Genomic DNA, 54,716 nt, shown 5'->3' on the forward strand with positions numbered 1-54,716 from the left:
AGCGCCCTCCCCTGCCTGGGTCCGGGGCAGCGCCCCGATGCCCCATACAGCAAGCACAGCCCGGAGCAGAGCGCATGTCCGCATCCCAGCCCCACACGCTCGGCGACGTGGTCGTCACCATGGCCGGCGTCGGCAAGTGGTACGGCGACTTCAAGGTGTTGAAGGACGTCAACCTCGATGTCCGCCGCGGCGAGCGCATCGTCATCTGTGGCCCCTCGGGTTCGGGCAAGTCCACGCTGATCCGCTGCCTGAACCGGCTGGAGGAGCACAACGAGGGCCGCATCGTGGTGGACGGCATCGAGCTGCGTCACGGCATGCGCGACATCGACAAGGTGCGGCGCGAGGTCGGCATGGTGTTCCAGAGCTTCAACCTGTTCCCGCACCTCACCGTGCTGGAGAACTGCATCCTGGCGCCGATGAAGGTGCGTGGCACCGCGCGCGCCGAGGCCGAGCGCACGGCCCGCCTCTACCTGGAGCGCGTCCACATCCCCGAGCAGGCCGGCAAGTATCCGGGCCAGCTTTCCGGCGGCCAGCAGCAGCGCGTCGCCATCGCGCGCTCGCTCTGCATGAACCCGCGCATCATGCTGTTCGACGAGCCGACCTCGGCGCTCGACCCGGAGATGGTCAAGGAGGTGCTCGACGTGATGGTCGAGCTGGCCGAGAGCGGCATGACCATGCTCTGCGTGACGCATGAGATGGGCTTCGCCCGCAAGGTGGCCGACCGGGTGATCTTCATGGACCGCGGCGAGATCGTGGAGGCGGAGACGCCGGACGTGTTCTTCGACCGCCCCGCCTCCGAGCGCACCCGCGCCTTCCTCGGACAGATCCTGCCGCACTGACCCGCCCCGTCGGCGCCCCGTGGCGCATCGTCACGCGGAGCGCTTGCTCGGCGGCTCGGAAGGTGCGTCGAATCGGGAGGCCGGGGCCGTTCCGGCCGCGGCGTCGTCCCAATAGGCGGGACAGTCCCGTCGGCACCGGGCGGGCGCCCAGCGATGTCAAAAAAGATACTTATTGCGCTTCCTCTTGCGTCTTCATTCTCGCATAGGTAGAAAAACCAGGCCACGCGCCGTTTCCCCCCCGACCATGGCCGTGGCTGGCCGGGCGCTGCCTCCCCCCTACATGGCGCCCGGCCGCCGGGTCGGTGCCGTTGCACGTCGGCTTCCCGGGCCGTCCGTCCGAAGGCGGCCTTCAGGCACCTTCCGGCGCCGCGACCTTCTGCCGCACCGGAGCGGTGCGGCGGCATCGCAGAAGCGGCGGGGCCGCGAGCACCAGCGCGCAGGCGGTCCAGAGCATGGCCTGCAGGTTGTGCGGACCCTCCCGCACCGCGCTGCCCAGCGCCGCCAGCACCAGCACGCCGCCCACCGCCCATTCCTCGCGCCCGCCGCCGCCCCGCGGCAGGTCGCGCAGCGCGGCGCGCAGCAGCACCGCCACCAACGGCACGGCGAAGGTGGGGAAGGGGAAGTCGCGGTAGCGCGGGTCGAACAGCAGCAGCAATTGCAGCACGCAGGCGGTCCAGGTGAACACGAACATCAGGTCGTCCAGCGCCCACAGCCGCCAGGTGCCGAAGCGCAGCCGGCCTGTCAGCAGCCGACGTACCGTCTCGCTCGCCTCCGCCCCGGTGCGGGCCGGCGCCAGCGGCCCGCCGGCCAGCAGCTTGGCCAGCCGCCGCAGCAGCAGCGCCGCCAGCAGCGCCTGCCCGGCGAGGTTGAAGGCGGCGCAGATGGCGAGGTGCTCGTCGAAGGCGTAGGGCACCGTGCCGAGCCAGGCATAGGCGAGCGCGTTGCCGAGCGCGAAGCTGGCCAGCCCCAGCGCCGCCTGCGAACGCGTGGCCCGCTCCGCCGGCGGCGCCGGGCCGAGCCAAAGCGAGGCGAGGAACAGCAGCAGCCCGATCCCGCCCCCGGCGGCGGCATAGACGGGCCAGAGCGGGTTCTCCACCACGCCGCCACGCAGCGGGAAGGTGGGCTGCCGGTCGGCGGTCCAGAGGCCCCAGGCGGCGCCCACCGTGCCCTCCGACTTGTACTTCCAGCCCTGGTCGAAGGCCTCGATCAGGTTGTAGTCGAAGCCCTCCTGCCCGGCGAGCCGGATGAACTCGCGCAGGAACACCGCCTGCTCGACGCGCGAAGGCGCCGCGTCCTCGCGCCAGCGCCCGCGCGAGGGCCAGCCCACCTCGCCGATCGCGATCCGCTTGCCGGGGAACAGCGCCTGCATGCGGCGGTACACGTCGCGGATATGCGCCATGGCGGCGGCGACGCCGGTCGGATGGTCCTCCCAGTAGGGCAGGATGTGGATGGTGATCACGTCCACGTGCCGCGCCACCTCGGGGAACTGCTCCCAGAACTCCCACACGTCGGCATAGGTGACGGGCTGGCGCACGGCGGCGCGCACGCGGTCGATCGCGGCGGTCAGCTCGGCCACCGGCAGGTCGCGGCGCAGCAGCACCTCGTTGCCGACGATGACGCGCTCGACCGTCCCCGGGTGCCGGTTGGCCGAGGCGATCACGGCGGCGAGCTCGCGCTCGTTGCGGGCGCGGTCGCTGCCGAGCCAGGCGCCCTGCCAGACGCGCAGCCCGTGCCGTTCCGCCAGCGCGGGCACGTCGTAGCCGCCTTCCAGCGAGGCGTAGGTGCGCACCGCGCGCACGCGCTGCGCCACCAGGGCGAGGTCGGAATCCACCTCCTCGGGAGTGGGGTAGATCCGGCGCAGCGGCGACTGGCCGTCGCGGTAGGGCGCGAAGCTGACGGAGTTGAACCGCTCCTGCACCATCGGCACGTCGGCCGCCTGCGGCCGGTTGGGCAGCCACCACAGCAGCGCCGTCGATGCGAGGCCGAGCAGGATGGCGAGGAGGACGGCAAGCGGCCCGGCGGGTCGGCGGGCGTGCCGGGCGCCGGGATGGGCGCCTGGCGGGACGGCGGGGCGGACGCCCGGGTGGTCGGGTGGCGTGGACGGATCGGGTGGGCGCATCGTGGCTGTCGGCACCTGAAGTCGAATGTGCCCCTCTTGCCATGGCGGACGCGTCGCGCCGAGGCGGATTTGCGGCGAAAGCACGGCGGCTGCCCGAGGGTGGCGGTGGCGGCGCCCATGGGCGGCTCTCTCCCGGGCGGCCCCACGGGCGGCACGGACATCACCGGCGTCGCACCGGCCAGGGCGCAGGCCCGACAGGATCGCCGGCCCGCCACGAGGCGGCCAGCCGCCTCGTCGCCGCGATCGGCGCGGGCCGGCCGGCGGGCACCCGGTCCCCGCTCGCCGGCCTCCCCCGGGGCGTCAGGCCGTGGCGGCGCCCGCTCCGTCCTGCGTCTCGCGCGGCGGGCCGCGGCGATAGGTCAGCACCAGCACGTCGCGATGGGCGGGCCGCGACGGGTCGGCGGCCAGCACCGGGCTGGTGCCGTGGCGCAGGCGGCGGTCGTCGAGGAACACGGCCTCGCCCGGATCGGCCAGGGTGAAGCGCGCGACCTCGGCGCCGGCGGCGTCCTGCACCACGGTCTCGCCGCCGGCCACGTTGTGGCGCCCGATCATCTGGATCATCACGTAGTCCACGCCGTCGCTGTGCACGCCCTCCGGCGTCGGCTGGCCGGCCTCGGCGCCGGCGGCGAGGATGCGGAACTGGTGCACCTCGACGAACCAGGGCGTCAGCGGCAGCAGGCGCTCGGCGAGGTAGCGGCCAAGGCGCAGCATCGCCGGCAGGGCCGGGCCCTCGGCCACCGCCTCGGCGACGGGCGCGAACCAGCGCTCGATGCCGCCATTGAGCGAATTGTGGGTCAGCGACTGCCAGTGAGGCTGGTGCGGCTGGCGCACCAGCTCCGCCTGGCCCGGCACGGCGCGGTACACGGCGTGGCGGCGGCGGCGGTAGCGGCCGCCATCGGCCATGTAGGTGTCGACCGGCAGGTCGTCCCAGGAGCGGGCGAACCGCTCCCAGGTCGCGTCGTCGATCGCGAGTCCGGCGCGCAGGGCGGGGGCGGAGAGACGGGTGAAGCCTTCCTGGGCGACGACGGCGGCGGTGTCGGTGACGGAGAAGGGGAGCATGGCGGCGGAGCCTATCAGCAGAGACACTGTCATCGGCACCGCGCCGATGGCATCGCGGGCACGCACGACGCGCGGGGGCGTGCCCCGGTAGGACGGCGGCCGGGAAGCCTGCCGGGAATCCGGGCGGGAACGCGGCCGGCGACGCTGCCCCGGAATATGGGGCATGCCGCCCTGCTCCGCAGGGGCCACCTGCGGCGGATCGCACGGAGCCACGTCGGGGCCCACATCGGGACCCATGTCGGGAGCCAGGTCGGGGCCGGATCGGGGAAGGCCGGCCGGAAGCGGACCGCCGCCGGTCGCCCGGAAAGGCTTTCAGCCCCCTTCCGGGCCCACCCCGGCATCGAGCCCGGCGCGCAGCCGCCTGCCTTCCGCGGAGTCGGGGTCGATCAGGCCCTCGCGCAGGAACAGGTCGATCAGCACGAGGTTGACGTTGAACTTCACCGTGTCCGTGTCGCGCACCGCCTCCAGCACGCGGGCGGCGGGCCAGAGCTCGAAGCGTTCCACCTCGTCGTCGTTGGGGCGGGGGACGAAATCCTCGGGCAGGTCGAGGTCGTAGCAGTGCAGCACGTCGCGCCGCGTGCCGCCGACCCGGGCGCCGTCGCCATTCGCCATGACGTAGGAGATCCGCCCGACCGGCCGCGCCTGCCGGGCCAGCGCCGGCGGCACGCTGGCCTCCTCCCCGGCCTCCTTGGCCAGCGTCTCCAGCGGCCCGAGCCCGGCGGGGATGCCGCCGGCGACCAGGTTGTCGAGCTGGCCCGGCGCGATCGCCTTGTCCTTCGACCGCCAGCCCATCCAGAGATGCAGCCCGTCCGGCCGACGGACCCGGCCGTTCACGTGCACGCCCTGCGACATCACCCCGAAAGGGGGCAGGGCGCCGCGGTCGAGCTGCCCCAGCACCGGTCCCTCGGGCGTCGCGCGGATGTCGAACAGCTCGTGCCGGTCGCGCAGCAGGCCGCGCCCGGCCAGGGCCGTCACCACCCCGGCCAGGGCGGCGGAGACCGCATCCGGGGTGGCCTGGGAGGGGGTCACGGCCAGCGCGTCGGCCTCGCGGCGGAACAGGTCGGGCCAGTCGCCCAGCGCCGCCAGCATGGTCGGGCCGAGCCAGCCGATCGTGTCGCGGCCGAGCCGCAGGCGTGTCAGCCCGCCCGGCAGCGACAGGTTGTTGCAGGCATGGAGGTGACGTTCGAGGCCGGACATGCGTCTCGTGTATACCATTCCCGCCCGGCCCGCATCCAGCCGGTGGATACCGGTCATGCCGCGGCCTGCCCTCGACGGGATGGCGCTTCCGGCCCACATGGCAGCCACCATGCCCGAACCTTCCTCGCCCGACCGCCGGGGCAGCCTGCGGCCGCTGCTCAGCCTCGCCCCCTATCTCTGGCCGAAGGGCGAGCCCGCGCTGCGCCTGCGCACCGCCCTGGCGCTGGTCTTCCTGGTCGGCGCCAAGGTGGCCAACGTGCTGGTGCCGATCGTCTATGCCCGCGCCGTGGACGCGCTGACGCCGAAGACCGGGGCGGCGGCGCTGGTCGCGGTGCCGATCGCGCTGGTGGCCGGCTACGGGCTGCTGCGCATCACCGCGGCCGGCCTCGGCGAGCTGCGCGACGCGGTGTTCGTGCGGGTGCAGGCGCGCGCCTCCCGCCAGATCGCGCTGCGCGTGTTCGAGCACCTGCATGCGCTCTCGCTGCGCTTCCACCTCGACCGGCAGACGGGCGGCCTCTCCCGCGTGATCGAGCGCGGCACGCGCGGCATCATCTTCGTGCTCGACCACATGCTGTTCAACATCGTCCCGACCCTGGTCGAGATCCTGTTCGTGGTCGTGCTGCTCTGGATGCTGTTCGACATCAGCTTCGCGGCGCTGACGCTCGGCGTGCTCGCCTCCTACATCGCCTTCACGCTGCTCTTCACCGACTGGCGCCTGCGCTTCCGCCGGACGATGAACGAGACCGACCAGGAGGCGAACACCAAGGCGGTGGACAGCCTGCTGAACTACGAGACGGTGAAGTACTTCGGCAACGAGCGGCACGAGGCGCGGCGCTACGACGCCTCCCTCGCCCGTTACGAGAAGGCCTACATCCGCTCCGAGGTGACGCTGAACGCGCTGAATTTCGGCCAGGCGGCGGTGATCTCGCTCGGGCTGATGGCGATCATGCTGCTGGCCGCGCGCGGCGTGGTGGCGGGGCGGATGAGCGTCGGCGACTTCGTGCTGGTCAACACCTACCTGATCCAGCTCTACATCCCGCTCAACTTCCTCGGCTTCGTCTACCGCGAGATCAAGCAGAGCCTGGTCGACATGGAGGCGATGTTCCGCCTGATGCGCGAGGAGCGCGAGGTGGCCGACGCGCCGGGCGCGCCGCCGCTCGCCGCCGGCCCCGGCGAGGTGCGCTTCGAGGATGTCCGCTTCGGCTACCGACCGGACCGCGAGATCCTGCACGGCGTCTCCTTCGCCGTGCCGCCCGGCCGCACCCTCGCCATCGTCGGCCCGACAGGCGCCGGAAAATCGACCATCTCGCGCCTGCTGTTCCGCTTCTACGACGCGACGGCGGGCCGCATCCTGATCGACGGGCAGGATGTGCGCGCAGTCCAGCAGGACAGCCTGCGCGCCGCCATCGGCGTGGTGCCGCAGGACACGGTGCTGTTCAACGACACGATCCGCTACAACATCGCCTATGGCCGCCCCGGCGCCACCCAGGCCGAGATCGAGCAGGCGGCGCGGCTGGCCCAGGTGCACGACTTCGTGCTGCGCCTGCCGCAGGGCTACGACACCATGGTGGGCGAGCGCGGCCTGAAGCTCTCGGGCGGCGAGAAGCAGCGCGTGGCGATCGCCCGCACCATCCTGAAGGACCCGCGCATCCTGATCCTCGACGAGGCGACCAGCGCGCTCGATACCCGCACCGAGCAGGAGATCCAGTCGGCGCTGCGCACCGTCAGCCGCGACCGCACCACGCTGGTGATCGCGCACCGCCTCTCCACCGTGGTGGAGGCCGACGAGATCATCGTGCTGCAGGAAGGGAAGGTGGCCGAGCGCGGCAACCACGCCTCGCTGATGCGGGCGGACGGGCTCTACGCCGCGATGTGGCGGCGCCAGTCCGAGGCGGTGGCGGCGGCGGAAGCCGCGGCCGCGGCGGCGGCCGAGGCGGATCTGGATCGGCCGCGCGGGCGCAGCCTGGAACCGGCGACGTAGCGCGGGCGGTTTTTCGGGGAAGGCGCTGCCTTCGCCGAACCCCATCCGCCTCCTGGGGAAGGCTCTGCCTTTCCCAGACCCCATCCGCCCCTGGGGAAGGCTCTGCCTTCCCCAGACCCCATCCGCCAGGAGGGCGAGGCCCTCCTGGACCTCTATTCGTTCCGGGCCTCGATTGTTGACACTGTCGGGCCATCTTTTCGAACGGGGTTTCCAAAGGGGCTTCGCCCTTTGGTGGGAGGGGGTGCGGGGGAGGGCAACGCCCTCCCCCGCCGAAGCAGCGCTCCGGCGTCAGACCGCGTGGACCTTCGCCTCGCGCGCCCAGAACCGCACCGCCCGGCACGCCTCCACGAACCGCTTCGCATCCGCCGGCGAGGTCAGCGCGACGAAGCCGTCGTCCGGCTCCGTCAGACCCGCCTTGTCGAGCAGCGGCTTCGCCGTCGGCGCGAAGGCGATGAACTTGGCATGGGCGTAGGCGTCGTTCACGAAGTCCTTCGCCGTCGCCTCCTTCGCCAGCAGCGCCGCGCCCTCGGCGGAAGGCAGCAGCGCCACCGCGTCGTACAGCACGGAGGGGCCGCCATTCACCTTCTGCTTCGCCTCGTGCCGGTGGCCGGCGGAGCAGGTGAAGCCGCCGACCTTCGGCGCGATCAGCTCCAGCATCGCCCCCTCGGCCGCCAGCGCTTCCTTCAGCGCCTTGAGCAGCGCGTGGTCGGTGCCGTCCGTCACCAGCGCGCCGACCTTGCGGCCCGCGAAGCTCTTCGGGCCGTTGCCGAGGATCGACAGGGCCGGCGAGGCCTCCAGATCGCGCAGCACGGGGCGCGCGGGATCGGCGGCGGGCGGCATCTCGGCGAGGCCGAGCCCGTCGGCCACCTGCTTCGCCAGCCCCTCGTCCACGTTCAGCAGGTGCGAGACGATGCGGGCGCGGATCGCCGGCGTCTCCACCTTGCTCAGCTCGAACACGAAGGCGTCCTTGATGTGCGTCTGCTCGACCGGGTTCTGGCTGAGGAAGAACTGCCGAGCCTGGCTGTAGTGGTCGGCGAACAGCTCGGCGCGGACGCGGCGCTTGGCGCCCGATTCCTCGGCGGGGAAGGAGCGGTAGCCCTGGCGCGACTCGCGCGGGCCGCCCAGGGCGCCGCCCCAGGAATTCGGCTCGTAATTCGCGCGCCCCTTCGGGTTGCGCATCGCCATGTGGCCGTCCTGCTGGAAATTGCAGACCTCGGTCTTGGGCGCGTTGATCGGGATGTGGGTGAAATTCGGGCTGCCGAGGCGCTTGAGCTGCGTGTCGAGGTAGGAGAAGTTGCGGCCCTGCAGCAGCGGGTCGTTGGTGAAGTCGATGCCCGGCACGACGTTCTGCGTGCAGAAGGCGACCTGCTCGGTCTCGGCGAAGAAATTGTCCACCGTGCGGTCCAGCACGAGGCGGCCGACGCGGCGCACCGGGATCACCTCCTCGGGGATGATCTTGGTGGCGTCGAGGATGTCGAAGGGGAATTTCTCCGCGAAGTCGTCGTCGAAGAGCTGCAGCCCCAGCTCCCATTCCGGGAAGTCGCCGCTCTGGATCGCGTCCCACATGTCGCGGCGGTGGAAGTCCGGGTCGGCGCCGTTGATCTTCACCGCCTCGTTCCACACCACGGACTGCATGCCGAGCTTCGGCTTCCAGTGGAACTTGACGTAGGTGGACTTCCCTTCCGCGTTGACGAGGCGGAAGGTGTGGATGCCGAAGCCCTCCATGAAGCGCAGCGAGCGCGGGATGGTCCGGTCGGACATGATCCACAGCGCCATGTTCATGGCTTCGGGGCTCAGCGAGATGAAGTCCCAGAAATTGTCGTGCGCCGTCTGCGCCTGCGGGAAGCCGCGGTCCGGCTCCTGCTTCGCCGCGTGGATCAGGTCGGGGAACTTGATCGCGTCCTGGATGAAGAAGATCGGGATGTTGTTGCCGACCAGGTCCCAATTGCCCTGCTTCGTGTAGAGCTTCACGGCGAAGCCGCGCACGTCCCGCGCGAGGTCGGGCGAGCCCTTGTTGCCGGCGACGGTCGAGAAGCGCACGAAGGCCGGGGTCTTCTCGCCGGCGCGCTGGAACAGGTCGGCGGCGGTCAGGTCGGCCAGGGAATCGTAGTTCTCGTAGTAGCCGTGCGCACCGAAGCCGCGCGCATGCACCACGCGCTCGGGGATGCGCTCGTGGTCGAAGTGGAACATCTTCTCGCGGAAGTGGAAGTCCTCCAGCAGGCTCGGGCCGCGCGGGCCCACCTTCAGCGTGTTCTGGTCGTCGCTGACCGGGATGCCCTGCTGCGTGGTCAGCACCGGCACGTCGCCGCCGGCGAGCTGGTGGGTCTCGCCGCCGGCGCCGCGATGCACCTCGACGTTGCCGAGGCGGGCGGTGGCGAGGTCGTCGGTCCGGGGATCCTGGGCCATGCGGCGCTCCTTACGATGTCGTTGCCATGCCTCCACGCCCGGACCTGCCGGGACGGGGGTGGTTGGCTCCGACAACGCCGGCGGCGCCGCACGGTCGCGTCCGCCGGGGCCTCGTTACGCCGGCACCGGCACGGATCCTGAACAAGTCAGCGCGACCGCTCCGGGTTGGGCGTCAGCAGCCGCAGGAAGCTCGCCACGCTGGCCACCGCGGCGAAGCCGACGCCGAGGCCGAGCGCCACCGTGGCGCCGTGCTCGGGCGAGAGGGTGAAGCACAGCGCCACCAGCGCGGCGCCCACGGTCTGGCCGATCAGCCGCGCCATGGCGACGATGCCGCTGGCCCCGCCCGCCCGCTCCGGCGGCGCGCTCGACATCAGCGCCTTCATGTTGGGCGACTGGAAGAAGCCGAAGCCGATGCCGCAGAGCGCCATCCGCCAGCCGATGTCGAACACCGAAGGGTCGGCCGGCAGCGTCGCCAGCAGCGCCATGCCGAGGGCGAGCAGCACCAGCCCGACGCCGCCGAGCAGGCCGGGGTTGTGCCGGTCCGAGAGCGGGCCGGCGATCAGCCCCATCAGCGCCACCGCCACCGGCCAGGGCGTCATCAGGAAGCCCGTCTCCACCTGGGAGCGGCCGAGCGCGTGCTGGAGGAAGAAGGGCAGCGAGACGAAGGCGAGGCCCTGGGTCGCGAAGGAGCAGGTGGAGGTCAGCGCCGAGAGGGCGAAGAGCGGCCGCCGGAACAGGTCCACCGGCAGCATCGGCGCCGGGCTGCTCGCCTCCCGCCGCACCAGCAGCAGGATCAGCAGCAGGGCGGCGCCCAGCTCGGCGGCCAGGGTCAGCGGCCCGGCCTGGTGCGCCGCCTCGCCGATCGCCAGGATCAGCAGGCCGAAGCCGGCGGCGTTCAGCAGCGCGCCGGCGAGGTCGAAGCGGTGGCCGGAGCGTGCCGTCTCGGGCAGGGCGCGCAGCAGCACGACCACGGCGAGCAGGCCGAAGGGCACGTTCACCGCGAACAGCCAGGGCCAGGGGCCGACCGAGAGGATCAGCGAGGCGATGGTCGGGCCGGCGGCGAAGGAGACCGCCACCATGGTGGCGTTGAGCCCGACCCCGCGCCCGAGCTGGGCGCGCGGGTAGACGAAGCGCAGCAGCGCGGTGTTGACGCTCATCACCCCCGCCGCGCCGAGCCCCTGCAGCAGCCGCGCCGCGGCGAGCGTCGGCAGCGACCAGGCGAGGGCGCAGAGCAGCGAGGCCAGGGTGAACAGCGCCACGCCGCCGATGTAGATCCGCCGGTGCCCGACGATGTCGCCCAGTGCCGCGCAGGGCAGCAGCGCCGCCACCATGGCGAGCTGGTAGGCGTTGATCACCCAGACCGAGGCCGCCGCGCTGGTCCGCAGGTCGGCCGCGATGGCGGGCAGGGCGGTGTTGGCGATGGCGATGTCGAGCGTCGCCATCATGATCGCGATCATGATGGCGATGACGGCACGGCGGCGCTGCGCCGGCGGCAGGCCGTCCATGGGGGGAGGGGAGGGGGGCGCGGTGGCGGGGCTGCCGCCGGCATCGCCCGCCGGGCGCAACTGCGTCTCTGCCGACATGCCTGATCCGGTTCCCCCCGCCTGCCGCCGTCCGGCCAGGATGCCGCAGCGCGGCAGGGCGGGAAACCGGGACACCCGGGCGGTTTCGGCGGGTCTGGCCTGCCGGCGACGGGGATGGTTCCGGACCTGCCGCCCGCCGCCCGCCGCCCCCCTGGGGCGACGGCAGGAAGGGCTGGCCGCGAACAATTCACCGTCCGGGCCGGTTGACCGATCCGTGCCCCGGGCGCGTTCTGCCCGCCATGCTGTTCCGCTTCTTCGAGGGGCTGGTCGACCCCACCGCGGCCCCTGGCCGCCCCGCCGCGCGGATCGCCGGCGTGCCGGTGCCGGAACGGCCGCCGCCGCGCACCCTGGCCGGCTTCTACTGGTACTTCCTGCGCCAGGCCCGGGTGCTGTTCGCGGCGCTGTTCGTGGCGGGCGGGTTGGTGGCGCTGATGGACGCGCTGGTGCCGGTCGCGATCGGGCGGCTGGTGGCGATGGTCTCCTCGGCGGGGGAGCCGGCGCGGCTCTGGGCCGAATCCTGGCACGTCCTGGCCGGGCTCGCCCTGCTGTTCCTGGTGCTGCGGCCGGCGGCGCTGCTGTTGCAGAACCTCGTCACCCAGCAGGGCATCAACGCCAACGTGACCAGCCTGATCCGCTGGCAGAGCCACTGGCACGTGGTCCGCCAGGGCTGGGGCTTCTTCCAGGACGACTTCGCCGGCCGCATCGCCACCCGCGTCACCCAGACCGGCCCGGCGCTGCGCGAGAGCCTGGTGCAGGCGGTGAACGCCGTCTGGTACATCGTCGTCTACGGCAGCATCGCGGTGGGGCTGCTCGCCGCCGCCGACTGGCGACTCGCCCTGCCCATCCTGGTCTGGTTCGTCGCCTACGCGACGCTGCTGCGCTTCCTGGTGCCGCGCATGCGCGACCGGGCGCGGGCCGCCTCCGAGGCGCGCTCGCTGCTCACCGGCCGGATCGTGGACAGCTACACCAACATCCTCACCGTCAAGCTCTTCGCCCGCGCCCGCGACGAGGACGCGCACGTCCGCGAATCGCTCGACATGCTGACGGAGGCCTTCCGCCGGCAGATGCGGCAGGTGACGTGGAACGGCTTCCTGCTCTCCTCGCTCAACGCGCTGCTGCTGGTGGGCACGGCGGGGCTGGCGCTGTTCCTCTGGTCGCGCGGCGCCTTCGGGGTGGGGACGGTCGCGACCGCGATCCCGATGGCCTGGCAGATCGCCAACATCTCGGGCTGGGTCTCCTTCAACGTCACCGCGATCTTCGAGAACATCGGCGTGGTGCAGGAGGGCATGGCGACCATCGCCCGCGAGCCGACCGCGCCCGACCCGCCCGGCGCCCGGCCGCTGCGCGTCACGCACGGGGCGATCCGCTTCGAGGGGGTGCGGTTCGGCTACGGGCGGGAGGCCGGGGTGCTCAAGGGGCTCGACCTCGCGATCGCGCCGGGCGAGCGGATCGGGCTGGTCGGGCGTTCCGGGGCGGGCAAGTCCACCCTGGTCAACCTGCTGCTGCGCTTCCACGCGCCGGAGTCGGGGCGGATCCTGATCGACGGGCAGGACATCGCCGGCGTGACGCAGGAATCGCTGCGCGGGGCGATCGGCATGGTGACGCAGGACACCTCCCTGCTGCACCGCTCGATCCGCGACAACATCCGCTACGGCCGGCCCGGGGCGACCGAGGCCGAGATCGAGGCGGCGGCGCGGCGCGCCCATGCGGAGGAGTTCATCCTCGGCCTGGAGGACTGGCGCGGGCGGCAGGGCTACGACGCGCATGCCGGCGAGCGCGGGGTGCGCCTCTCCGGCGGCCAGCGGCAGCGCGTCGCCATCGCCCGGGTGCTGCTGAAGGACGCGCCGATCCTGGTGCTGGACGAGGCCACCTCGGCGCTCGATTCGGAGGTCGAGGCGGCGATCCAGGAGCAGCTCGACGCGCTGATGGCGGGCAAGACGGTGATCGCCATCGCCCACCGCCTCTCCACCATCGCCCGGATGGACCGGCTGGTGGTGCTGGAGGGCGGCCGCGTCGCCGAGACCGGCACGCACGAGGCGCTGCTGCGTCGGGACGGCGTCTATGCCGCGCTGTGGCGGCGGCAGTCGGGCGCCTTCATCGAGGCGTGAGGGGCGGGGCCGTCAGCCCCGCGCGGGCCCCTGGCCGGTACGTCCACGAGCCCCCCTCGGCCGGCGCCGGGACCGCCGGCGACGCACGCGACGGCGACCGGTCGCGTCAGCCCTCATCCGCCGGGACGTAGGGGATCATGCCCTTCTCGTGGGCGATCCGCTGCACCTCCCGCGGCATGGCGCGCAGGTCGACCAGCATGCCGTTCACCTCCGCCATCCACACCAGCGGATTGCGGTCGACGAGGTCGCGGCGCATCCAGGTCGGGTCCATGCGGCCGGTGCGCAGCGCCTGCGTGATCACCTTCGCCCTGGCGCTCGCCGTGCTCTGGCCGACGCCGAATCCCGCCGCGACCTCGGCCATGGTCATGGACGGCCTGCTCGCCTTGTCGGAGAGGAAGTTGATCTGGCCGAGGGCATGGATGATGCCGCAGGCCCAGCCGCGCGCCTGGCCGGAGGCGAGGGGACTCGGCCGCTTGCGCGCGAGCGCGGCCGCCATGGCGCGTGCCAGGTCGCGGTACTCCTCGTCCAGATGGTCGCGGCAGAAGGCGTCGGTCTGCGCGACCACGGCCTCGTAGCGCGGCTGCATGGCCTTCGGGACGGTGCCGGACCGGGATACCGGCAAGGCGAGCCTCGCTGTGTCGGCGATACGGGGCACCATGCCAGCCGGTGCGGGCACCGGCAAGGAATCGAGGTGGCGGGACGCCGCCGCGCCCTCCCGCCGCTACAGCATCCGCACCTGCCCGGTCGCCAGCTCGTAGATGCCGCCGGCGACCGCCAGCCGGCCCTCGCCGATCAGCTTCGCCAGGATCGGCGAGCCCTCCAGCCGGCGCATGGCGTGGCGCACATTCGCCTCCAGCGCCCGCGTCGCGAGGTCCGGTCCCGGGTCGCGCAGCGCCGGCTCGATGCCGGGCTTCATGGCGTTCACCAGCGTGGCGATGTCGCCGGGCAGGTCGTTGTTGCCCTCGCGCAACACCTTCACCGTGGCGTCCACCGCGCCGCAGCTCGTGTGGCCGAGCACCAGGATGGCCCGGGTGCCGAGCACGGCGGCGCCGAATTCCAGGCTGCCCAGCCCGTCCGCGTTGACGAAATTGCCCGCCACCCGGACGACGAAGAGATCGCCCGGGCCCTCGTCGAACAGGAGTTCCGGCGCAACCCGGGAATCGGCGCAGGCGAGCACGGCGGCGAAGGGATGCTGGGCGGCGGCGCGTGCCGCCCGGCCGGCGGAGAAGTCCCGCGCCTGCGGGGTGTCGGCGACGTAGCGGCGGTTGCCGGCCGCCAGCCGCTCCAGCGCCGCCCGCGGCGCCATGGGCGCGGCTGCCTGGCCGGCCGCGCCCTGCGCCAGGGCAAGGCCCGGCAGGGAAAGCGCCCCGAGCGTCGGGGGGCCGGCCAGCAACCGGCGCCGCGACGGGCCCGGTGCCTTGCAATTGATGCACATGGCGTTTCGATTCTCCGCTTCGCCGCCACGGTATGGTGCAACCGGCCGGGCCTGCAACCGAAGGCGGTGCATCGCCGGGCGCGCCGCGTGCCCGGCCGCGCGCCCGTTGGCCAACGGCCGGCCAGCCGGGGGCCACTCTTCGGCGCCTGGAACGCTTCCGGCCGCCACGCCGGCACGCCGGCCGATCGTTCCGGGCCGTCCTCACCTTGACACCCCGCCGGGGGCGCCTTACGAGCGGGCCGCTTTCCGGCGGCGACCCGTTGGAGGAGCCTGTGAACGAGCAGAACGGTTTCGAAGAGCGCCTGCGGGAGGCGCGGGGCCGGCATGGCCTCGATCGGGCGGCGCAGGAGCAGGGCTCCGGCGCCTCCGGGCTTCCCGGCGGCTCGATGGGGCTCGGCCTGCGCGCGGGCATCGAGGTGGTCTCGGCACTGATCGCGGGCGTCGCGCTCGGGTGGGTGCTGGATCGCTGGCTCGGCACGTTCCCATGGCTGCTCCTGCTGGGGTTCGTGCTGGGCGCTGCCGCCGGGATCCTGAACGTCTACCGACTGTTCGCCCCCCGCCGCGGCATTCATTGACGGGACGAGGGAGCCGGAAGTGGCCGCAGAGGGCAGTTCGATCGACGCGCTGGGCCAGTTCGAGCTGGTGCCCGTCTTCGGGCGGATCGGCGCCAGCGTCGGGTTCACCCAGTCTTCCGCCCACATGCTGCTGGTGGTCGGGCTCATCACCCTGCTGCTGATGGCGGGCATCGGCGCGCGCGCCGTGATCCCCGGCCGGCTGCAGGCGCTGACCGAATCCCTCTACGAATTCATCCAGGACATGGTGGTCAGCCAGGTGGGCGAGGAGGGGAAGCGCTACTTCCCCTTCGTGTTCACCCTGTTCATGTTCATCCTGTTCGGCAACCTGATCGGCCTGTTCCCCTTCGCCTTCACCTTCACCAGCCACATCGCCGTCACCTTCGCGCTGGCCGCGATCGTGTTCGTGCTGATCACGGTGGTGGCGCTGCGGCTGCACGGGCTGAAGTTCTTCGGCTACTTCTTCCCGGAGGGCGCGCCGCTCTGGCTGGCGCCCATCATCATCCCGGTGGAGATCGTCTCCTACCTCTCGCGCCCGGTCAGCCTCTCGATCCGTCTCTTCGCCAACATGGTGGCGGGACACGTGATGCTGCAGGTCTTCGCGAGCTTCATCGTGATGCTGGGCGGGCTCGGGCTGATCGGCAAGATCGTCGCCGTCGGCCCGCTCGCCCTCAACGTCGTGCTCATCGGGTTCGAGATCCTGGTCGGCTTCCTGCAGGCCTACGTGTTCGCGATCCTGACCAGCATCTACCTGCACGACGCGGTGCACCTGCACTAAGGGGCGCCACCGGGGCCTCCCCGCGGGCGCTCCCCGCGGCGGACCCGTTCCTGCCACCCATACGGACATCTCCCTAGGAAGGACCGCTACCCATGGACGCTGCTGCCGCCACCGCCCTGATCCCCGCCTTCAAGGCCCTCGGCGCCGGCCTCGCCGTGATCGCCCTGTTCGGCGTCGGCCTCGGCATCGGCAACATCTTCTCCTCGCTGATCTCCTCGGTCGCCCGCAACCCCGGCGCCCGCGACGCGGTGTTCCCGATCGGCATCCTGGGCTTCGCCCTGACCGAGGCGGTGGCGCTGTTCGCGCTGCTGATCGCCTTCCTCATCCTGTTCGTCTGAGCCGGCCCGCCCGCGCCGCCCGACCGGGCGGCGCGGCGCGCGCCGAGCATGGCCGGGACGGCGCGGCGCGCCGATGACGGCCAGGACCAGGTCGGGCCGCGGGCCCGGCCCACACGGCAGGAACGGGACCGCAGCACGATGCCGCAGCTCAACCTGACCGATCTGATGATCGCCCAGATCGTCTGGCTGCTGATCATCTTCGGTCTCCTCTACATCATCCTGTCCGGCACCGTGCTGCCGCGCATCGGGGCCGTGCTGGAGGATCGGCGCAGCCGCATCGCCGCCGACCTCGACGCCGCCCGCGCCGCCAAGGCCGAGGCCGACGCCGCCATGGAGGCGCACCGCCTCGCCACGGCGCAGGCGCGGGCCGAGGCGAACGCGGCGATCGCCGCCGCCACCCAGTCGGCCCAGGCCGACGCCAATGCCCGCGCCGAGGCGCTGCAGGCGCGCCTCGACGAGCAGATCGAGGCCGCCGAGCGGCGCATCTCGGCCGCGCGCGACAGCGCCATGGGCGCGCTGCGCGAGGTCGCCACCGACACCGCCGAGGCGCTGGTGCAACGACTGACCGGCAATGCCGACCGCAACGCGGTCGACGCCGCCGTCGGGCGCGAGCTCGCCGCCCGCGGCCGCGCCTGAGGGAAGCGCCAGCATGCTCACGCTCATCGGCAACGCCCTCGCCGGTACCGCCCTCGCCGGCGTGGCCTTCCTCGGCACCGCCCTGGCCGCCGATCCGCACGCCGCGGCGGCAGGCCATGGCGGCCCCGGGGGGGGGCACGGGGGCGGCCACGGGCACGCCAGCCTGTGGGAGGACCCGCATTTCTGGGTCGCCGTCGCCTTCGTCATCTTCTTCGTCCTGGTCGGCAAGGTCGCCTGGGCGAAGCTGACGGCCATGCTCGACGCGCGCGGCGCCCGCGTCCGCGCCGAGCTGGACGAGGCCAAGCGCCTGCGCGAGGAGGCGGAGACCATGCGTCGCCAGGCCGAGGCCGACCGCCGCGCGGCGCAGGCCGAGGCCGAGCAGCTCATCGCCCGCGCCAGGGCCGAGGCCGAGCGCGTCGGCCAGGCCACCGCCGCCGAGGCCGAGGCCGCCGCCCGCCGCCGCGAGCGCATGGCGATGGACCGCATCGCCGCCGCCGAGACCGGCGCGGTGAACGAGGTGCGCGCCGCCGCCGCCGAGATCGCCGCCGCCGCCGCCCGCACCGTGATCGCCGAGGGCCTCGACGCCCAGGCCGACGCGGCGCTGATCGACCGCGCGGTGGCCGACCTGCCGCAGGCGCTGCGCCACTGATACCGGCCCGCACAAGTCAGGACTTGTGCGGGCCGGTATCGCGCGCGGGGTTGGCGGGGCGGCCGTGCGCAGAACCGACGGATCATGCGGGTCCGCGCAATTGCGGACCCGTATGATCCGATCGGCGGCAGTCCTTCGCAGCTCCGGGAAGGGCCCGGCCGCGCAGGTGGCCGGGCCCTTCCTGTGCCCGCGCCTCGCGCGGCCGGGGCGGCTGCCGGCCATGCGCGGATGAAGCCGCTCGTGCTGACCGGCGCGCCGCGCGCCGCCGCGGCCGGCTGCGGCGGGGCGGCCACACCCCCGGCCGGTGCCGGAAGCAGGGTGCGGCGGATCTCCGGGATCCAGTACCTGCGCGCCCTCGCGGCCTTCTCGGTGCTGCTCTACCACGCGGCCCACTACGTCGCGACGATACGCCACGACGGCGCGCTGTTCGCCGTGTTCGACGGCCATTTCGGCCTGCTCGGCATCACGCTGTTCTTCGTGATCTCGGGCTACCTGATGGCCGGGATCGCCGGCACCACCCCGGCCTCGGTGTTCCTGGTCCACCGCGTCTTCCGGATCTATCCGGTCTACTGGCTCGTCGCCGGCGCGGTGGCGCTGGCCAAGCTGTGGCTGGCCGAGCCGGTCGCCCTCGATCCCGCCGCCTTCATGCTGATCCCGGGCGGGCCGCACTGGTACGTGCTCGGCGTCGAATGGACCCTGCCCTTCGAGCTGGTCTTCTACGTGATCGTGTTCGCGGCGATCGCCGTCGGCCAGGGGCGGCGGCTGCACCTGCTGGCGCTGGGCTGGCTCGCCCTGCTGGTCGCGGCCAGGGTGTGGTTCCCGTACTGGGAGGGCTACAGCCAGGACGGCAATTTCCCGACCCTGACCTTCCTGCCGTTCTCGGAGCGCTGCGTCGGCTTCGTGCTCGGGCTGATGATCCCGGCGGCGATCGCCCGGGTGCGGGCCGGCCCGGGCTGCCTCGTGCTCGGCCTGTCGCTGATCCTCGCCTGCGGGGCGATGCCCGCCTTCGTGGTCTGGACCGTCGGCGCGGGCTGCGCCCTGCTCGTGGCCGTCGCCGCCTCGGCCGGGGAGAGGCCGGCGCACGGGGAGATCGAGACGCTGTCCCGGCTGGGGGACTGGAGCTTCGCCCTCTACCTCGTCCACGTCCCGACGGTGATCTGGCTGCTGCAGGCCCTGCCGCCCGCCTGCCCGCCCCTCGCCGCGTGGCTGGCCGCCATCGGGGCCTCGCTGGCCGTCTCGGTCCTCGTCGGCAAGCTGGACATCCGGCTGTATCGCGGGCTCAAGCGGGGCTGCGACCGGGCGCCGGGCTGGCTGCGCCATGCCGCCAACGCCTTGTTCCTGACGGCCATCCTGGGCGGCGGGCTCCGGGAGGATCTGCGGGTGCGGCGGGAGCGGCACGAGACGCGGGAAGCGGCGGCGGTCGGCGCGCAGCTTGCCGACGGAACGGATGCGGCATTGCCGCTCCTCCAGCGCGCCGCGCGCCGGGGGCTGCTGCCGGGAAGCGTTCTGGTCGGGCATCTCGACCTGGCATCGGACCTGGCGGACCAGCGGGATCGGGTGCGGGTCAGCGGCTGGGTGGTGGACCGGAGCGGCAACGACCCGGCGCCGGCCGTCCTGTTCTTCCTCGGCGGCCGCTACGTGGGCAGCGTGCTGCCCGCCACGCCGCGACCCGACGTGCTGGCCGCGCTGCGGATCGAGGGCGGCGCGCGGATCGGCTTCGCCGGAACGCTGCCGGGGTCGGTCTGCGCGCCGGGCGCGGCGCTGGAGGCGCTGCTGCTGTCGGGCCGGCAGGTCGCCCCGCTGTCGATTCCGCCGGACGCGCTGCGCTGCGCCGGCCCCCCCTGACCGCCACCCGCCGGTGCGGACGTCGGTGCGGATGGCCGGAGAGCGGCGGCGCCCGGCGGCGGGTCCGCCGCCGGCCCGTGCCGGCGACGCCATTCGCCGCCCCGTCCCGGCGCCTGTCCCGGACCCGTCATACGCCGGACGGGGCGGACGACCCGCCCGTCCGCGTCAGCCCCGCTGCTGCGTCGCCACCGCCAGCAGGTTCGCCAGGCTGTCCTCGGCGACGCGGAACCACGCTTCCTGGTCCAGCCGGTACTTGTCCCACTCCGCGTGGATGCGCTTGAAGCGCGGATTGCCGTCGCCGATCTCGCGGTACAGCTCCTGCGCCGAGCGGTAGCAGGCCAGCATCACGTCGCGCGGGAAGCCGCGCAACTGCGTGCCGGAGGCGATCAGCCGGCGCAGCGCGGGCGGGTTGAGGCTGTCGTAGCGGCCCGGCATCCAGTGCCACGCCTCGGCGCAGGCGGCCTCGAAGATCGCCTGGTACTGCTTCGGCAGGGCATCCCAGGCCTGGGCGTTGACCATCATGTCGATGGAGGGCGCGTACTCCCACCAGCCCGGGTAGTAGTAGTACTGCGCCACGCGGTTGAAGCCGAGCTTCTCGTCGTCGTAGGGACCGACCCATTCGGCACCGTCGATCACGCCGCGCTCCAGCGCCGGGTAGATGTCCGGCCCGCCGATCTGCTGCGCCACGACGCCGAGCTTCTGCAGCACCGCGCCGCCGTAGCCGGCGATGCGGAACTTCAGCCCCTGGAGATCGCCGACGTTGCGGATCTCCTTGCGGAACCAGCCGCCCATCTGCGCGCCGGTGTTGCCGGCGGGAATGCCGACCACGCCCTGGTCGCGGTACACCTCGGCGCAGATCTGCCGGCCGCCGCCGTGGTTCAGCCAGGACCAGGTCTGGCGCGTGTTCAGGCCGAAGGGGATGGTGCAGGGCAGGGCCAGCGAAGGGTCCTTGCCGATGTAGTAGTAGCCGCTGGTGTAGCCGCACTCGACCGTGCCGGCGCCGGCGGCGTCGAGCACCTGCAGCGCGGGCACCAGCTCGCCGGCGGCGAACATCTGGATCTGGAACGCGCCCTCGGTCATCTCCGAGACGCGGCGGGCGATGAATTCCTGCGCGCCGTACAGCGTGTCGAGCGACTTCGGGAAGCTGCCCGGGCAGCGCCAGCGGATGCGCGGCTGCGCGCTGGCCAGGTTGGGGGTGGCCAGCACCGCGCCGGCGGTGCCGGTGGCGCCCGCGGCGAGGAAGTTGCGACGATTGGTGCCCATGGAGGGTCCGGACGCTCCCATTCTCGATCGGCCAATTCTCGATCGGCCCATTCTCGTTTGACGGGAGATTGCCCGGAACGGGAGATCGGCGCAACGCATCGGCGATGCGGCTCACGCCCCGGCACGGCGGAAGGGCGGCTTACGCGCGGCGGCCGCTTCGAGCCGTGCCAGCCTCTGTCCCGGCGTCTCTTCCGGGGCGCTGGAGCGAACCGCAGTCCGGTTGGGACTGCGGTTCGCCGCAGCCCGTTATTCCCGGCGCGGATTCACGCCGCCGGGCGTGTCGGCCCGTCGGCGATCCGCTCTGGCCGGAACGGCTCTAGCCCTCCGGCGGCTCGTCCAGGCCGAAGTCGCGGCGCAGCTGCATGACCGCGCGCTGCAACCTGCCCGTCCATTCGTGGCCGAGTTGCGGACGCAGCGCGTCGTAGTGGTTCGTCGCCACCGCGTCCGACAAGGTCTGGAGCTGCTGCAGGGCGGGATTGTTGCTGGTGCCGAGGATGGAGGTCCGCAGGCGCGCGGCGGTCTGGATCAGGTACTGTCGTTCCGAGCCTTCCGGCGGGGTGCCGCCGGCGATCATCTGCGCCCAGGCGACCACGAAGGCCACGTCGTCCTGCACCTGCTGGAACTCGCGGTACACCACCTCGATCTGCTTGAGGCGCGCCGATTCGGCCAGCGTGTCCTGCGCGATGTTGGCGCTGCGCTCGGCGATGGCGGCAGCGGCGCGGGCGGTCTCCAGCGGGCCGCGGCCGCGGCCCACCCAGAGGACCAGCAGGGCCGCCACGGCACCGGCCAGGCCGCCGAGGAGCGGCGAGAGCAGCCACAGCCGCATCGCCGCATCCTGCGCCCATTGCAGCCAAGACGATTCCATGCACGACCCTCGCGATTCCGCGCCAGTCGCATACGCGTCGCGGCGCAGCCGCGCCAGACTGGAGGCGGCGCAGCCACGCTGGACTGGAGATGGCGCAGCCGCGCCGGGCGCGGCTCGTCCCCGGTGGCGCCCGCCCCGGGTCGCCTCTGCCCTGCGAGGACCGGTTTCGCCCGATCGTGGAATGCCCTACGGAAGGACCGGCTGTCCGCATGCGAACAAGGGCCGGGCTGGCCCGCCCGATCGGGACGGATCCGCCGCACCGGCCCGCCGCCGGACACAGGGAGAGGAAACGCATGGAACGCATCGGCTTCGTCGGGCTCGGGCGCATGGGCCGGCCCATGGCCGCCAACATCCGTCGCCGGCAGCACCCGATGACGGTGTTCGACATCGCCGACGCCCCGGTGCAGGCGCTGGAGGCGCTGGGCGCCGAGCGGGCCGGCAGCCCCGCCGCCGTGGCGCGGGCCAGCGACATCGCCGTCACCATGCTGCCCGGCCCGCGCGAGGTGGCGGAGACGATCCTCGGCGCCGACGGGCTGCTGGCCAACCTGCGCCCCGGCGGGCTGGTGATGGACATGTCCACCGTGGACCCGGAGACGACCGACCGCGTCGCCGCCGCCTGCGCCGGGCGCGGCATTGGCTTCGTGGACGCGCCGGTGGGCCGACTCGCGCAGCATGCCGATCGCGGCGAATCGCTGTTCATGGTGGGCGCCAGCGAGGCGGACTTCGCGCGGGTGAAGCCGCTGCTGGAGGCGATGGGCAGCACCATCCACCATTGCGGCGGCCCCGGCGCCGGCACGCGCACCAAGCTGGTGAACAACTACCTGGCCGTGATCCTCTGCCAGCTCAACGCCGAGGCGCTGTCGCTCGGCGCCGCCTTCGGGCTCGACCTGGAGAAGACGCTGGAGGTGCTGCACGGCACCACGGCGACGAACGGGCAGCTCAAGGTGAACTGGCCGAACAAGGTGCTGGCCGGCGACACCGAGCCGGGCTTCGCGATCGACCTCGCGCACAAGGACCTGTCGCTGATCCTGCAGGCGGCGAGCGCGGCGCGGGTGCCGCTGCCGGTGGCGGCGGCGGCGCGCGAGGCGTTCAATGCCGCCCGCGCACGGGGCATGGGGCGGCAGGATTTCTCGGCGATGCTCGATGCCCAGTGCGCCGCCGCCGGGGTGGCGCCGCCGCGCCTGAAGGGCTGAAGGCGGCTTCCCGGCCGGCTCGGGGCCGGCGTCGCCTTGGCCGGTCGGGCCGGTACGGGCAACGCGCCCCCGACGGAACGCGCCGGTGCCGGCGAGGGGCGGCGCCGGTCCGTGCGTCGGTCCGGGCGCCGGTCCGGGCGCCCGTCGTGGCGCCGCCGCCGGAGCGGCGGCCCGCGGCGCGCCCGGTTCCGGCTTCGCGCGCCGGACGCCCGGTCAGTGATGGTGATGTGGCGTGACGGCGCGCCGGGGCATGGACGTCGCCGGCGCGGCGGTCGGCTGCGCGGCGTCGGGCTGCCCATGGCCCGCCCCGTCATGGCCCGCCCCGTCACGGCCCGCCGCACCATGGTCCATGTCGCCGTGGTTCATGCCGCCATGGTCCATGGCCCCCTGGTCCGCGCCGGGCGCGGTGGCACCGTGGCCGCCATGGCCCATTCCCTCCATGCCGTGGATCATCGAGGCATCCACCCGCACCGCGTCCGCGTCGCCCGGATAGGTGGCGATCACGTTGCGCATCAGCGCGATCTCCTGGCTCTGGTCGGTGACGATGTCCACGTTGAGCAGGCGCAGGTAGTTGTTCCGCGCCGCCGGGTTGGCGTTGTAGCCGCGCGCCATGTCGAGCGCGGCCTGGTGGTGGATCGTCATCGCCTTGGCGAACTGCACGTCGCGCGCGGTGACGGGCACGAACGGCGCGACGACGGCGGCGGCGCGGGTCGGGATGGGCGCGCGGAAGAACCGCTCGGATTCCAGCAGCCCCTCGGTCGCGGTCGGGCGGACGACGAGGCGGGTGAAGCCGAGATCCAGGATGCGGGCCGGCTGCGACAGGCGGCGCTCCACCTCGTCCATCGCGCGTATCTCGAAGGACTGGTTGACGATGATGGCCCGCGCGAGCTGGCGCAGCACCAGCGAGGAGGATTGCGGGTCGTCCAGGTACTCGCGCGCCATGCTCAGCGCGCCGGCATGGTGCGGCCGCATGCCGGCGAGGTAGTCGCGGTCGGCCTTCGCCGTCGCCGGATCGACGGTCGGCGCGCCGGGGGCGCGGAATTGCAGGTCGTACCAGCCGGTGGTGACGGGCGCGCCTTCCGGCGCCGCCTCGTCCTCGATCGCGGCACGGCTGGCATGGGGAGCAAGCAGCAGCGTCGCGGCAAGCGTCAGCGGCAGCAGGCGGTGACGCGGGGCGGGGGCGGGCATGCCGGTCTCTCCTCCGGTGGTTGGTCCCTGACCCGGGGGAGGTGGGGCTTCCCGCCGTGGGAAGGTCAAGCCCGGTCCGCGGCCCGTGCCGGCCGGGGCTCAGCCGCGCTCCGGGCCCGGTGACGCCTCGGCGGGCTGGAAGTCGAAGTCGCCGTCGCGCGACTGCCACTGCTGCACCGTCAGCACCCGGGCGCCGCCGCGGCTTTCGTGCGGGCCGTGCACCACGCCGGCCGCGTGGGTCAGGAAGGCGCCGGGGCCGAGCGTCTCGCCGCCCTCGATCAGGTCGCCCTCCAGCACGTAGTGCATCTCGGCGCCGGCGCCGTGCGAATGCGCCGGGATGCGTCCGCCGGCCGGCAGATGGACCACCGTCGTCACCACGCCGCGCGCCGCGTCCTCGTTGAGCAGCTGGATGCGGAACTCGCCGCCGGTGGCGCCGGGAATTGCGAAGGGCGTGGCAGCCACCCCGTCCGCGAGCAGTCGTAGCCGTTCCGTATCCATCGCCTTGCCTCCTGCGGGTCCATCGCGGCGAGGTGGGGTCGGCGGCGGGCCCGGGAAGGTGCCGGTCGCCCGGCTGTGATCGGGGCGGGGTGTGATCGGGGCGAGACTATTCCGCCGCCCGGCGCGCCGCCGGCAGCGGCAAGGCGTCGAGCAGCCGGTCCACCGCGCCGCGCCGCTCCTCCCAGGGGCAGTGCCGGAAGCTGTAGAGGTCGTTCACCACCACCGGGCCGCCGTAGAAGCGCTCGTACTGCGTGTGCCGGCCGCCGAAATCCGAGCCGAGCAGGTCCCAGGCCAGCTTCACGAAGCCGAACCGCGTCGTGGCGTCGGCGCCAGGGGCGCCCCAGTGCGCCTCGAAGGTGGCGCGCAGGTCCGGATCCTCGAACAGCGAGGCGTCGGCCGGCATCTGGAACGGGTTGGCGCCGAGCAGCTCCTTCACCCGGTCGGCGATGCCCGCGTATTCGTGCGCGCAGGCGTTGATCGCGGCGTAGAGGTAGCGCCGGTTCACGTTGACGTAGCCCGGCACCAGGCTCTCGCACTCCTCGACCTGCGCCGTGGCCAGGGCGAGCAGCGTCGCCTCGAAGGCGGCGAGGCGGCCGAGCACCTGCTGCACCGGCACGAGGTGCAGCACGCCCGACAGCTCCGCCGCCTTGTGCGCGATGCCGCCGAGCAGCTTCAGCTTCTCGACGAAGCGCAGCGTGGACTGGTGGTTGCCCATCAGGTGCGCCGGCGTGCGGAAGTAGATGTCGCGCGAGAGGGCGGGGTCGTCGAGCAGGAAGACGCGCTCCCACGGCACCTTCACGCGCTCCAGCACCAGCACCGCGTCGGTCTCGTCGAAATGCGTCGAGAAGTAGTTCTCTGCCGGGCCGCGCGCCTTCAGCGCGAAGGGCTCGCGCACCCAGATCGAGACGCCGGGGCTGCCGAGCGGGACGGCGCAGGTCAGCGCGTGCGCGCGCTCGGCGGGGTCGAGCGGCAGGATGTTGCCGATCCAGGCATCGTCGGCGAAGACCACGCCGGTGCCGAAATTCTTCACGCCCGAGACGACGATGCCGTCATCGTCCTCGCGCTCGATGCGCAGGCTGGGATGCCCGTGCGCCTGGCGCTGGTACAGCTCGGCGCTGCGCGCGGCCTGCGGGCTGAGCACGAGGTAGCTGGTGAACAGGTCCTCCCGGCGCATCCGCGCGTGGTAGCGCACGAGGTTGTCGCCGAAGCCGGCGCGGTTGCCCTCGAACAGTTCGGGGCACATCCGCAGCCCGGTCACGTAGGAGGCGAAGTGGTCCATCGAGCGGCCGAGCAGCCCGTGCGACCATTGCGCGATGCGCCGGTGCGCCTCGGCGCGGCGGCGAAGGTCGGCCCTGTCGCGCGGCAGCAGGTACCAGGCGGAGCAGGGCTCGCCATCCGCCCCGGCGTCCTCCGGCACAAACGACAGGGCGTCGCGGTGTTCCGGGGCGCGCTTGCGGTCGTAGAGCGCGGCGAAGGAGGCGGCGGTGTCGCGGAAGGCGGGATGCGCGGCGACATCCGTGACCAGTTCGGCGCCGATGCGCACGCGCCGCCCGTCGCGCAGCGCCGCGAGATAGTCCTGACCCGTCCTCAGCATGCCCAAGCCCTTCCCCGGTGCGGCGTGCCGTGGGCGGCGTTCCTCCAGCCTTTTCCCGGCGCCTCTGCGGGCGCGCGGCGCGCAGGGTAATGGGTGGGTGCAGCCACACCAAGGGGCTGGCCGCGCCGGCGCCGCCGGGCGGCCGGCCACCGGCAGGGCGTGCGGCCGCCGCAACGGGCTCCCGCCCGGGCGATGGCGCCCGCGCGGGGGCCGCACGCGGTGCCTCAGCGGCGCAGCAGCAGCTCGGCGATCTGCACCGCGTTCAGCGCCGCGCCCTTCAGGAGCTGGTCGCCCGCGACGAACAGCGCCAGCGTGCGGCCGGACGGGTCGCCGAGGTCGCGGCGGACGCGGCCGACCAGCACGTCGTCCTGGCCGGAGGCCTCGGAGGGCATCGGGAAATGGTTGGCGGCGAGGTCGTCCACCAGCCGCAGCCCCGGCGCCGCCGCGAGCAGCGCGCGCGCCTCGGCCGGGCTCACCACCGCGTCGAACTCCACCGTCAGCGCCATGGCGTGGGCGCGCAGCACCGGCACGCGGATGCAGGTGATGCCGATCGGCAGCGCCGCCGCGTCCAGGATGCGGCGCGTCTCCGCCACCACCTTCAGCTCCTCGCCGTTGTGGCCGCTCTCCGGGTCCATCTCGGCGTTGTGGCTGAACAGGTTGAACGCGTAGGGGTGCGGCAGCACGCGCGGCGCGTAGTCCTCGCCGCGCAGATAGGCGGCGGTGGATTCGCGCAGCTCCTCCATCGCCGCCGCGCCCGCGCCGGAGGCGGCCTGGTAGGTGGCGGCGGTCAGCCGCCGGATCGGGTGCGCCCGGTGCAGCGGCGCCAGCGCCACCGTCGCGATGGCGGCGACGCAATTCGGGTTGGCGACGATGCCGCGATGGGAGGCGAGGGTGTCGCCGTTCACCTCCGGCACCACCAGCGGCACGTCGGGGTCCATGCGGAAGGCGGAGGAATTGTCCACCACCACGGCGCCGGCGGCCACGGCGGCGGCGGCATGGCGCTTCGAGACGCCGCTGCCGGCCGAGAACAGGGCGATGTCGATGCCGGCGAAGCTCTCCTCGCCCAGCGCCTCGACCGGCAGTTCCTCGCCCCGGAAGGGCAGGGTGCGGCCGGCCGAGCGCGGCGAGGCGAGCAGGCGCAGCCGGCCCAGCGGGAAGCCGCGCGCCTCCAGGCAGCGCAGCAGCTCGATGCCGACCGCGCCGGTGGCGCCGACGATGGCGATGTTGGGCGAGGCGGCCACGACCTGCCGGAGCGGGGCGGGGGCGGGGGGCGCGATGGTGTCTGGCATGGGTCTCTCCGTCATGGTGGTGCCGGGGAGAGACGGGCGCCGGGTCTCGGCGTCGGCCCCGTCCGTCTCCGGCGGGGCCTTCCTGTTCGCTAGGCGGTGATGCTCACCGCGCACGCACCAGGAGACGCCCCGCCGGAGCGGTCGTCTTGGTGATGCGCTTGCTGGTGATGGCCAGGAACATGGGCGACGCATAGGCGGAACGAGGCGGGCCGGTCAACGGGGCAAGTCCCGCTTCCGGCACGTTGCTGCCGCGCCGGTGGGGCCGGCATCCTCCCCGGCCTCGCCGCCGGCCTCCCGCGCGGCCCGCCGACGGGAACGGCGGGGAGCGGAGGAGATGGGAGGCGCCGGCGGGCGATGTCAGCGCTTGCGCACGAACTCGGTGCGCAGGACCAGGCCCTTGATGCTGTCGTGGCGGCAGTCGATCTCCGCCGGGTCGTCGGTCAGGCGGATCGAGCGGATCACCGTGCCCTGCTTCAGGGTCTGGTTCGCGCCCTTGACCTTGAGGTCCTTGATGAGCGTCACGGCGTCGCCGTCGGCGAGGAGGTTGCCGGCCGCGTCCCGCACCTCGGGCCGGCCGGTCGCGGCTGCCGCCGCCGCGGCGATCTCGCCGGCCGGGCGCCACTCCCCGGTCGCCTCGTCGTACACGTACTCGTCGTCGGCCATCCCCGCCTCTCCTGCGCCAGACGGCGCCTTTTTCCCGGCGGGCGGGGGCGGCGGCAAGGGGCCGCCGCGCGCCCCTGGACGGCGTCCGGCGCGGCCTTCAGGCGGCGCGCAGATGCTCCTGCAGGCGCGGCATCAGCTCGACGAGGTTGCAGGGCCTGTGGCGGGCATCGAGCTGGAAGCGCAGGATGTCGTCCCAGGCATCCTTGCAGGCGCCGGTGGAGCCGGGCAGGGCGAACAGGTAGGTGCCGCCGGCGACGCCGCCCAGGGCGCGGGACTGCATCGTGGAAGTGCCGATCTTCTGGTAGCTCAGCATGCGGAACAGCTCGCCGAAGCCCTCGATCCGCTTCTCCAGCACGCGCTCGAACGCCTCGGGCGTCACGTCGCGGCCGGTGATGCCGGTGCCGCCGGTGGTGATGACGCAGTCGACGGCGGGATCGGCGATCCAGCGGCGCAGCACCGCCTCGATGGCGGGCGCGTCGTCGCGTACGATCTCGCGCGCCACGCAGGCATGGCCGGCCTCCTCGATGCGGTCCCGGAGCGTCTGGCCCGAGCGGTCCGAGGCGAGGTCGCGCGTGTCGGAGACGGTGAGCACGGCGATGTTGACGCGTACGAAGGGCAGGCTCTCGTCGATCGGCATGGGCGGGCTCCGGGGCTTGGCTGGCGACTGCATGTAGGCGGTGCCGGGCGGCGAGTCAGCGGCCGGGGGCGGCACGAAGGGGTGGGGATGGGGGCGGGGATGGGCTGGATGAACGGGCCGGTGATCGAGACGGCGCGCCTGGTGCTGCGGCCGCCGCTGGAGTCGGACCTCGACGACTGGGCGGAATTCATGGCCGACCCGGAGGCGCAGCGATACCTGGGCGGGCCGCAGCCGCGCCTCGGCGCCTGGCGCTCGCTGATGGCGATGGCGGGATCCTGGACGCTGAAGGGCTTCTCCATGTTCTCGGTGGTGGAGCGCGAGAGCGGGCGCTGGGTCGGCCGCCTCGGGCCGTGGCAGCCGGAGGGCTGGCCGGGCACGGAGATCGGCTGGGGGCTGGCGCGCCATGCCTGGGGCCGCGGCTACGCCACCGAGGGCGCCGAGGCCGCCACCGCCTGGGCCTTCGACGCGCTGGGCTGGCGGGAGGTGATCCACCTGATCGCGCCGGAGAACATCGCCTCGCAGGCGGTGGCGGCGCGGCTGGGCTCCCGGCGGCGCGGGCCGGGGATGCTGCCGGCGCCCTACGACACGGAGCCGGTGGAGACCTGGGGGCAGGACCGGGCGGCGTGGCGGGCGCGGGGATGAGGCGAGGGGGCGGCGCCGGCGCTCCGGCTTCGCGCTTCGGGCCCCGCGCTTCCACCTCGACCCGGATGTTCTATAGGAGCCGCATGGCAGGGCCGGAGAGCGGGGCATGAGTGTCGGGCAGGATCTCGGGACGGGACCGGCGCCCCGGGCCATGGCGGCGCCGCCGCTTCGGCCCATGGCGGCAACGCCGCCCCGTTCCATGGCGGCTCTGCCGCCGCTCCGTTCCATGGCGGCTCCGCCGCCCGGGGCCGCGCCTTGCGCCTGATCGGCTTCGCCGGCTGGAGCGGCGCGGGCAAGACCACGCTGCTGGAGCGGCTGATCCCGGAGCTGGGGCGGCGCGGCGTCGCCGTCTCCACCATCAAGCACGCGCACCACGATTTCGACGTCGACCGGCCGGGCAAGGATTCCCACCGGCATCGCGAGGCGGGGGCGCGGCAGGTGCTGGTGGCCTCGGCCAACCGCTGGGCGCTGATGACCGAGCTGCGCGGCGCGCCCGAGCCGACGCTGGCCGGGCTGCTGGCGCGGCTCTCGCCGGTGGATCTCGTGCTGGTGGAGGGCTTCAAGCGCGACCGTCACCCGAAGATCGAGGTGCACCGCGCGGCCAACGGCAAGCCCTGGCTGCATCCGGAGGATCCGCGCATCGTCGCCGTGGCGAGCGACGTGCCGCCCGGTGGCGCGCCGCACGCCGCGCTTCCCTGGGCGTCGCTGGACGACATCCCGGCCGTCGCCGATCTGGCGCTGCGACTGGCGGCGCCGGTCGAGGCGGCCTGAACGGCATGCGACCGACCGGAAGCGGTTCCGCCGCCCCGACCCGGTGGCGTTGCCTCCGGCGCGCCGACTCCGGGGCGTAAAGCTGGGGGCGTAAAGCTGGGGGCGTAAGCTGGGAGCGTTGGCTCGGGGGCGTGGGCCCGGAACGTGGGCTCGGGGGCTCAGCGGAGGATGCGGCCGGGGCGATCCCCGCCGGCCAGCAGCGCCTCGGCGGCGGCAAGGTCCGCCAGCGTGTTGGCGTTGAGGAAGGGATCGACCGGCTCGGCCGGCCATTCGGCCTCGGCGCAGCCCTGCGACGCGGCCCAGCGGCCGACCTTGCGCTCGCCGGCCAGCAGCGCGGCGCGCAGCGCCTCCCGGCAGGAGACCGGCCAGAGCCCGACCGTCGGGTGCGCGCGCCCGGCCGAGCGGGCACAGGCCAGCGGCCGCCCGGTGGCGCGCCGCGCCGCATGCAGCCGCGCCACCAGGTCGGGGGGAATGAAGGGGCAGTCGCCCGGCACCGAGACCACCCAGGCCGGCGCCTGCCCGGCCACGCCGGCTTCCCGGGCGCCGGCCCCCAGCCCGGCGGCGTGATCCAGCGCCGCCAGCACGCCGGCGAGCGGGCCCGGATGGTCCGGCAGCGGGTCCGGCAGCACGGGCAGGCCCCAGGCGGCGAAGCGGGCCGGGTCGCCGTTGGCACTCAGCGCCAGCGCGCCGAGCTGCGGCCGCAGCCGGCCGAGCACGTGGTCGAGCAGCGGCCGGCCGGCCAGGGGCAGCAGCGGCTTGTCGCCGCCGCCCATGCGCCGGGCCAGGCCCCCCGCCAGCACGACGCCGAGCGTGGCGCGCGCCGCCGCGGCAGCGGCCCCGGCCGTGTCGTCGGCGCCGCGCCCCGTCCTGCCCTGCGAGCCGTTCGTCAGCATCGGCCGCAGCATGGGGTCGGGGGCGGGGATGGGGCAACGGGTCGTGCCGTGCCCGCGCTGGTGGCAACCGGCCGGGAGCGGCTACGTTCGGGCCGGATCGGCAACGCAGCCGCCCGCCGCGTCGCGGGATCGCCGGCGGACCGCCGCCGCAAGGGAGTTCGACCATGAGCCTGTTCAGCTTCATCAAGGGTGTCGGCCGCGCCCTGAACGAGACGCATGTCGGCCTGGTCCGCGACCAGCCCGTGACCGCCGAGGCGCTGAAGGCCGAGCTGGCCCGCCTGCACCTGCCGGCCGAGGGCATCGGCATCGAGGTGGACGATGACAAGGTGATCCTGACCGGCAGGCCGAAGGACCCGGAGACGCGCGAGAAGATCGTGCTCGCGGTCGGCAACGTGCAGGGCGTCGCGCGCGTCGAGGACCGCATGGAGGCGAGCAAGGCGTCCGGCAACCTGCTCGACACGCTGAGCAGCTTCTCGCACCTGCCGGCCGGCTCGGCCGATCCGATCGCGGCGGGCAACACGGTGCATGCGGCGACGCCGCAGCGCGGGGTGGCGCAGGGCACCGGCGGCTCGCTGTTCTACACGGTGCACTCGGGTGACACGCTCTCCGCGATCGCGAAGCACTTCTACGGCGACGGCAACGCCTACATGCGCATCTTCGAGGCGAACCGGCCGATGCTGCACGATCCGAACCACATCTATCCCGGCCAGGTGCTGCGCATCCCGCCGAAGCCCTGAGCCGAGGCCCGCCTCGCGCCGCCCGGGAGCATGCCGGGCGGCGCGGGTTCACCTCTCGCGCCGCAGCTCGCTCTCGTGCCAGCGGCGCAGCAGCAGGCGCTGCAGCAGGCCGAGCGCCGCGAAGATCGCGATGCCGCTGGCCGAGATCAGCGCCAGCGCCGCGAACATGCGCGGGATGCGGAGCTGGAAGGACGCCTCCAGGATGCGGAAGGCGAGGCCGGAGCCGGCGCCGCCCGCGCCCGCCACGAACTCCGCCACCACCGCGCCGATCAGCGCGAGCCCGCCCGCGACGCGCAGCCCCGCCAGGAACCAGGGCAGCGCGGCCGGCACGCGCAGCAGCAGCAGCGACTGCCGGCGCGTGGCGCCGTAGAGGCGGAACAGGTCCTCCAGGTTGCGGTCGGCCGAGCGCAGGCCGGTCGCCGTGTTGGCGAGGATCGGGAAGAAGGCGACGATGGTGGCGCAGATCAGCAGCGAGGCCGTCACGTCGTCGGTCCAGATCAGGATCAGCGGCGCGATGGCGACCACGGGCGTCACCTGCAGCACCACGGCATAGGGGAACAGCGCCCGCTCCAGCCAGCGCGACTGCGCGAAGAGCAGCGCCAGCCCGGCGCCGGCCGCCGCCGAGATCAGCAGCGAGAGCAGCGCGATCCGCAGCGTGACCAGCAGCGAGGGGCCGAGCAGCGGCCAGTCCGCCACCAGCGCCGTGCCGATCGCGACGGGGCCGGGCAGGATCCAGGGCGGCACGGCGAGGGCGCGCACCAGCCCCTCCCAGAGAAGCAGCACGAGCAGGCCGACGGCGACGGGCGCGGCCTGCGCGGCGAGGCGGGCGGCGAGGGCCGTGCCGTCCGGGCGCGCGTCGGCGGTCCCGTCCTTCATGCGGGCGGGGCCGCCCGGGACAGGACCATTCGGGGCAGGGCCATGGCGCGCTCCAGCGCGGCCATCGCCTCGGCGCAATGCGCGGCGTAGCCGGGCGAGGTGCGGAAGCCCGGCGGGCGCGGCGGCGGCGGCGGGCGCAGCTCGGCGACGATGCGGCCCGGATGCGCGGCCATGACCAGGATGCGGGTGGAGAGGAAGACGCTCTCGAACACCGAATGCGTCACGAACACCACGGTGACGCCGGTTTCCGACCAGAGGGCGAGCAGGTCGTCGTTCAGCCGGTGGCGGGTGATCTCGTCGAGCGCCGCGAAGGGCTCGTCCATCAGCAGCAGGGCGGGGCGCGTCACCAGCGCGCGGGCGATCGAGACGCGCATGCGCATGCCGCCCGAGAGCTCGCGCGGCAGCGCCCGCTGGAAGCCGCCGAGCCCGACCGCTTCCAGCGCCGCCGCGGCGCGCGCCTCGCCCTCGCGCCGGCCGATGCCGGCGAGGCGCAGCGGCAGCCGGACGTTGCCGAGCGCGGTGGCCCAGGGCATCAGCGTCGGCTCCTGGAACACGAAGCCCATGCCGCCGGCGGCGAGGGCCGCGTCGCGACGCAGCGTGCCCTCGCTGGGCCGGTCGAGCCCGGCCAGCAGCCGCAGCAGCGTGGACTTGCCGCAGCCGGAAGGGCCGAGCAGCGACAGGAACTCGCCGCGCCGCACCGTGAGGTCGATGTCCGAAAGCGCCCGCGTGCCGCCGGGAAAGCGCCGTCCGACGCCGGACAGGACGAGCAGGGCGTCGTCCGGCTGGACCCCGCCCGGGATGGCGGCAGGCGGGGAGGCGGCCGGTTGTCCCGGGCCCGGCGCGGCAGCCTCCGGCCGCGTGCCGCCCGATCCTGCGCCGCCCGACCCTGCGCCGCCCGATCCCACACCGTCCGTCCCGGCGTGCCGCATTCCCGGTGCCGGCCCGTCCACGCTCAGCTCCGGCCGATGCCCCTGTTGACCAGCGACAGGTCGAAGGCGCGGCGCCAGTCGAGATCGGCCGGCAGCACGCCCACCGCGGCAACCGATCTGTGGAAGCCCTCCCAGCGCGCCTCGGTCATGGCGCCGATTCCCAGGGTCCGCGCGTCGCCGCCGCGCACGATGCCGGCCTCGTTCATCGCGCGCGTGCCGTAGGCGATCAGGTCCTCGCCCATCTCCGGGTTGTCGCGCCGGATGAGGGCGTTGGCGGCGGCCGTGTCGAAGCCGCCGGCCGGGCCCTTGAGGTACTGGTCCCAGCCGTGCATCGAGGCATCGACGAAGCGCGCGATCACCTCGCGCCGCCGCGCCAGCGTGTCGCGGCCGACGTTGATGGTGGTGCCGTAATTCTCGAAGCCCGCGTCGTGGATCAGCAGCGTCACCGGATCGACGCCCATCTGCCGCAGGGTGAAGGGCTCGGAGCCGAGATAGCCTTCCTGGATCAGCATGCGGTCGGCCAGGAAGGGCTGCATGTTGAAGGTGTAGGGGCGCACCTGCTCGTCGCGCAGCCCGTACTTCTGCCGCACGAAGGGCCACCAGGTGACGCGCGCCTGGGAGGCGATCAGCAGCGTGCGGCCGCGCAGCGATTCGAAGCCGGTGACGCCGGTGCCGGGATGCGCCATCAGCACCTGCATGTCCTTCTGGAACACGGCGGCGACGCACAGGAAGGGCATGTTCTCGCGCACGAGGTTCAGCGCCTCCATGCCGTTCGACATCGCCATGTCCACCCGCCCGCCGATCAGGAGCTGGGTCGGGTTGAGCTGCGGCCCGCCGGCGCGCAACTCCACATCCAGCCCGGCGGCGCGGTAGAGGCCCGCGGCCTGCGCCTGGTAGAAGCCGCCATGCTCGGCCTGGGCGCGCCAGTTGGTCATGAAGCTGACCTTGTCGAGCGCCTGCGCGCGCGGGGCGGCACCCGGCACGGGCAGCAGCAGCGGCGCGCCGGCCCCGAGCAGCCCGAGCGCGGCACGGCGCGAGACACGGTAGCGCATCCAGCCCTTCTCCCTGACGGCGATGTGACGCGAAGGGTCCGGCATGCGTCGCCGCGGCGCAAGAGCGGTCTGGCGCGGGAGGGGCGCGGCGGGGCGCTGGCGCCGCCGCCATGACTTCGCGCAGAATGGTGCGCCGACGGAGAGCGGGACGGGGAGAGCGGAATGGAACTGAGGCGCGCCGGATCACGGCCCTCGGGCAAGGGGCCGGCCGAGTACTTCACCGGTGCCGTCCGTGTCGATCCGCTGTTCGAGGCCGCCGAGCCGGCGCGGGTCGTCGGGGCGCACGTCACCTTCGAGCCCGGCGCCCGCACCGCCTGGCACCGGCATCCGCTCGGCCAGACGGTGATCGTCACCGCCGGCTGCGGCTGGGCGCAGCGGGAAGGCGGCCCGGTGGAGGAGATCAGGCCGGGTGACGTGGTGTGGTTCCCGCCGGGCGAGAAGCACTGGCACGGCGCCACGGCGACCACGGGCATGAGCCACATCGCCGTCCAGGAGAAGCTGGACGGCAGCACCGTCGAGTGGCTGGAGAAGGTCTCCGACGAGCAGTACCGGGCCTGACGGACGGCCCGGCGGACGGGCGGCGGAACCGACCCGCCGCCTGCCGGGCCAAGTGCCGGGAACAGGACCCTCCCGCCGGAAACCGCTCCCGGCGGAGGTCGTGGTCAGTGCGTCGTGACGTCCCCGCGACGGAGCGGCCGCCAGTGTTGCGGCGCCACCTCGCGGCCCGTCGCCTCGTCCAGCCAGACCAGTTCGTCGAGGATCATGGTCCTCGGCTGCTGACGCCGCGACACCTCCCGCCGGGTCAGGACGGCGACGTGCCCGGCCTGGGCGTCATCCTCGATCAGGATGCGGCTGCCCTCGATGACGGGAAGACCGGTCGTCGCGTCTTGCTTGTTCATTGTTCGCCCTCGATCGCTGATGCCGCCACCTGTCACGCATCCGGCCCTGCGGACGGATCGCCCGAGCGCTGCGCCGGGAGTGCCCGGACGGGCGTCGCCCCAGGGTACTGCCCAAGCGTACTGCCCAGGGGTGTCGCCCAGCGGGCATGACGGGAACGGGAAAGCCAAACGGCGGGGAGGGGAAGGGGGTTCCCGAAGCATCGGGAAGCGCATCGAAACGACGCCCCGCGGCACGGGGCCCGGCAGCATGGGGCCCCGCGGCACGGGGCCAGGCGGCGCGGGGCCAGCGGCGCCGGCGCGAATGCGCGCGCCGGGAGGCCCCGGCGCGTGCCGCACACGGGGCAGGGCCGGGAAAACCCGGCCCGCGCCCGCCGCTACACGTCGAGGTTGGCGACCTTCAGCGCGTTGCCGACGATGAACTCGCGCCGCGGCTCCACCACGTCGCCCATCAGCGTGGAGAAGACCTGCTCGGCATCCTCCACATCCTCCACCCGCACCTGGAGCTGCGTGCGGATGGCGGGATCGAGCGTGGTCTTCCAGAGCTGCTCCGGGTTCATCTCGCCCAGCCCCTTGAAGCGCTGGATGGCGAGGCCCTTGCGGCCCTGCGCCAGGATGCGCTCGAAGGCCATCAGCGGGCCGCGCACCGGGTGCGCCGTGCCGTCCAGGCGCAGAGTCGCGGCGCCGTCGCCGTTCGCCGCGTCGTAGGTGGCGCCGAACGCCTCGCGGCGCTCCTCCAGCCAGCGCGCCTCGGCGCTGCGCAGCGCGGCGGCGTCCAGCGCGTAGCGTTCGGTCACGCCGCGCACGAGGCGGCGGACGCTGAGTCCCTCGGCGCCGAGCGAGACCTTCCAGCCGCGCTCGGCCGGCAGGGATTGCGCGTCGAGCCGGTTCTGCAGCGCCTGCTCCACCGCCGGGCCGCGCTCGGCATCGGGCGTCAGCGCGCCGACGACGGCCGCCTGCTCCAGGATCCAGGCCGGCATCACGGAGGCCATGCGGCGGATGCGCGAGGCGGCCTGGCGCATCGCCTCCACCTCGGCGCGCAGCGCCTCGCCGGTATGCCCGGCGTCGCCTGCCTCCTGGCCCCCGGCGACGAAGGCGGCGCCGGCCAGGGCCTTCTCCAGCAGGTAGTCCTCCAGCGCGCGGTCGTCCTTGAGGTAGCGCTCCTCGTTGCCGCGCTTGGCGCGGTAGAGCGGCGGCTGGGCGATGTAGAGGTGGCCGCGCTCGATCAGCTCCGGCATCTGGCGGAAGAAGAAGGTCAGCAGCAGGGTGCGGATGTGCGAGCCGTCCACGTCCGCGTCCGTCATGATGACGATGCGGTGGTAGCGCAGGTTGTCGGCCGAGAAGCCGCCCTTGTCGGTCTCGCCGCGGCCGATGCCGGTGCCGAGCGCCGTGATCAGCGTGCCGATCTCGGCCGAGCCCAGCATGCGGTCGAGCCGCGCGCGCTCCACGTTCAGGATCTTGCCCTTGAGCGGCAGGATCGCCTGGAAGCGGCGGTCGCGGCCCTGCTTGGCGGAGCCGCCGGCCGAGTCACCCTCGACGATGAACAGCTCGGACTTCGCCGGGTCCTTCTCCTGGCAGTCGGCGAGCTTGCCGGGCAGCGAGGAGATGTCGAGCACGCCCTTGCGCCCGACCTTCTCGCGCGCGAGCTGCGCCGCCTTGCGGGCCGCGGCCGAGAGCACGACCTGATCCAGCACGAGGCGCGCTTCCTTCGGGTGCGTCTCGAACCAGTGGCCGAGCGCGTCCGCCACGGCGGCCTGCACCACCGGCTGCACCTCGGAGGAGACCAGCTTGTCCTTGGTCTGCGAGGAGAATTTCGGGTCCGGCACCTTGACCGAGACGACCGCGGTCAGCCCCTCGCGCATGTCCTCGCCGGCGAGCTCGACCTTCTCCTTCTTCGCGAGATCCTCGGCGTATTTCGCGACGACGCGGGTCAGCGCCTGGCGGAAGCCGGCCTGGTGCGTGCCGCCGTCGCGCTGCGGGATGTTGTTGGTGAAGCACAGCGCCACCTCGCGCGGGCTGTTGTTCCACCACATCGCGATCTCGACCTGGATGCCGTCGGCCGCGACCTTGGAGACGGCGGCGATGGGCGGCTTGAACAGCGGCTCCTTGCCCTGGTCGAGCCACTCCACGAAGGCGGTCAGCCCGCCCTTGAAGCAGAACTCCACCGCCTGCGGCTCGACGTGCCGGTCGTCGCGCAGGGTGATGGCGAGGCCGGAATTGAGGAAGGCCAGCTCGCGCAGCCGGCGCTCCAGGATGGCGAACTCGTACTCGGTCCGCGTGAAGGTGCCGGAGGAGGGCTTGAACGTCACCTGCGTGCCGTTCGGTTCGGCGGAGGGGCCGACCACCTCCAGCGGCCGCACCGTCTCGCCGTGCTCGAAGCGGATGAAGTGCTCCAGCCCGTTGCGCCAGATGCGCACCTCCATCCACTCGGACAGCGCGTTCACCACGGCGGCGCCCACGCCGTGCAGGCCGCCCGAGACCTTGTAGGAATTCTGGTTGAATTTGCCGCCCGCGTGCAACCGCGTCAGCACGACCTCGGCGGCCGAGACGCCCTCCTCGACGTGGATGTCGGTCGGGATGCCGCGGCCGTCGTCGCGGACGGAGACGGAGCCGTCGCCGTTCAGCACCACGTCGCAGCGCGTGGCGTAGCCGGCCTGGGCCTCGTCCACGGCGTTGTCGATGATCTCGAAGGCCATGTGGTGCAGGCCGGAGCCGTCATCGGTGTCGCCGATGTACATGCCGGGCCGCTTGCGGACGGCTTCGAGCCCCCGCAGCACGGTGATGGAAGCGCTGTCGTAGGCCTCGTTGGACGCGGCGGTGGGCGACGCAGCGGCGGGCGTTGCGGCGTTGGAGGCGGAGTCGGCGCGCGCAGCGGCGTCGGTCATGCCGGAGGAAGGCTCCTGAACCTGTCGGAATTGCTTCGGAAATATAGGTATTCAGGCCGCTTTCGGCACGGGGAAATGCGGGTCCGGAACAACTTTCCCGCCCTCCACCCGGAACCCCTCCGCCAGCCCCGCGAGGGGCGCGAAAAGCGCCGGGTCGGTACCCGTCAGGAAGGCCTGCGCCGGCAGCGCCGACAGGGCCGCGAACAGCGCCTCGCGCCTTGCCGCGTCGAGATGGGCGGCGATCTCGTCGAGCAGCAGCAGCGGCGCGAAGCCGCGCTGCGTCCCCATCAGCGCCGCATGCGCCAGCACCATCGCCACCAGCAGCGCCTTCTGCTCGCCGGTGGAGCAGAGCGACGCGGGCACGCCCTTGCCGGCATGCGTCAGCAGCATGTCGCAGCGATGCGCCCCCGACAGCGCGGCGCCGGCCGCCGCGTCGCGCGGGCGGGCGAGGGCGAGGTCGGCGCGCAGCCGGTCCTCGACGGCCAGGGCCGGCTCGCGGTCCAGCGCCTCGGCGATGCCGCAGGCGAGGCCGAGGCGCGCGGCCGGGAAGGCCCCCACCACGCCGCCCTCCAGCAGCGCGTTGAGCTGCGCCACCACCGCCCGCCGCGCCGCCGTGGCGGCGACGCCGTGCCGGGCCATCGCATCCTCCAGCGCCGCCAGCCAGGCATTGTCGCCGCGCCGCTCGGCCAGCAGCCGGTTGCGCTGGCTCATCGCCTGGTCGTGCGCCGCCACCTCGCGCGCATGGCCGGGCTCCAGCGCCCAGACCAGCCGGTCGAGGAAGCGGCGGCGGCCGGAAAGCCCCTCCTGGAACAGCCGGTCCATCTGCGGCGTCAGCCAGACCATGGCGACGCGCTCGGCCAGCTCGGCCTGGGAACGGACCGGGTTGCCGTCCAGCCGGAACACGCGCCGGTCGGGGGCATTGCCGGGCGAGCCGCCGCCGGAGGTGCCGGCGGGCGGCGTCCCGGTGCCGATCTCGCTCTCGCCCCCCGGCCCCTCGAAGCGGCCCGCCACGGCCCAGGCGGCACCGCCCGCCGGGTCGTGCCGCGCCAGCTCCGCCACCCGCGCCCCGCGCAGGCCGCGCCCGGGGGCGAGCAGGCTGATCGCCTCCAGCAGGTTGGTCTTGCCCGCGCCGTTCTCGCCGCTCACCAGCACGATGCGCCCGGACACCGGCCAGCTCGCCTCGGCGTAGGAACGGAAGTCGTGCAGCAGCAGTCGGGTGAGTCGGAGCGGCGGGGCGGGGGGCACCGAGGGGAGATAGGGCTTTTCCGCGCCGCGCGGTATGGCCTGCCGGCTGGTCAGGCAGGCGGGGCGGTCGGGACCGGCCATGCCGGCCGGCGGGCCGCCCCGCCGCGGCGGGTTACGCCGCGGCCTTCTCGCGCGCCACGGTCTGCACCACCTCGAACCCCTCGAATTCCGGGTGGCCGAGGTACAGGGCGCGGTTGTCGCCGGCGTTGCGGTGGGCCATGCGGAACGCCTCCGAGCGGGTCCAGTCCTCGAAGGCGGCGCGGTCGCGCCAGATGGTATGCGAGGCGAACAGGGTGTGGTCCTCGCGCTCCGGGCCGCGCAGCAGGTGGAATTCCACGAAGCCCGGCACCGCGTGCAGATGCGTGTCGCGCGAGGCCCAGAGATGCTCGAACGCCGCCTCCTGGCCCCTGGCGACGCGGAAGCGGTTCATGGCGATGAACATGGCGGCTGGTCCTCCTGGTCGGAACGATACGGGTCGGAACGATCCTGGCACCGCGCGGCGAGGGCGAACACCCTCAGCGCGCTGGCCAATGGCAAGGTGGGGTCGGAACGGTCGGCATCCACCGCGGCGACCAGCGCGGCGAGGCTGCGGCCGCGCCGCAACGCCTCGGCCTCCAGCACCCGCCAGAAGGGCGGCTCCAGCGCCACGGAGGTGCGGTGCCCGGCGAGGCTGAAGGAACGCTTGGCCAGGTGGGTGCCGGTCATCGGGAAGGTCGGCCCGGCGAAGGCGGCTCAGCCACCGCCCTCCAGCGTCATCCCCGGCACCACCATCTCCTCGGGCCGCACCCAGCGGTCGAAATCCTCCGGCGTGACATAGCCGAGCTGCGCCGCCGCCTCCTTCAGCGTCAGGTTCTCGGCCAGCGCCTTCTTGCCGATCCGCACCGCCTTGTCGTAGCCGATATGCGGGTTCAGCGCCGTCACCAGCATCAGCGAATTGGCGAGGTTCTGCGCGATCCGCTCGCGGTTCGGCGCCAGCTTCTCCACCATGTTCACGGCGAAGCTCTCGGCCGCGTCCGCCAGCAGCGAGACCGATTCCAGCACGGCGTGGATGATCACCGGCTTGAACACGTTGAGCTCCAGGTAGCTCTGCGCGCCCGCCACCGTGACGGTGGTGTTGTTGCCGATCACCCGGGCGCAGACCATGGTCAGCGCCTCGGCCTGGGTCGGGTTGGTCTTGCCCGGCATGATCGAGGAGGAGAGCCCGTCCGCCGGCACGATCAGCTCCGCGATGCCCGAGCGCGGGCCGGAGCCGAGCAGGCGGATGTCGTTGCCGAGCTTGTTCAGCGAGACGGCGATGACGTTGAGCTGGCCCGAAAGCTCCACCAGCGCGTCATGCGCGCCCATCCCCTCGAACTTGTTCGGGTTGGGCGCGAAGGCGAGGCCGGTGCGCTCGGCGACGATGCGGCAGAACACCGTGTCGAGGTCCGGATGCCGGTTCAGCCCGGTGCCGACCGCGGTGCCGCCCTGCGGCAGCAGCAGCAGGCGCGGCATGGTGTCGCGCAGCCGCGCCTGGCCCAGCTCCACCTGCCGCGCCCAGGCGCCGAATTCCTGGCCCAGCGTCATCGGCACCGCGTCCATCATGTGGGTGCGGCCGACCTTGATGATGTCGTTCCATTCCTCCGCGCGCCGCCACAGCGCGGCGTGCAGGCGGCCGAGGGCCGGGATCAGGCGGCCCTCCACCGCCTCGGCGGCCGCGATGTGCATCACGGTCGGGAAATTGTCGTTGGAGGACTGGCCGCGGTTGACGTGGTCGTTCGGGTGCACCGGCTTGCGGCTGCCGAGCGGCTGGCCGAGGATCTCGTTGGCGCGGTTCGCGATCACCTCGTTGGCGTTCATGTTGGTCTGGGTGCCGGAGCCGGTCTGCCAGACCGGCAGCGGGAAGTCGGCGTCGCGCTTGCCGTCCGCCACCTCCTGCGCCGCCTGCCGGATCGGCTCGGCGAGTTCCTGCGGCAGCTCGCCCAGCGCGGCATTGGCCTCGGCGCAGGCCAGCTTGTGCAGGCCGACGGCGCGGATCAGCAGGGGCGGGAAGCGCTGGTCGCCGATGCGGAACAATTGCCGGGCGCGCTCGGTCTGCGGGCCCCAGTAGCGGTCGGCGGGGATGTCGATGGTGCCGAGACTGTCCGTCTCGGTGCGGGTGGCGTCGGCCATGCGGCCCTCCTCCTGTGCTGCCGGCACCGCCTGCGCACCCCTGACCCCGTGCTGCCGGAATCGACCCGGCTTGCCGCGACACGCCGCGCGGGGCGGGAGTCGGGCGGGCAGGATAGGACGGTCGGCGGGCGGTTGCAGCCCCGGACACGACGTGGACAGGCCACCGGCGCGGTTCCGCCGGGGCCGCAACCCCCGGGCCAGAACGGGTGGGGAAGAAAGGGGTTGCCGTCGGGGGCGTCCTGTCGGGGAAGGCGCTGCCTGCCCCGGACCCCATCCGGCAGGAGGGCGAAGCCCTCCTGCACCTCTATTCGTTTTGGTCCCGGGTGTCGAAACACCTCGGACGCCGCTCCCGAAACGGGGTTTCCAAGGGGGCTTCGCCCCTTGGTGGGAGAGTGCAGAGAGGGCAACGCCCTCTTTGCCGGGGTCCGGAGCAGCGCCCCGAAATCACCCCGCCGGCCGCACCCCCGCGCGCGCCACCACGTCCCGCCAGCGGGCAAGCTGGGCGTTCTGGAACGCCGTGAATGCGTCGCCCCGCAGCGGGCGTATCTCGAACCCGACCCGCTCCAGCCGCTCCCGCCCCGGCTCCGTCTCCACTGCCCGCACGGCCGCCGCCGCCAACGTGTCGCGCAGCGGCGCGGGCAGGCCGGGCGGGCCGTAGAGGGCGATCCAGCTCGACACGTCGATGCCGGGCCAGCCGCTCTCGGCCAGGGTCGGCACCTCCGGCAAGGCGCGGGAGCGGTAGGCGCTGGTGACGGCCAGCGCCCGCAGCGCGCCGTCGCGGATCTGCCCCAGCACCGCCGGCATGTTCTCGAAGATGAGCTGGATGTCGCCGGCGCGCAGCGAAACGATCGAGGTGTTGGCGCCCTGGCCGGGGATGTGGGTCAGCCGCGTGCCCGTCTCCAGCGCGAACAGCTCCGCCGTCATGTGGTTGGAGGCGCCTGTGCCGGAGGAGCCGAAATTCAGCTCGCCCGGCCGCGCCTTCGCCGCCGCCACCAGCTCCGAGACGCTGTGCCAGGGCGAGGCCGGGTTGACCACCAGCACGTTCACGAACTCGGCAAGGCGGGCGACCGGCGTGAAGTCGCGCGGGATGTCGAACGGGTAGTTGGGCGTCACGGCGGGCGGCAGGACGTGGCTGCCGAAGCCGCCGATCAGCAGCGTCTCGCCGTCCGGTCGCGCGCGCTTCGCCTCGGCCATGCCGATCTGGCCGCTGGCACCGGGCTTGTTCTCCACCACGGCGGGCCACCCCTCGCGGTCGCGGCAGCCATCGGCGACGACGCGGCCGACGAGGTCGGTGACGCCGCCGGGCGGGTAGGGGACGATCACCCGGATCGGGTGAGTCGGCGCGAAGCCTCCCGCCTGGGCTTGGCCTTGGGTTGGGGCCAGGGCCTGGGCGCGGGCCGCGGGGGCGGCGAGCAGCCCGGCGGCGAGCAGCGCGGCGCGTCGCGGAAGGCGCGTCATCATGGGCCTCACTCAGTCGCTGAGCTGGAGGTTGGCATCGCGCACCACGCCGCGCCAGCGCGCCACCTCGGCGCTCTGGAAGGCGGCGAATTCGGCATCCGGCCGGAAGGCGGGCTCGAAGCCGGCGGCGCGCAGCCGGTCGCGGGCGGAATCAGTGGCGGCGATGCGGCGCAGCTCGGTCACGACCCGCTCGCGCAGCGGCGGCGGCATGCCGGGCGGGCCGTAGAGGCCGATCCAGCTCGTCACGCTGAAATCGGGCAGGCCGGCCTCCTGCATGGTCGGCACGTCCGGCAGGGCCGGGGTGCGGTAGGGGCTGGTGACGGCCAGCGCGCGCAGTGCGCCGGCGCGGATGGCGCCGGCGACGGTGGGCAGGTTCTCGAACGCCACCTGCACGTCGCCGCGCTGGAGCAGCACCAGCGTGTTGCCGGCCTGGCCGAGCGGCACGCCGACGATCTCCGTGCCGGTGCGCAACCTGAACAGCTCGGCCGTCATCTGGTTGGAGGCGCCGACGCTGGTGTAGGGGTAGTTCATCGCGCCGGGATGCGCCTTCGCCTCGGCGATGAAGGCCTGCACGTCGCGCGCCTGCACCTGCGGCGAGACCACCATGACGTTGACGAACTCGGCCATGATGGCGAGGGCGGTGAAGTCGTGGTCCACGTCGAACGGGTAGCGGTTGATGACGGCGGGCGGCAGGCCGTGGCTGCCGAGGCCGCCCACCAGCAGCGTGGCGCCGTCCGGCGGCGCGCGGCGCAGCAGGTCGAGCCCGATGGTGGCGTTGGCGCCGGGCCGGTTCTCGACGACGACCACCGTGCCATGCTCGGCGCGCAGCCCATCGGCCACGATGCGCGCCACGAGGTCGGTGACGCGGCCGGCGGGGAAGGGGACGATGATCCGCACCTCGCGCGGCGGCCAGGGCGCCGCATCCTGCGCGGCAGCGGCGCGCGACAGGAAGGGCAGCAGGGCCGGGGCGGCGAGCAGGGCACGGCGGCGCATGGAAACGCGCCTCACAGGAAGACCGTCAGGTTCTTGGCCTGGAGCACGTTCTGGTCGAGCCTTATCTCGCGACGGCGCAGCTTCCAGCCCGTGCCGTCGCGCACCAGCGTGTCGAGCCGCTTGCCGATCAGCAGCATCTCCTCGTCCTGCAGCCGGTTGCGGTAGACCAGGAAGCGGCAGCGCACCTCCACTGTCTCGGCATGCCGCGCCTCCGGCACCGCCGAGAGGATCTCGACATTGGTCACCATGTGGCAGACACGCGAGACCGGCTCCTCGGCCCAGTGGATGCCGGTCTCGATCTGCTCGACGCGCTGGGTGAGCGTCTCCTTGCCTTCGTCGAACCAGGCGAGGTCCTGGCCCTGGCGCGTGTACTCCTCGCCGAGCCGGTCCCGGCGCATGTTGCGCGCGAGCGGGGCGAAGTAGCGGATGCCGTCGTCGAGGATCGCCAGCCAGTCGCGGTAGCGGCGCTCGTCCAGCATCGCCGCCTCCGCGTAGAGGAATTGCTCGACGCTGCGGGCCAGCAGCAGCCCGGCGAGGCCCTCGTCCAGCTCAGCCAGCATCTTCCGTCTCCCGCGCGGGCTCGGGCATCGGCACGTATTCGGCGGCCGGCGGGGTCCACGGGTCGCCGCGCATGAAGTCGGACCAGCGGCTGTAGTAGGCGCGGGCGTTCTCCTCGGTGACCTCGCCGTTCTCCACGGCGCCGCGCAGGCCGGGGACGGGGCGGGCATGGCCCATGCCCATCTGGTAGTTGTAGCGCTGCCGCCGCGCGATCGGGCCGCGGCTGGCCTCCGTCGCGTAGGACCAGTTCTCCAGGTCGTCGGACTCGGTCATGCCGGCGGGGCCCGAGTAGCGCAGGAAGTAGTGGCGCGCCGCATCGTTCACCGCCGCCGGCGCATCGGCGTCGATCAGGCAGAAGCGCCACATCTCCATCTCGGTGGGCGAGATGGGGTGCGCCACGGCGATGGTGCGCGGCTGGCGGCCGTGGAAGCTCATGTTGGGGAAGATGGTGCCGACGCTCATCGTCACGCGCGGCCGCTCGCCGAGCAGCGCGACACGGCGCTCGTGGACCTGACGGAAGTACTCCTCGACTTCCGGGTACTTCTTCCAGGCGGGCACGTAGGGCGGCTCGCTGGTGTGTGGCGGCTCGCCGATCAGCCCGTGGCCGAGGCCGGGGAAGCAGATGGTGGTGCGCGGCCGCAGGTTGTCGCGTCGCCCGCGCCCGCCGGAAGGGCCGATGCCCACGAGATCCACCGAGCGGTGGCTGATGTCGTGGTACATGTCGCCGATGAAGTTCTCCGGCGCGAACTTCCAGTTGGCGTTGACACGCCATTTCTGCACGCCCTCGACCACCACCGAGCCGCCTGGCGAGCCGTCGCGTCCGTCCAGCGCGAAGTCGAGATAGAGCCGCATGTCGCCGAGATAGTCGGTCAGCTCCACCGCGTCCGGGTCCCAGCTCGCCCAGACCGTGCCCTTGTAGAGCGCCACGCGCGGCGCCCGCACCAGCCCCCAGTCGTCGCGCTTCAGCTCGCCGTGGTAGGCGCGGTCGAAATGCGGCACGCCGACCAGCGCGCCAGGCGTCGCGGCCAGCTTGCCGTCCGTCGCGAAGCTCCAGCCGTGATAGGGGCAGGTGAAGACGCGCGTGTTGCCCTGGTCGTAGCGGCAGACCTTCATGCCGCGATGCGTGCAGGAGTTGAGCAGCACGTGCACCTGCCCGCCGCGGTCGCGCGTCAGCACCACGGATTCCGTGCCCATGCGGGAGACGAAGAAGTCGTCCGGCTTCGGGATCAGGCTCTCATGGCCGACGAACAGCCAGGCGCGGGTGAAGATCCGTTCCTGCTCGGCCTCGAACACGGCCTGATCGACGAAGATCCCGCGCGCCACGGTGCCGCCGGCGCGGTCCACCAGCGCATCGACGTCCAGGGAATCGGCGTTGCCCGCCATGATCCGCACTCCTCGATCGCGTTCGTTGCGCGACGGCGTCCCTGGCGGGGACGTTGACACGCGGTATGCTGAGCGTCAACGACCGGAGGCAGGCATGAGCGAACCGCTGAACCTCGTCGAGATCGCGCCCGGCACGGCGCTGCGCCTGCGCGACGGGCGCGTGGTGATCGTGGTGGACAACCCGGCGGACGGGATGTGGCTGTTCTGCCGCGAGGAGGGCGGGACGGCGGAGGAGCCGGTGGCGGCGAGCGACATCGCCGGGCTGGCGGCGCCGCGCTGAAGCCGGGCGGGCATCGGGGCGCCGCCCCGGGCCTCGGCAGAGAGGGCGCCGCCCTCTCCGCACGCTCCCAGCAAGGGGCGAAGCCCCCCTGGATCCCCCGTCCGGAAGAGAGGTCCCGGGTGTTTCAACACCCGGGACCCGTACGGATAGAGGTGCAGGAGGGCCTCGCCCTCCTGCCGGGATGGGTCCGGGAAGGGCAGAGCCCTTCCCGGTGCCCCGAGGTCAGCCGCCTACCCCCGTGCCACGTTGGTCAGCAGCGGCAGCCCCGTCAGCACGCCGGTCAGGTCGCGCCGGTACGCGGTGGGCTGGGTGAACTGCCCCACCGGCACGTAGGGCACCTCCTCGAAGACCGCGAGCTGCATCTCGCGCGCGAGGCGCTGCTGGGTCGCGAGGTCGGGCGCGGTGAACCACTGGTCGCGCAGCGCCTCGATGCGCGGGCTGGTGGGCCAGCCGTTCCAGGCGCGCAGCCCGTTGCCGCGCAGCGCCTGGTGCCCGGCGGGCGAACTGAAGTCGAGCCCGCCCCAGTAGGTGGCGAACAGGCTCCAGCCGCCCTGGTCCACGGGCTGGCGGTTGGCGTTGCGCTGGACCACCGTGCCCCAGTCGGTCGCCACGTAGTCGAGGTTGAAGCCGAGCTGGCGCAGCATCTCGCCCGCCACCTCGCACACGGCATTGATGCGCGGCACGTCGGTGCCGGCCAGCAGCACGGTGCGCTCGCCGTTGTAGCCGGCGGCCGCCAGCTCGCGCTTCAGCGCGGCGGGGTCGTGCTTGCCGCTCAGCACCGACATCCCGGCGTCGCTGGCCATGGGCGAGCCGGGGGTGAACACGCCCACATTGTCGCGCCAGATCGAGCGGTCGGCGCCCGCCACCGCCTCCATGAAATCCGCCTGCCGCACCGCCTTGAGCACGACGCGGCGTATCTCCGGCCGGTTGAAGGGCGGCTGCAGGTGGTTGAAGCGCAGCACGCCGATCAGCCCGTTGGTCTCGACCGGGCGCACCACGATGTTGCGGTCGCGCCTGAGCAGGGGCAGCAGGTCGATCGAGGGCTGCTCCACCCAGTCCACCTCGCCGTTGCGCAGCGCGCCGGCGGCGGTCGCGGCGTCCGGGATGGTCTGCCACTCCACCCGCTCGAAACGGGCGAGGCGCGGGCCGGCGGTGAAGCTCGGCGTGCCGTCGGGGCGCGGCACGTAGCCCTCGAAGCGGGCATAGACGGCGCGGGCGCCGGGCACGCGCTCGCCGGCCACGAAGCGGAACGGGCCGCTGCCGACCAGCTCCGGCACCTGCCGCGTCGGCTCGGTCCGCGCCAGGCGCTCGGGCATGATGACCGGCAGGTAGGAGGTGGGCTTGCCCAGCGCGTTGGGCAGCAGCGGGAAGGCACGCTTCAGGCGGAAGCGGATGGTGCGGTCGTCGGGCGCGGCAAGCTCGTCGGTCGCGGCCATCAGCGCGTCGCCGAACGGGTCGCGCTTGGCCCAGCGTTCCAGGCTCGCCACCACGTCGCGCGCCAGCACCGGCGTGCCGTCGTGGAAGCGCAGCCCCTCGCGCAGCGTCAGGGTCCAGCGCTTCCCGTCATCCTCGACGCGGTGCCCCTCGACCATCTGTGGCCGCGGCGCGCCGTTCTCGTCGAGGCCGTAGAGCGTGTCGAACACCATCAGCGCGTGGGTGCGCGTGACATAGGCCGAGGTGACGATCGGGTCGATCAGCGCGAGGTCGGCGTAGGGCACGAAGCGCAGCGTGCCGGCGGCGCCGCTGCCCTGGCTGCCCCCCTGGGCACGGGCGAGGCGCGGGGCGGCCAGGGGCGAGGCGAGCGTGGCGGTGCTGCCGAGCAGCAGGTGGCGTCGTTGCAAGGCGAGGACTCCCGGCGGAGGGCTGGCGGTGCAGCCAGGCGTGGCCGGGAGTTAGCAATGCGCGTGCCAGGGGCGGTATCTCGTCCGCCCCGCCGGCGCGGCGGCTCAGCCCGAGTAGCTCGACAGCTCGATCAGGTTGCCGTCCGGGTCGCGGCAGTAGACCGAGGTGAAGGGCCCGAGCGCGCCGGTGCGCGGCACCGGCCCGATCTCGATCGACACGCCGCATTCGCGCAGATGCGCCGCCACGTCCTCGGCCAGCACGGTGGCGACGAAGCACAGATCGGCGGTGCCGGGGCCGGGGGCGGCCGCATGCGGCTTCAGCTCCTCGCCCTGCTGGTGCAGGTTGATCTTCTGGCCGCCGAATTTCAGCGCGGTGCGCTTGTTGTCCGGCCCGAAGCTTTCCCGCTCCATGCCCAGCACGCGCTGGTACCAGGAGGCGGTCACCTCCAGGTCGCGGCAGGTCAGCACCAGGTGGTCGAGCCGGTCGACGGCGAAGCGCATGCATCCACTCTCCGAAGGGGGCGTCGGTTGCCCGGGGGCGGCGACTGCCCGTGTGTCAGCGGTCGCCGGCACGCCGGCGCAGCCGGGCGGTGACCTCGATCTCGATCCGCATCTCCGGCGTCTGCAACCCGGCCACGATCATGGTGGAGGCGGGCCGCGCCGCGCCGAGATGCCGCTTCACCACGGGCCAGCAGGGCGGCCAGTCCGCGCGGTCGGGCAGGACGAACAGGGCGCGCACCACGTCGTCGAGCCCCGTCCCGGCCTCGGCCAGCACCGCCTCGATGTTGCGGAAGGCCTGCGCGCACTGCGCCTCCACCTCGGGCGCGATGGTCATGGTGGCGTAGTCGTAGCCGGTGGTGCCGGAGACGAACACGAAGTCCCCGTCCACCACGGCGCGGGAGTAGCCGATCTCCGCCTCGAAGCGGCTGCCGGATGAAAGCAGGCGTCGGGGCATCGTGGATCGCATCCCTCTGGTTCGGCGCCCACGGGCCCGCGCGGGAGCCATGGTCGCGGCGTGGGGGGGGGGCGGCCGGCGGCGGCCTGCCGCCCGGCCGGCGCGGGCTACTCCAGCCCGTCGTAGAAGTCGTTGCCCTTGTCGTCCACGACGATGAAGGCCGGGAAGTCCTCGACCTCGATCTTCCAGACCGCCTCCATGCCGAGCTCCGGGTACTCCAGCACCTCGACCTTGCGGATGCAGTCCTGCGCCAGCCGCGCCGCCGGCCCGCCGACCGAGCCGAGGTAGAAGCCGCCGTTGCGCTGGCAGGACTGCGTCACCGCCTTGGAGCGGTTGCCCTTGGCCAGCATGACGAGGCTGCCGCCATTGGCCTGGAACTCGGCGACGTAGCTGTCCATGCGCCCCGCCGTGGTGGGGCCGAAGGAGCCGGTGGCATAGCCCTCGGGCGTCTTGGCCGGGCCGGCATAGTAGACCGGGTGGTTCCTGATGTAGTCCGGCATCCCCTCGCCGCGGTCCAGCCGCTCCTTCAGCTTGGCGTGGGCGATGTCGCGTGCCACCACCATGGTGCCGGTGAGCGCGACGCGCGTCTTGACCGGGTACTGCGAGAGCTGGGCGCGGATCTCGTCCATCGGCTTCGAGAGGTCGATCTTCACCACCTCGCCGCCCAGGATCTCGTCCGTGTGCTCGGGCAGGTACTTCGCCGGGTCGTGCTCCAGCTCCTCCAGGAACACGCCCTCGGGCGTGATCTTGGCCTTGATCTGCCGGTCGGCCGAGCAGGAGACGCCGATGCCGATCGGCAGGCTGGCGCCGTGGCGCGGCAGGCGGATCACGCGGACATCGTGGCAGAAGTACTTGCCGCCGAACTGCGCGCCGATGCCGATGTTCTGCGTGAGCTTGTGGATCTCCTGCTCCAGCGCCACGTCGCGGAAGGCGTGGCCGGACTTGTCGCCGGTGGTCGGCAGCGCGTCGAGGTAGCGCGTCGAGGCGAGCTTGACGGTCTTGAGGCAGGTCTCGGCCGAGGTGCCGCCGATCACGATGGCCAGGTGGTAGGGCGGGCAGGCGGAGGTGCCGAGGGTGCGGATCTTCTCCTGCAGGAAGGCCAGCAGCTTGTCGGTGTTCAGCACCGCGCGGGTCTGCTGGTAGAGGAAGGTCTTGTTCGCGCTGCCGCCGCCCTTGGCGACGAACATCAGGCTGAACTCCTCGTCGTGGTGCCCGCCCGGCGAGGCGTAGAGGTCGAACTGCACGGGCATGTTGTTGCCCGTGTTGACCTCCTCGAACATCGAGAGCGGCGCCATCTGCGAGTAGCGCAGGTTGGTCTCGGTGTAGGTGCGCGCGACGCCGCGCGAGAGCGCCTCCTCCTCGTCGCCCTCGACCCAGACGCGCTGGCCCTTCTTGCCGAACACGATGGCGGTGCCGGTGTCCTGGCACATGGGCAGCACGCCGCCCGCCGCGATGTTGGCGTTCTTCAGCAGGTCGAGCGCCACGAAGCGGTCGTTCGCGCTGGCCTCGGGATCGTCGAGGATCTTGCGGAGCTGCGCGAGATGGCCGGGGCGCAGCAGGTGGGAGACGTCGCGGAAGGCCTGGAAGGCCAGCTCGGCCAGGGCCTCGGACGTGACCTTGACCACCGTCTTGCCGTCGCAGCCCGCGGTGGAGACACCGAGGATGTCGAGCTTGCGGTAGGGGGTGGTGTCCTCGCCCAGCGGGAACATCGTGCTGAATCGGAAGCTGTCGGAGCGGCGCTCCACCGGCATGCCGACGTCGACGTCAAGGGGAGGGGTCACGGCGGTTCTCCGCGGGCTGAGGCGAACGGGGGGCGGCGATCGGTCACGCGGGCCCGGCACCGCGTCGCTCCGCATATGGGAGCATCCAGCGCGGATTACCGCAGCGGCGCGCGCAAGCCAACTCATGGCGCGGCCGGGGCGGGCCCGGGCGGGAGCGGGGGCCCCGGCGGCGGGTGAGGAAGGCGCGGCGGGCCCGGGGCAAGGAGGGCGGCCCGCCGGATGGCCGGGAGGGCCGGCTCACTCCCGCGGCGGGCGGCGCCGGAAGGCGTCGAGGCTGACGACCTGCGCCGGGGCCTCGGCCTGGGCGGACGGGTCGGCGGCGGGCGAGGCCTCGTCGGCCGGCGCCTCGGGCGGCGCTTCCGGCGCCGGGGCCTCGGCCGGCGGCGCGTCCTCGGGCTGGAAGCGCAGGCCGTAGCGCACCTGCGGGTCGGCGAAGGCGGCGAGGGCGGCGAAGGGGACGGTCAGCGCGGAGGGCACGCCGCCGAAGGAGAGCCCCACCGAGAACAGCCCGGCGGCGCGGTCCACCTTCAGGTCCCAGAAGCGGTGCTGCAGGACGATGGTCATCTCCTGCGGGTAGCGCGCCCGCAGGTGGCCGGGGACGACCACGCCGGGATGGTCGGTGCGGAAGGTGAGATAGAAGTGGTGCTCGCCGGGCAGCCCGTTGGCGGCGGTGTACTCGAGGGCACGCACGACGACCTCGCGCAGCGCCTCCTCGGTCCAGCGTTCGTAGGGCAGCAGGCTGTCGACCTGCGGCGCGTCGTCGGTCATGTGGCTCGTCCCTACGCCAGCATAGGGTGGCGCGTCACCGGGTGGAAGCAGCACCTGGCATCGCGGACCGGCGGGGCGGTCCTGCCGGGTGGGCGGGCGCGCCGATATAGGGAAACCGGAACGGGGAAGGAAGTGGGGGGCTTCTGTTGCCCGGGGCCCCCCGACCCGCGCTTACCTATTCCTAGGCAGCGAGCGCCACAGCCTCGCGGCTGTTATCGTTGGCACTTGTGATTTGGTCCGATGACGGCGGTACCATGCCGGGCAAAAGGAGCGTCTTTACCGCGCGCGTCGAGCCTGTTTCGCCCCCATCGTCCCCGCCCGACAAGGCGGGGATGGTTGGTGGAGGCGCCGGGCACTGCCCCCGGGTCCGCAACGCTTATTCCACGATCCGTTTATCGCCATAGCCGCAAGCGGCAGGACCAATATGGCATGGCCGCCTCCGGATTTCGAGGGGGTGAGTTTCGGCCGCGGCCGCCCCGGCTGGGGGGTGCCGGACCACATCGCGAGGTGTAGGACCACATGGTTATGTGGTTCGATATCCAGACCAGACGGCTTCCCCTGCCGATTCTGTTGATCCCAGAGTGGGTTAGGCGATGCTGACGGACGCGCAACACCAGGAGATCGCCGCCGCCCGCGCCGCCGAGGCCCGCACGCGCCGCCCCACCGTGCCGGCGCTGGAGGCCCTGCTGTTCCAGCCCGTCCCGGTGCTGGACCACGGCTTCCTGCGCGTGATCGACTACATGGGCGACGACGCCGCCATCGTGCAGGCCGCCCGCGTCTCCTACGGCGCCGGCACGAAGGCCACCAACGAGGATCGCGGCCTGATCCGCTACCTGATGCGGCACCGCCACTCCACGCCCTTCGAGATGTGCGAGATCAAGTACCACGTGAAGCTGCCGATCTTCGTGGCGCGGCAGTGGATCCGCCACCGCACGGCGAACGTGAACGAGTACTCGGCGCGCTACTCGATCCTGGACCGGGAATTCTACGTCCCCGCCCCGGAGCACCTGGCCGCGCAGTCCGCCAGCAACCGCCAGGGGCGCGGGGCCGTGCTGGAGGGCGCCGAGGCGGCCGAGGTGCTGGACCTGCTGCGCCAGGACGCGGCGCGCAACTACGACCACTACGCCGCCATGCTGAACGAGGACGCCGAGGGCAACCCGGTCGATCCCGCCCGCCAGGGCCTCGCGCGCGAGCTGGCGCGGATGAACCTGACCCTCAACACCTACACGCAGTGGTACTGGAAGACCGACCTGCACAACCTGCTCGGCTTCCTCTCGCTGCGCGCCGACGCGCACGCCCAGTACGAGATCCGCGTCTACGCCGAGGCGATGCTGGAGACGGTGCGCGCCTGGGTGCCGCACGCCTTCGAGGCGTTCCGCGACTACCGGATGGGCGCGGTGACCCTCTCGGCGCAGATGCTGGCCGTGGTGCGCCGGATGCTGGCCGGGGAGGCGGTGCCGGCCGCCGGCAGCGGCCTTTCGAAGCGCGAGTGGCGGGAGCTGATGGCGATGCTGGGATGCGACGAGTCGGGATCGGCCCTGCCGGGCGGCGCCTCGCCCGGCGCGGAATCGGCCGGGGCGCGCTGAGATGGCCGGTGCCGCCGCCGACAAGGCCCTCAAGGCACCGGCCGCCCGGCGCGGCGGCGGGCGCCCGGCCGCCGGCGCGGCGGGGACCAAGCCGGCGCCTGCCAAGCCCCCCGGCAAGTCCGCCGCCAACTCCCCCGGCAACAAGCCGCGCACGGGCGGCCTCCGCCACCGCGCCCGCAGCGCGGTGGCGGCGATCAGCCCGCGCACCCGCTGGATGCGCGTGGCGCTGCTGGTCTCGGCGCCGCTGCTGCTGCTGCCGATCATGCACGCCTTCTTCGGCGACGTCGGCGCGGTCATCATCGGCGCGCTGGTGTTCGGCTTCCTGCTCGGCCGCTGGACCATGCCCGCGCGCTGAGCCCGGCGTCCCGTCGCGGCGCCCGCCGGGAAACCGGGCGCGGCCGGGGCGTTGACCGGACAGAGGCCGGGGCGGGACAGGAAGGAATCGGGCCGATGCCGTCAGCCCGCGTCGAGGGATCCGGCCACGCCCCGGGCATCGCCCCGGCCGGCGGGCGCTGAGCCATGGGCTTCCTCGGGCGCTGGCTCTCGGACGCGATCCGGCTCGGCCTGGCCCTGTCGCTGACGCTCGCCGCGATGCAGGTGCCGGCGATCGCGCAGGGCTACGCCACCGCCCTGCTGCAGATCGCCCAGGAAAGCCGCCGCGACATCGAGCACCGCAAGGCCGTGGCGCGGCAATTCTACGCCATCCCGGCCGAGGACGACGAGGGCGTGATCGCCGCGCTGCGCCGCGTCGAGCCGGCCAACGCGGAATCGCTCGGCAACTCCATCCGCCGCGCCGCCGGGCTGCGCGCCGCCTACGACCGCATCGAGGCCGCCTCGCCGCTGCTCCGCCCCGTCGTCGCCCTGGCCGACGCGATGGACGACGAGGTGGACAAGCACGCCATCCTGCGCACCGCCCTCGCCGAGCACGTGCCGCAGGTCTCGCTCAGCCTCGCGGGCGGGGTCTACGGGCTGGCCGGGCTGCTGCTCGGCACGCTGCTGGCGCAGATGGTGATCGCGCCCTTCGCCGGCCGGGCAGCGGCGCGGCGGGCGGCGTGGCGGTAGGGGGCGGGCGTTCGGGGTAGTTCAGCCGGGGCTCCGCCCCGGACCCCGGCAGGGAGGGCGCCGCCCTCCCTTGGCTACCCTCCCGCGCCAAGGGAGGGAGATGGGCGAAGCCCCCTTCGAGACCCCCGAAGGTTCGGGCCGCCTTCCCCGTTCAGTCCAGCACCTTGCCGGGGTTCATCAGGCCCTGCGGATCGACGGCCGCCTTGATGCGGCGCATCAGGTCGATCTCGGCGCCGCCGCGC

At 73.2% G+C, this 54,716-nt stretch carries 53 protein-coding genes and 1 other RNA gene (1 of these 54 running past the window's edge); 18 read left to right on the forward strand and 36 right to left on the reverse strand.

Annotation, left to right across the window (positions count from 1 at the left end):
• Positions 1–74 precede the first annotated feature (74 nt).
• Positions 75–839, forward strand: coding sequence for an amino acid ABC transporter ATP-binding protein (locus M0638_RS03205; RefSeq protein ID WP_248665516.1), 765 nt, complete (start codon positions 75–77; stop codon positions 837–839).
• Between the two features lie 349 nt (positions 840–1,188).
• On the opposite strand, the gene M0638_RS03210 is transcribed toward M0638_RS03205, so the two are convergent.
• From M0638_RS03210 to M0638_RS03220, 3 genes are all read right to left on the reverse strand, one after another.
• Complete coding sequence (locus M0638_RS03210; protein WP_248665517.1) at positions 1,189–2,958, reverse strand: glycoside hydrolase family 17 protein; 1,770 nt, start codon at positions 2,956–2,958, stop codon at positions 1,189–1,191.
• Positions 2,959–3,258: 300 nt separating this feature from the next.
• On the reverse strand, positions 3,259–4,017 hold the full coding sequence (locus tag M0638_RS03215; protein ID WP_248665518.1) for a 2OG-Fe dioxygenase family protein: 759 nt from the start codon (positions 4,015–4,017) through the stop codon (positions 3,259–3,261).
• Positions 4,018–4,329: 312 nt separating this feature from the next.
• Complete coding sequence (locus M0638_RS03220; RefSeq protein ID WP_248665519.1) at positions 4,330–5,214, reverse strand: NUDIX hydrolase; 885 nt, start codon at positions 5,212–5,214, stop codon at positions 4,330–4,332.
• Between the two features lie 97 nt (positions 5,215–5,311).
• On the opposite strand from M0638_RS03220, the gene M0638_RS03225 reads away from it, so the two are divergent.
• The gene (locus M0638_RS03225; protein ID WP_408902848.1) at positions 5,312–7,195 is read left to right on the forward strand and encodes an ABCB family ABC transporter ATP-binding protein/permease; all 1,884 of its coding nucleotides are present in this window, start codon (positions 5,312–5,314) and stop codon (positions 7,193–7,195) included.
• A gap of 288 nt (positions 7,196–7,483) precedes the next feature.
• Here the strand turns inward: M0638_RS03225 and katE are convergent, their stop codons facing one another.
• Together katE and M0638_RS03235 are read right to left on the reverse strand one after the other, a co-directional pair.
• Entirely contained in the window at positions 7,484–9,601 is a 2,118-nt protein-coding gene (katE, locus tag M0638_RS03230; protein WP_248665520.1) for a catalase, read from the reverse strand.
• A gap of 146 nt (positions 9,602–9,747) precedes the next feature.
• Complete coding sequence (locus M0638_RS03235; protein WP_248665521.1) at positions 9,748–11,184, reverse strand: MFS transporter; 1,437 nt, start codon at positions 11,182–11,184, stop codon at positions 9,748–9,750.
• 239 nt (positions 11,185–11,423) lie between these two features.
• On the opposite strand from M0638_RS03235, the gene M0638_RS03240 reads away from it, so the two are divergent.
• Positions 11,424–13,292, forward strand: coding sequence for an ABC transporter ATP-binding protein (locus M0638_RS03240; protein WP_248665522.1), 1,869 nt, complete (start codon positions 11,424–11,426; stop codon positions 13,290–13,292).
• Positions 13,293–13,398: 106 nt separating this feature from the next.
• Here M0638_RS03240 and M0638_RS03245 read toward each other — a convergent pair whose 3' ends face one another.
• Together M0638_RS03245 and M0638_RS03250 are read right to left on the reverse strand one after the other, a co-directional pair.
• Positions 13,399–13,914, reverse strand: a complete 516-nt coding sequence (locus M0638_RS03245) for a DUF6398 domain-containing protein (RefSeq protein WP_248665523.1) — start codon at positions 13,912–13,914, stop codon at positions 13,399–13,401.
• A gap of 99 nt (positions 13,915–14,013) precedes the next feature.
• Positions 14,014–14,598 (reverse strand): carbonic anhydrase, encoded by a 585-nt coding sequence (locus M0638_RS03250; RefSeq protein WP_248665524.1) that lies wholly within the window; start codon positions 14,596–14,598, stop codon positions 14,014–14,016.
• Positions 14,599–14,999: 401 nt separating this feature from the next.
• On the opposite strand from M0638_RS03250, the gene M0638_RS03255 reads away from it, so the two are divergent.
• The 6 genes from M0638_RS03255 to M0638_RS03280 all read left to right on the forward strand — a co-directional run bounded on the left by M0638_RS03255 (position 15,000) and on the right by M0638_RS03280 (position 19,545).
• A complete protein-coding gene (locus tag M0638_RS03255) occupies positions 15,000–15,302 on the forward strand; it encodes an AtpZ/AtpI family protein (RefSeq protein WP_248665525.1) in 303 nt (100 codons plus the stop codon).
• A 19-nt stretch (positions 15,303–15,321) separates the two neighbouring features.
• On the forward strand, positions 15,322–16,077 hold the full coding sequence (locus M0638_RS03260; RefSeq protein WP_248665526.1) for a F0F1 ATP synthase subunit A: 756 nt from the start codon (positions 15,322–15,324) through the stop codon (positions 16,075–16,077).
• Between the two features lie 92 nt (positions 16,078–16,169).
• The gene (locus M0638_RS03265; RefSeq protein ID WP_248665527.1) at positions 16,170–16,415 is read left to right on the forward strand and encodes an ATP synthase subunit C family protein; all 246 of its coding nucleotides are present in this window, start codon (positions 16,170–16,172) and stop codon (positions 16,413–16,415) included.
• Between the two features lie 138 nt (positions 16,416–16,553).
• A complete protein-coding gene (locus M0638_RS03270; RefSeq protein ID WP_248665528.1) occupies positions 16,554–17,051 on the forward strand; it encodes a F0F1 ATP synthase subunit B family protein in 498 nt (165 codons plus the stop codon).
• A gap of 163 nt (positions 17,052–17,214) precedes the next feature.
• A complete protein-coding gene (locus M0638_RS03275; protein ID WP_248665581.1) occupies positions 17,215–17,700 on the forward strand; it encodes a F0F1 ATP synthase subunit B family protein in 486 nt (161 codons plus the stop codon).
• A gap of 318 nt (positions 17,701–18,018) precedes the next feature.
• On the forward strand, positions 18,019–19,545 hold the full coding sequence (locus M0638_RS03280) for an acyltransferase family protein (RefSeq protein ID WP_248665529.1): 1,527 nt from the start codon (positions 18,019–18,021) through the stop codon (positions 19,543–19,545).
• 165 nt (positions 19,546–19,710) lie between these two features.
• Here the strand turns inward: M0638_RS03280 and M0638_RS03285 are convergent, their stop codons facing one another.
• Both M0638_RS03285 and M0638_RS03290 read right to left on the reverse strand, forming a co-directional pair.
• On the reverse strand, positions 19,711–20,808 hold the full coding sequence (locus M0638_RS03285; protein WP_248665530.1) for a TRAP transporter substrate-binding protein: 1,098 nt from the start codon (positions 20,806–20,808) through the stop codon (positions 19,711–19,713).
• Positions 20,809–21,124: 316 nt separating this feature from the next.
• The gene (locus M0638_RS03290) at positions 21,125–21,673 is read right to left on the reverse strand and encodes a hypothetical protein (protein WP_248665531.1); all 549 of its coding nucleotides are present in this window, start codon (positions 21,671–21,673) and stop codon (positions 21,125–21,127) included.
• Between the two features lie 293 nt (positions 21,674–21,966).
• On the opposite strand from M0638_RS03290, the gene M0638_RS03295 reads away from it, so the two are divergent.
• Entirely contained in the window at positions 21,967–22,866 is a 900-nt protein-coding gene (locus M0638_RS03295; protein WP_248665532.1) for an NAD(P)-dependent oxidoreductase, read from the forward strand.
• Between the two features lie 213 nt (positions 22,867–23,079).
• Here the strand turns inward: M0638_RS03295 and M0638_RS03300 are convergent, their stop codons facing one another.
• The 6 genes from M0638_RS03300 to moaB all read right to left on the reverse strand — a co-directional run bounded on the left by M0638_RS03300 (position 23,080) and on the right by moaB (position 28,735).
• Positions 23,080–24,054 carry a DUF305 domain-containing protein gene (locus M0638_RS03300; RefSeq protein WP_248665533.1) on the reverse strand — a complete coding sequence of 325 codons (975 nt, stop codon included), beginning with the start codon at positions 24,052–24,054 and terminating at the stop codon, positions 23,080–23,082.
• Between the two features lie 99 nt (positions 24,055–24,153).
• Positions 24,154–24,552, reverse strand: coding sequence for a cupin domain-containing protein (locus tag M0638_RS03305; RefSeq protein ID WP_248665534.1), 399 nt, complete (start codon positions 24,550–24,552; stop codon positions 24,154–24,156).
• 106 nt (positions 24,553–24,658) lie between these two features.
• Positions 24,659–26,146, reverse strand: coding sequence for a 4-hydroxyphenylacetate 3-hydroxylase N-terminal domain-containing protein (locus tag M0638_RS03310; RefSeq protein ID WP_248665535.1), 1,488 nt, complete (start codon positions 26,144–26,146; stop codon positions 24,659–24,661).
• Positions 26,147–26,370: 224 nt separating this feature from the next.
• Entirely contained in the window at positions 26,371–27,435 is a 1,065-nt protein-coding gene (locus tag M0638_RS03315) for an aspartate-semialdehyde dehydrogenase (RefSeq protein ID WP_248665536.1), read from the reverse strand.
• A gap of 357 nt (positions 27,436–27,792) precedes the next feature.
• Positions 27,793–28,098 carry an alkylphosphonate utilization protein gene (locus tag M0638_RS03320; protein ID WP_248665537.1) on the reverse strand — a complete coding sequence of 102 codons (306 nt, stop codon included), beginning with the start codon at positions 28,096–28,098 and terminating at the stop codon, positions 27,793–27,795.
• A 97-nt stretch (positions 28,099–28,195) separates the two neighbouring features.
• Positions 28,196–28,735 carry a molybdenum cofactor biosynthesis protein B gene (gene moaB, locus M0638_RS03325; protein WP_248665538.1) on the reverse strand — a complete coding sequence of 180 codons (540 nt, stop codon included), beginning with the start codon at positions 28,733–28,735 and terminating at the stop codon, positions 28,196–28,198.
• A gap of 99 nt (positions 28,736–28,834) precedes the next feature.
• Here moaB and M0638_RS03330 point away from each other — a divergent pair, with 99 nt between their 5' ends.
• Together M0638_RS03330 and mobB are read left to right on the forward strand one after the other, a co-directional pair.
• Positions 28,835–29,377 (forward strand): GNAT family N-acetyltransferase, encoded by a 543-nt coding sequence (locus M0638_RS03330; protein WP_248665539.1) that lies wholly within the window; start codon positions 28,835–28,837, stop codon positions 29,375–29,377.
• 255 nt (positions 29,378–29,632) lie between these two features.
• A complete protein-coding gene (gene mobB / locus M0638_RS03335) occupies positions 29,633–30,148 on the forward strand; it encodes a molybdopterin-guanine dinucleotide biosynthesis protein B (RefSeq protein ID WP_248665540.1) in 516 nt (171 codons plus the stop codon).
• A gap of 158 nt (positions 30,149–30,306) precedes the next feature.
• Here the strand turns inward: mobB and mobA are convergent, their stop codons facing one another.
• Positions 30,307–31,041, reverse strand: coding sequence for a molybdenum cofactor guanylyltransferase MobA (gene mobA / locus M0638_RS03340; protein WP_282571805.1), 735 nt, complete (start codon positions 31,039–31,041; stop codon positions 30,307–30,309).
• Positions 31,042–31,205: 164 nt separating this feature from the next.
• Here mobA and M0638_RS28730 point away from each other — a divergent pair, with 164 nt between their 5' ends.
• On the forward strand, positions 31,206–31,778 hold the full coding sequence (locus M0638_RS28730; RefSeq protein ID WP_282571806.1) for a LysM and BON domain-containing protein: 573 nt from the start codon (positions 31,206–31,208) through the stop codon (positions 31,776–31,778).
• Between the two features lie 48 nt (positions 31,779–31,826).
• Here the strand turns inward: M0638_RS28730 and M0638_RS03355 are convergent, their stop codons facing one another.
• The 3 genes from M0638_RS03355 to M0638_RS03365 form a co-directional block, all read right to left on the reverse strand.
• Entirely contained in the window at positions 31,827–32,654 is an 828-nt protein-coding gene (locus tag M0638_RS03355; RefSeq protein WP_248665541.1) for an ABC transporter permease, read from the reverse strand.
• Positions 32,651–33,424 carry an ABC transporter ATP-binding protein gene (locus tag M0638_RS03360; protein WP_282571813.1) on the reverse strand — a complete coding sequence of 258 codons (774 nt, stop codon included), beginning with the start codon at positions 33,422–33,424 and terminating at the stop codon, positions 32,651–32,653. Before M0638_RS03360 ends, M0638_RS03355 begins: the two co-directional genes overlap by 4 nt.
• A gap of 182 nt (positions 33,425–33,606) precedes the next feature.
• Positions 33,607–34,635 carry an ABC transporter substrate-binding protein gene (locus M0638_RS03365; protein ID WP_248665543.1) on the reverse strand — a complete coding sequence of 343 codons (1,029 nt, stop codon included), beginning with the start codon at positions 34,633–34,635 and terminating at the stop codon, positions 33,607–33,609.
• Positions 34,636–34,797: 162 nt separating this feature from the next.
• Here M0638_RS03365 and M0638_RS03370 point away from each other — a divergent pair, with 162 nt between their 5' ends.
• A complete protein-coding gene (locus M0638_RS03370; protein ID WP_248665544.1) occupies positions 34,798–35,193 on the forward strand; it encodes a (R)-mandelonitrile lyase in 396 nt (131 codons plus the stop codon).
• 104 nt (positions 35,194–35,297) lie between these two features.
• Here M0638_RS03370 and M0638_RS03375 read toward each other — a convergent pair whose 3' ends face one another.
• The 10 genes from M0638_RS03375 to M0638_RS03420 form a co-directional block, all read right to left on the reverse strand.
• Positions 35,298–35,534: a hypothetical protein gene (locus M0638_RS03375; RefSeq protein ID WP_248665545.1), complete on the reverse strand. Its 237-nt coding sequence runs from the start codon at positions 35,532–35,534 to the stop codon at positions 35,298–35,300.
• 374 nt (positions 35,535–35,908) lie between these two features.
• Entirely contained in the window at positions 35,909–38,416 is a 2,508-nt protein-coding gene (gene gyrB / locus M0638_RS03380) for a DNA topoisomerase (ATP-hydrolyzing) subunit B (RefSeq protein WP_248665546.1), read from the reverse strand.
• Positions 38,417–38,467: 51 nt separating this feature from the next.
• Positions 38,468–39,742: a DNA replication/repair protein RecF gene (gene recF / locus M0638_RS03385; protein ID WP_248665547.1), complete on the reverse strand. Its 1,275-nt coding sequence runs from the start codon at positions 39,740–39,742 to the stop codon at positions 38,468–38,470.
• Between the two features lie 31 nt (positions 39,743–39,773).
• The gene (locus tag M0638_RS03390) at positions 39,774–40,103 is read right to left on the reverse strand and encodes an antibiotic biosynthesis monooxygenase family protein (protein ID WP_248665548.1); all 330 of its coding nucleotides are present in this window, start codon (positions 40,101–40,103) and stop codon (positions 39,774–39,776) included.
• Positions 40,088–40,366, reverse strand: a complete 279-nt coding sequence (locus M0638_RS03395; RefSeq protein WP_248665549.1) for a ribbon-helix-helix domain-containing protein — start codon at positions 40,364–40,366, stop codon at positions 40,088–40,090. The genes M0638_RS03390 and M0638_RS03395 overlap by 16 nt, the downstream gene beginning before the upstream one ends.
• 27 nt (positions 40,367–40,393) lie before the next feature.
• Entirely contained in the window at positions 40,394–41,809 is a 1,416-nt protein-coding gene (locus tag M0638_RS03400) for a class II fumarate hydratase (protein ID WP_248665550.1), read from the reverse strand.
• Positions 41,810–42,253: 444 nt separating this feature from the next.
• The gene (locus M0638_RS03405) at positions 42,254–43,270 is read right to left on the reverse strand and encodes a Bug family tripartite tricarboxylate transporter substrate binding protein (RefSeq protein WP_248665551.1); all 1,017 of its coding nucleotides are present in this window, start codon (positions 43,268–43,270) and stop codon (positions 42,254–42,256) included.
• Between the two features lie 9 nt (positions 43,271–43,279).
• Complete coding sequence (locus M0638_RS03410) at positions 43,280–44,260, reverse strand: Bug family tripartite tricarboxylate transporter substrate binding protein (RefSeq protein WP_248665552.1); 981 nt, start codon at positions 44,258–44,260, stop codon at positions 43,280–43,282.
• 11 nt (positions 44,261–44,271) lie between these two features.
• On the reverse strand, positions 44,272–44,820 hold the full coding sequence (locus M0638_RS03415; protein WP_248665553.1) for a 3-phenylpropionate/cinnamic acid dioxygenase subunit beta: 549 nt from the start codon (positions 44,818–44,820) through the stop codon (positions 44,272–44,274).
• Positions 44,810–46,201 carry an aromatic ring-hydroxylating oxygenase subunit alpha gene (locus M0638_RS03420; protein WP_248665554.1) on the reverse strand — a complete coding sequence of 464 codons (1,392 nt, stop codon included), beginning with the start codon at positions 46,199–46,201 and terminating at the stop codon, positions 44,810–44,812. The genes M0638_RS03415 and M0638_RS03420 overlap by 11 nt, the downstream gene beginning before the upstream one ends.
• A gap of 94 nt (positions 46,202–46,295) precedes the next feature.
• On the opposite strand from M0638_RS03420, the gene M0638_RS03425 reads away from it, so the two are divergent.
• Positions 46,296–46,481: a hypothetical protein gene (locus tag M0638_RS03425; protein WP_248665555.1), complete on the forward strand. Its 186-nt coding sequence runs from the start codon at positions 46,296–46,298 to the stop codon at positions 46,479–46,481.
• Positions 46,482–46,711: 230 nt separating this feature from the next.
• Here the strand turns inward: M0638_RS03425 and M0638_RS03430 are convergent, their stop codons facing one another.
• The 6 genes from M0638_RS03430 to ssrA all read right to left on the reverse strand — a co-directional run bounded on the left by M0638_RS03430 (position 46,712) and on the right by ssrA (position 52,280).
• Positions 46,712–48,322: an ABC transporter substrate-binding protein gene (locus M0638_RS03430; protein WP_248665556.1), complete on the reverse strand. Its 1,611-nt coding sequence runs from the start codon at positions 48,320–48,322 to the stop codon at positions 46,712–46,714.
• 105 nt (positions 48,323–48,427) lie between these two features.
• The gene (locus M0638_RS03435) at positions 48,428–48,823 is read right to left on the reverse strand and encodes a VOC family protein (protein WP_248665557.1); all 396 of its coding nucleotides are present in this window, start codon (positions 48,821–48,823) and stop codon (positions 48,428–48,430) included.
• Between the two features lie 55 nt (positions 48,824–48,878).
• The gene (locus tag M0638_RS03440) at positions 48,879–49,277 is read right to left on the reverse strand and encodes a RidA family protein (RefSeq protein ID WP_248665558.1); all 399 of its coding nucleotides are present in this window, start codon (positions 49,275–49,277) and stop codon (positions 48,879–48,881) included.
• 107 nt (positions 49,278–49,384) lie between these two features.
• Positions 49,385–51,028 carry a fumarate hydratase gene (locus tag M0638_RS03445; RefSeq protein WP_282571814.1) on the reverse strand — a complete coding sequence of 548 codons (1,644 nt, stop codon included), beginning with the start codon at positions 51,026–51,028 and terminating at the stop codon, positions 49,385–49,387.
• Positions 51,029–51,295: 267 nt separating this feature from the next.
• Positions 51,296–51,826 carry an SspB family protein gene (locus M0638_RS03450; protein WP_248665559.1) on the reverse strand — a complete coding sequence of 177 codons (531 nt, stop codon included), beginning with the start codon at positions 51,824–51,826 and terminating at the stop codon, positions 51,296–51,298.
• Positions 51,827–51,957: 131 nt separating this feature from the next.
• Positions 51,958–52,280, reverse strand: a transfer-messenger RNA (tmRNA) gene (gene ssrA, locus M0638_RS03455).
• 139 nt (positions 52,281–52,419) lie between these two features.
• Between ssrA and thyX the strand changes: the two genes are divergently transcribed.
• The 3 genes from thyX to M0638_RS03470 all read left to right on the forward strand — a co-directional run bounded on the left by thyX (position 52,420) and on the right by M0638_RS03470 (position 54,474).
• Positions 52,420–53,412, forward strand: a complete 993-nt coding sequence (gene thyX, locus M0638_RS03460) for an FAD-dependent thymidylate synthase (protein ID WP_248665560.1) — start codon at positions 52,420–52,422, stop codon at positions 53,410–53,412.
• A gap of 1 nt (position 53,413) precedes the next feature.
• On the forward strand, positions 53,414–53,767 hold the full coding sequence (locus M0638_RS03465; protein WP_248665561.1) for a hypothetical protein: 354 nt from the start codon (positions 53,414–53,416) through the stop codon (positions 53,765–53,767).
• A gap of 164 nt (positions 53,768–53,931) precedes the next feature.
• The gene (locus tag M0638_RS03470; RefSeq protein ID WP_248665562.1) at positions 53,932–54,474 is read left to right on the forward strand and encodes a DUF2937 family protein; all 543 of its coding nucleotides are present in this window, start codon (positions 53,932–53,934) and stop codon (positions 54,472–54,474) included.
• 151 nt (positions 54,475–54,625) lie between these two features.
• Here the strand turns inward: M0638_RS03470 and M0638_RS03475 are convergent, their stop codons facing one another.
• Positions 54,626–54,716, reverse strand: the final stretch of a protein-coding gene (locus M0638_RS03475) for an FAD-binding oxidoreductase (RefSeq protein ID WP_248665584.1). Its footprint extends 1,367 nt past the window's final position; the window shows 91 of its 1,458 coding nt (coding positions 1,368–1,458); the start codon falls outside the window, past its right edge; its stop codon occupies positions 54,626–54,628.

Origin of the sequence: Roseomonas acroporae (genome assembly GCF_023223525.1) — a bacterium.
Lineage (GTDB): Bacteria > Pseudomonadota > Alphaproteobacteria > Acetobacterales > Acetobacteraceae > Roseomonas_E > Roseomonas_E acroporae.

What these genes read in the sequence shown, in the direction of transcription:
- moaB (WP_248665538.1), bottom strand. Translation starts at nt 28,735, where the DNA reads ATGCCGATCGACGAGAGCCTGCCCTTCGTACGCGTCAACATCGCCGTG.
- M0638_RS03215 (WP_248665518.1), bottom strand. Translation starts at nt 4,017, where the DNA reads ATGCTCCCCTTCTCCGTCACCGACACCGCCGCCGTCGTCGCCCAGGAA.
- M0638_RS03390 (WP_248665548.1), bottom strand. Translation starts at nt 40,103, where the DNA reads ATGTTCATCGCCATGAACCGCTTCCGCGTCGCCAGGGGCCAGGAGGCG.
- M0638_RS03355 (WP_248665541.1), bottom strand. Translation starts at nt 32,654, where the DNA reads ATGAAGGACGGGACCGCCGACGCGCGCCCGGACGGCACGGCCCTCGCC.
- M0638_RS03395 (WP_248665549.1), bottom strand. Translation starts at nt 40,366, where the DNA reads ATGACCGGCACCCACCTGGCCAAGCGTTCCTTCAGCCTCGCCGGGCAC.
- recF (WP_248665547.1), bottom strand. Translation starts at nt 39,742, where the DNA reads ATGGCCGGTCCCGACCGCCCCGCCTGCCTGACCAGCCGGCAGGCCATA.
- M0638_RS03410 (WP_248665552.1), bottom strand. Translation starts at nt 44,260, where the DNA reads ATGCGCCGCCGTGCCCTGCTCGCCGCCCCGGCCCTGCTGCCCTTCCTG.
- M0638_RS03465 (WP_248665561.1), top strand. Translation starts at nt 53,414, where the DNA reads ATGGCCGGTGCCGCCGCCGACAAGGCCCTCAAGGCACCGGCCGCCCGG.
- M0638_RS03440 (WP_248665558.1), bottom strand. Translation starts at nt 49,277, where the DNA reads ATGCCCCGACGCCTGCTTTCATCCGGCAGCCGCTTCGAGGCGGAGATC.
- M0638_RS03285 (WP_248665530.1), bottom strand. Translation starts at nt 20,808, where the DNA reads ATGGGCACCAATCGTCGCAACTTCCTCGCCGCGGGCGCCACCGGCACC.
- M0638_RS03400 (WP_248665550.1), bottom strand. Translation starts at nt 41,809, where the DNA reads ATGGCCGACGCCACCCGCACCGAGACGGACAGTCTCGGCACCATCGAC.
- M0638_RS03445 (WP_282571814.1), bottom strand. Translation starts at nt 51,028, where the DNA reads ATGCCGGTGGAGCGCCGCTCCGACAGCTTCCGATTCAGCACGATGTTC.
- M0638_RS28730 (WP_282571806.1), top strand. Translation starts at nt 31,206, where the DNA reads ATGAGCCTGTTCAGCTTCATCAAGGGTGTCGGCCGCGCCCTGAACGAG.
- M0638_RS03470 (WP_248665562.1), top strand. Translation starts at nt 53,932, where the DNA reads ATGGGCTTCCTCGGGCGCTGGCTCTCGGACGCGATCCGGCTCGGCCTG.
- M0638_RS03270 (WP_248665528.1), top strand. Translation starts at nt 16,554, where the DNA reads ATGCCGCAGCTCAACCTGACCGATCTGATGATCGCCCAGATCGTCTGG.
- M0638_RS03435 (WP_248665557.1), bottom strand. Translation starts at nt 48,823, where the DNA reads ATGCGCTTCGCCGTCGACCGGCTCGACCACCTGGTGCTGACCTGCCGC.
- thyX (WP_248665560.1), top strand. Translation starts at nt 52,420, where the DNA reads ATGCTGACGGACGCGCAACACCAGGAGATCGCCGCCGCCCGCGCCGCC.
- M0638_RS03320 (WP_248665537.1), bottom strand. Translation starts at nt 28,098, where the DNA reads ATGGCCGACGACGAGTACGTGTACGACGAGGCGACCGGGGAGTGGCGC.
- M0638_RS03235 (WP_248665521.1), bottom strand. Translation starts at nt 11,184, where the DNA reads ATGTCGGCAGAGACGCAGTTGCGCCCGGCGGGCGATGCCGGCGGCAGC.
- M0638_RS03240 (WP_248665522.1), top strand. Translation starts at nt 11,424, where the DNA reads ATGCTGTTCCGCTTCTTCGAGGGGCTGGTCGACCCCACCGCGGCCCCT.
- katE (WP_248665520.1), bottom strand. Translation starts at nt 9,601, where the DNA reads ATGGCCCAGGATCCCCGGACCGACGACCTCGCCACCGCCCGCCTCGGC.
- M0638_RS03425 (WP_248665555.1), top strand. Translation starts at nt 46,296, where the DNA reads ATGAGCGAACCGCTGAACCTCGTCGAGATCGCGCCCGGCACGGCGCTG.
- M0638_RS03415 (WP_248665553.1), bottom strand. Translation starts at nt 44,820, where the DNA reads ATGCTGGCTGAGCTGGACGAGGGCCTCGCCGGGCTGCTGCTGGCCCGC.
- M0638_RS03375 (WP_248665545.1), bottom strand. Translation starts at nt 35,534, where the DNA reads ATGAACAAGCAAGACGCGACGACCGGTCTTCCCGTCATCGAGGGCAGC.
- M0638_RS03265 (WP_248665527.1), top strand. Translation starts at nt 16,170, where the DNA reads ATGGACGCTGCTGCCGCCACCGCCCTGATCCCCGCCTTCAAGGCCCTC.
- M0638_RS03220 (WP_248665519.1), bottom strand. Translation starts at nt 5,214, where the DNA reads ATGTCCGGCCTCGAACGTCACCTCCATGCCTGCAACAACCTGTCGCTG.
- M0638_RS03315 (WP_248665536.1), bottom strand. Translation starts at nt 27,435, where the DNA reads ATGCCAGACACCATCGCGCCCCCCGCCCCCGCCCCGCTCCGGCAGGTC.
- M0638_RS03420 (WP_248665554.1), bottom strand. Translation starts at nt 46,201, where the DNA reads ATGGCGGGCAACGCCGATTCCCTGGACGTCGATGCGCTGGTGGACCGC.
- M0638_RS03300 (WP_248665533.1), bottom strand. Translation starts at nt 24,054, where the DNA reads ATGCCCGCCCCCGCCCCGCGTCACCGCCTGCTGCCGCTGACGCTTGCC.
- M0638_RS03290 (WP_248665531.1), bottom strand. Translation starts at nt 21,673, where the DNA reads ATGGAATCGTCTTGGCTGCAATGGGCGCAGGATGCGGCGATGCGGCTG.
- M0638_RS03330 (WP_248665539.1), top strand. Translation starts at nt 28,835, where the DNA reads ATGGGCTGGATGAACGGGCCGGTGATCGAGACGGCGCGCCTGGTGCTG.
- M0638_RS03310 (WP_248665535.1), bottom strand. Translation starts at nt 26,146, where the DNA reads ATGCTGAGGACGGGTCAGGACTATCTCGCGGCGCTGCGCGACGGGCGG.
- gyrB (WP_248665546.1), bottom strand. Translation starts at nt 38,416, where the DNA reads ATGACCGACGCCGCTGCGCGCGCCGACTCCGCCTCCAACGCCGCAACG.
- M0638_RS03450 (WP_248665559.1), bottom strand. Translation starts at nt 51,826, where the DNA reads ATGACCGACGACGCGCCGCAGGTCGACAGCCTGCTGCCCTACGAACGC.
- M0638_RS03205 (WP_248665516.1), top strand. Translation starts at nt 75, where the DNA reads ATGTCCGCATCCCAGCCCCACACGCTCGGCGACGTGGTCGTCACCATG.
- M0638_RS03225 (WP_408902848.1), top strand. Translation starts at nt 5,312, where the DNA reads ATGGCAGCCACCATGCCCGAACCTTCCTCGCCCGACCGCCGGGGCAGC.
- mobA (WP_282571805.1), bottom strand. Translation starts at nt 31,041, where the DNA reads ATGCTGACGAACGGCTCGCAGGGCAGGACGGGGCGCGGCGCCGACGAC.
- M0638_RS03370 (WP_248665544.1), top strand. Translation starts at nt 34,798, where the DNA reads ATGGAACTGAGGCGCGCCGGATCACGGCCCTCGGGCAAGGGGCCGGCC.
- M0638_RS03250 (WP_248665524.1), bottom strand. Translation starts at nt 14,598, where the DNA reads ATGGCGCCGCGGGCGGCGCTGGAGCGGCTGGCGGCCGGCAACCGCCGC.
- M0638_RS03365 (WP_248665543.1), bottom strand. Translation starts at nt 34,635, where the DNA reads ATGCGCTACCGTGTCTCGCGCCGTGCCGCGCTCGGGCTGCTCGGGGCC.
- M0638_RS03405 (WP_248665551.1), bottom strand. Translation starts at nt 43,270, where the DNA reads ATGATGACGCGCCTTCCGCGACGCGCCGCGCTGCTCGCCGCCGGGCTG.
- M0638_RS03210 (WP_248665517.1), bottom strand. Translation starts at nt 2,958, where the DNA reads ATGCGCCCACCCGATCCGTCCACGCCACCCGACCACCCGGGCGTCCGC.
- M0638_RS03295 (WP_248665532.1), top strand. Translation starts at nt 21,967, where the DNA reads ATGGAACGCATCGGCTTCGTCGGGCTCGGGCGCATGGGCCGGCCCATG.
- M0638_RS03305 (WP_248665534.1), bottom strand. Translation starts at nt 24,552, where the DNA reads ATGGATACGGAACGGCTACGACTGCTCGCGGACGGGGTGGCTGCCACG.